This is a genomic window from Sinomonas flava (assembly GCF_039531875.1).
GTDB lineage: Bacteria > Actinomycetota > Actinomycetes > Actinomycetales > Micrococcaceae > Sinomonas > Sinomonas flava.
On the sequence record NZ_BAAAQW010000003.1, the window covers coordinates 287,268 to 344,938 of the forward strand.

Here is a 57,671-nt window from a genome sequence, read left to right on the forward strand (position 1 = left end):
GGTGCTAGGCGAGCTGCGTGAGCCAGCCGTGCAGGTCCTCGACCTTGCCGGTCTGGATGCCCAGGAGCTGCTCGCGGATCGACATCGCGACCGAGTCCTCCGGCAGCTCCGGCGTCACGAGCGATCCCTCGGCCGTCTTGAGCTCGCCGATCGGGTTGATGACCGCCGCCGTGCCGCACGCGAACACCTCCGCGAGCGTGCCGTCCGCCACTGCTTGGCGCCACTCGGCGATCGTGATCCTGCGCTCCTGGACCGTCAGCCCGCGGTCCGTGGCGAGCTGGAGGATCGAGTCGCGCGTGACGCCGTGGAGGATGTTCCCGTTGAGTGCCGGCGTGACGAGCGTGCCGTCGGTGAACAGGAAGAAGATGTTCATGCCCCCGAGCTCCTCGACCGCGTAGTCGTCGGTCGGGTCGAGGAAGAGGACCTGCTTGCAGCCGTGCTCCTCGGCCTCGAGCTGGGCCGCGAGCGACGCCGCGTAGTTGCCGCCGCACTTCGCCTCGCCGGTGCCGCCGTGGCCGGCACGGGCGTACTTCTCGGACAGCCAGATCGAGACCGGCTTGATGTCGCCGAAGTAGTTGCCCGCAGGCGAGGCGATGACGCGGTAGGAGACCTCGTGGGCGGGCCGGACGCCCAGGAAGGCCTCCGTGGCGATCATGAAGGGACGGAGGTAGAGCGACTCGCCCTCGTTGGTCGGGACCCAGGCCTTGTCCACCGCGACGAGGCGGCGGAGGGACTCGATGAACACCTCGGGCGGGAGCTCGGGCAGGGCGAGGCGGCGGGCCGAGCGGTTGAAGCGCGCCGCGTTGGCCTCGGGGCGGAACGTCCAGACGGTGCCGTCGGCGTGCCGGTACGCCTTGAGCCCCTCGAAGATCTCCTGGCCGTAGTGGAGGACCGCGGCGGCCGGGTCCATGGCGATCGGCCCGTAGGGCTCGATGCGTGCATCGTGCCAGCCGCCCTTGCCCTCGGAGTCGACGGTGTAGTCGACGACAGCGGTGTGGTCCGTGAAGTGGTTGCCGAAGCCCGGGTTGGCCAGGACCGCCGTGCGCTCCTGCTCGCTCTTCGGGTTCTCGGAGAGCCGCAGCTCGAATTCAACGCCCAGGGCGTTCTGCGTCATGGTTCCTCCACATCGTGCCGAGGCCGCGGCAGCTCCGCCGCGGTCCCGGGGCCTGTCAGTGCCTCCAAGCTTACGCCTGCGTCACTTGCGCGGAAGCCAGCGGAAAGCTGGCCCGCGCCGGGTAGAAGGGGCGCATGACGGCGGATGCGTGCGCGCCGTCGTGCGCCCCGGGTGGGACCCGGGTGGGACCCGCTAGAGGCGGGCCGCGATCGCGTCGCCGACCTGCGCCGTCGTGCGCGCTTGGCCCGCAACGCGGGACTCGACGTCGCCCTGCACGGCCGCGTGGATGCGCTCGGCGGCCTCCGGCTGGCCGATGTGGTCCAGGAGGAGGGCTGCCGAGAGGATCGCTGCGGTCGGGTCGGCCTTCTGCTGCCCCGCGATGTCCGGAGCGGAGCCGTGGACGGGCTCGAACATGCTCGGCGCGGTGCCGTCGAGGTTGATGTTGCCGGACGCGGCGAGGCCGATCCCGCCCGTGACGGCGCCCGCGAGGTCGGTGAGGATGTCGCCGAACAGGTTGTCGGTGACGATGACGTCGAAGCGCGACGGATCCGTGACGAGGAAGATCGTGGCGGCGTCGACGTGGAGGTAGTCGTGCTCGACGCCCGGGAACTCGGCGGCGACGGCCTCGACCGTGCGCTTCCACAGGTGGCCCGCGTGCACCAGGACGTTGTGCTTGTGCACGAGGGTGACCTTCTTGCGGCGGCCCTCAGCGCGGCGGAAGGCGTCGCGGACCACGCGCTCGACGCCGTAGGCGGTGTTGACGGAGACCTCCGTGGCGATCTCGTGCGGGGTGCCGACCCGGAGCGCGCCGCCGTTGCCCGTGTAGGGGCCCTCGGTGCCCTCGCGGACCACGACGAAGTCCACGTCGCCGGGGTTCGCCAGCGGAGTGGGGACGCCCGCGTAGAGCCTGGAGGGGCGGAGGTTGACGCAGTGGTCGAGGCTGAAGCGAAGCTTGAGGAGGATCTCCCGCTCGAGGATGCCCGAGGGGATGCGCGTGTCCCCCGGCGCCGCGCCGACAGCGCCGAACAGGATCGCGTCGCGGCCGCGGATGTCGCTGAGCGTCTCGTCCGTGAGCGCCTCGCCGGTCTCGAGCCAGTGCTGGGCGCCCAGGCTGTAGCTGGTCTCCTTGACCTCGAGACCCGTGCCCTCGAGCGCCTTGTGGAGGACCTTGAGCGCTTCGGCGGTCACTTCGGGGCCGATGCCGTCGCCGGGGATCACTGCGAGGTCGAGCTGCGTCTGCGTCATGACGCAAGCGTAACGCCGCCATCCACATGCTGGTCACATCCGTCTCGCTAGACGGACGCTTTCCCGCCGAAGTCACCCCGCGTGCGCCCGAGGTCACCCCCTGTGCCGCCGAAGTCACCCCGCGTGCGCCCGAGGTCACCCCTTCCATTGGTCCTCCACAAGTCCGGAGATCGCCCCGACTTGTCCACATACCGCTCCGGCAGCAGCCGTCCCGAAGCCCGATCGCGCCACACTCCGACCATGGACCTCACCCTGAATACGAGCGCTCGCCGACGTCTCGAAGCGCTCGCGAGCACTGCGACGTCGCCGGCACCCATGATCGCCCGCTCCCGGCTCATCGCTGCGGGCTTGGACGAGCGCGACATCCGAAGCCTCACCGAATCCGGGCAGCTTTCCAGGCTCGAACGCGGAATCTACGCCCCGGAGCTGTCAGGCACACCCGACCCGATGATCGTTCGGATCTGTGCGCACAACGCCGCTTCGACAGGCCAGGCGCATGTCTACACCCACACCTCTGCGGCGCTGCTGTGGGGCCTTTCAGTGTGGCGTGCGCGGCCGCTTGTCCACGTCGCCCATGCAGGGCGGCGTGGGAACCGTGGTCCAGCAGACGATGTGGTGCGCCACAACCAGATCATCCCCGAGTCCGACGTGAGGATCCGGAACGGCATGAGGCTCACATCGCTCGAGCGCACGATCATCGACTGCGCTCGGCTCCTTCCGTTCGAGCTCGGAGTCATCGTCGCCGACTCCGGCCTCGCCCACGGCGCAGATGAGGATGCGCTGCGGCGCCTTGTCTCGGAGGGCCGCGGAACACGGGGTATCCGACGAGTACGAGAGGTGCTCGCGGCAGCGGATGGACGGGCGGAGTCACCGGCCGAAACGCGTTTCCGGCTGCTGCTGGACGAGTGGAACCTCCCCGAGGCTGAGCTTCAGCTCTGGATCTCCACCACGGGCGGGCCCGAGCGTGTTGACTTCGGCTGGTCGTCGCGGCGGCTCGTGATCGAGGTCCACGGTTACGCAAAGTACTTCGACTACGGTCCGCCCGACGAGAAGATCGTGGCGCAGCAGGCGCGCGAGGCGAGGCTGGTGGCCGCGGGGTGGCGGGTACTGAACATCTATTGGCCAGAACTCGACGATCACGAGACGCTCCGCGCCAAGGTCCGTGCCTTCCTGACGACTCCCCACGCACTCGTCGGTGTCGCGTGAGGTCGCAGCTCCGAAGGATGACGCGCACGACGGCGCGTGGTCGCCGTCGTGCGCGGAAGGCGTGACCTCGGCGCCACACGGGGTGACCTCGGCGCCACACGGGGTGACCTCGGCGCCACACGGGGTGACCTCAGGGCGGCAGGGCGGCCGCGAGGTAGTCGGCGAAGCCGCCACGAGCCCTGCCATGCAGCCGTCCAGAGGTGAGGACTCTGCACGCATCCGTGGCCCGCCACCGCACGCCGTGGGCCTTCGCCGCCTGCACCAGCGCCACGTCCTCACCCGAGTCCTGGCCCGGGAAGCCTCCGAGCGCATCGTAGACGTCGGCGCGGACGCCGAGGTTCGCGCCGAAGACATGGCGATGCCCGTCCCCGAGACGGTGGGTGTCGAACCATGCCCGGAGTCGGGCGGCCCCGAGGTCGGCGCCGTCCGGCTCCACCGTGCCGATGACAAGGCTCACTCCCTGCTCTGCGAGAGCGAGGTGCTGCAGGAGCCAGTCGGGGGGAACACGGCTGTCGGCATCGGTCGTGGCCACCCACATCTGGTCGGGCGACACGCGGGCCGCAGCGAGCGCCCGGCGCACGCCGATGTCCCTTGCGCCACCCGCGTTCCCGGCATCTGCCTTCACAGCGTGGGTGGAAGGCCATCCTGCGACCACCGCTGCCGAGCCATCCCGGCAGCCGTCCAGCACCACCGTCACCGAGGCCCGCACCTGCGGGCAGGCGACTGCAAGGGCGGCCACCGCGGCGTGGACAGACGAGAGGCACCGGGGCAGCAGCTCTTCCTCGTCCTTGGCCGGGACCACGACCGCGACCTCGGCGATGGGCTGCGCCCTCTTCACGCGATGCCCTCGCGCTGCGCCACCGACGACGCTGGCGGCTTGACGAAGACCTCGAGCAGGAAGTCCCGCTCCCGGTGCTGCACGAGCGTCTCGAGCCCGTCATCGGCGCGGATCCGCTCGTGGACGTCCTCCCCGGCCAGGGGCCAGCCGTCGATCGGTCCGAGCCAGTGGCAGGCGACCAGCGCGCCGTCGTCGGCCAGGCTTGCGAGGCAGCGCCGCACGAACCCGTCGAGCTCGGCGTCTCCGAAGTAGTACCCCACCTCGGAGGCAACGATGAGGTCGAAGCGGCCCTCGGGCCACTCCTCGGGCACCCTGAGCCGCTCCCAGCGGATGTTCTGCACCTCTCGCAGGCGGGACGCGGCGTGGTCGAGGGCGACCTGGCTGATGTCGGTCGCGACCACCTCGTCCGCCCGCTCGGCCAGCTCTGCGGTGAGCACTCCGATCGAGCAGCCGACTTCAAGCGCCCTCCGGTACCGGCGATCCGGCAGCGCGGAGAGCGTGACGGCCCGTTTCCGCTGCTCGTACCAGCTGGTGGTGAAGTGCCATGGGTCGAGGCTGGAGGCATGGACCGCGTCGAAGGTCGCGCCCGCATCCTCCGGCGGGGAGGCGAAGAACAGCTCGAAGTCCCGCTCGAAGTGGGCCTGCATGCCCGGGCTCAGGAGCGCTTCGTCGCCCGGATGCGCCGAGAGCGGGGAGACCTGGCTCACGTGGGCGGCCATGGCCCGGCCCTTCGCGCGGCGGCCTGCGGCGCCGAGCTCGATCCTCCGGGCCCTGCGCCACGGGATCCCGGGGCTCTCGGGCTCTGCCCAGTGCCACATCCACACGGGGTACTCGAGCAGCAGGACCCTGGCCCCGCGCGCGGCACGGGCCGCGGCCTCGCCGGCGGCGTCGTGGTCGGGGTGCGCGTCCATCCGCCAAGGCGCGGCAAGCACGACGGCGCCGTCCCCACCCGCCACACCGGCGTCGCCGAGAGCCGCGGCGAGGGCGGACTCAAGCGCGGCCCGATGGCCAGCCAGCTCGCCGTCGGGAAGCCCGAGGCATTCGAGCCGGGCTGCGGGGGCCAGAGCCGCGAGGGCTGCTTCGACCTCTCGCCGGCGCACGACGGCGAGTTCCGCGCCCGTGACCGTGGGCGATTCCGGATGGGATGCCTCGCCATCTGTGGCCACAATGACATGCACGGCGGCGCCCTGCGCGGATGCCAGCGCGATGAGGCCGCCGGCGCCCAGCGTCTCATCGTCGGGGTGCGCGGCCACGACGATGAGCCGGGAGATCGGGGCCAGCTCGAGCGGTTCGGCGGCGCGGACCCGCCGCTCGTGCAGCCACACCTCCTCAGGGGTGCCGGCGTCCCGATGGGTGAAGGTCACCATGGGGCCTCCCCCGCCGCGAGGAGGGAGCGCCCGAGCGCGGCGGCGTCGCGCTCGGCGTGGTGCTGGCGGAGGTAGAGCCTGAGGTCGGCCACGCGCTGGGCATGGTCGGGGTCGAAGGCCAACGGCGCCGGGCCAAGCGCGTGGTCGACGATCCCCAGCACCGTCTCAGCTGCCGCAGCCACGGTCCCCCGCACGCGCAGCGCCAGCAACGCGCCCGCCGAGTCTTCGGCCGCGCCGTCGTCCACCGCCGCGGCCGCCGAGGCGAGCGCGGCCCGGGCGCTGGCGAGCGCGAGATCCGCGCTCCCGAGGTGGGCCTGCCCGATCTGGTCCGGCTCACGCTCAGACGCGGCGTCCCAGAGCCGGCGGGCCACTCCCACGGCGCCGCCGTACCAGACGGCGGCGACGCCGATGCCGCCCCAGGCGAACCCGGGGCGGTCGAGGTACCACCCGTCCGCACCCACCGGCTCCGCCGGCACGTCGTCGAATCGGACGGGGCCGCTCGGAATCCCCGGAAGCCCCAGCGCGCGCCAAGCGGAGGGCAGGACGTCCACTCCGGGCGAGCCGAGCCGGACGGCGAAGGCCCGCCGGGTGGCCTTTCCCGTGTGGGCCGTGACGACGGCGTGCGTCAGGGCGCCGGCGAGCGAGCACCAGGGCTTGACGCCGTGGAGCCGCCAGCCGTCGGGCGTCTCGCGGGCCTCGAGGCGGGCATCCCGGCCCTCCGCGGCGAACACGCCCCACGTGCTTCCGGATTCAGGATCCCCGAGGCCGGCCTGGCGCAGGATGGCCAGGGCGTCGAGATGAGGCTCCACGACTCGGGCCACCGAGAGCTGCGCGGCACCGAGCACGCTCAGGAGGTCCCACAGTTCGCCGGTCCGGCCCTCGCCAGGCGCGGGGGCCAGCTTGCCGAGGGACCGGGCGAGGGCGAACGCCCTGTCCGGCCAGTCGTCTGTCGCGTCGTGCGCGGCGGCGGCGAGCTGATCCCGGCCAGCGTCGAGTTGCTGAGCGTGTGGTCCCATAGGAGGAACGTACCCCGGCGGGCTCACCGGGAATCAGAGGCCTGTGCCGCCCTAGCCTGTGCCGGCCGCCCCCTCAGGCGCCAGTCGGCTCCTCGTACCGCGGAAAGACGGGCGCCGGGGCCGGCAGCTGCGTGCCGGGCGCGATCGGGGTGCCGAGCGCCGCGAACTGCCGCGCCTCGCCCTCGCCCTGGCCGAGCACGTCGAGGAGCTTCCCGGCGGACTCGGGCATGACCGGCTGGACGAGCAGCGCAACCTGCCGGACGACCTCGAGCGTCACGTAGAGCACCGTCGCCATGCGTGCCGGATCGGTCTTGCGCAGCACCCACGGCGCCTGCTCCGCGAAGTACGCGTTGGTGTCCCCGAGCACGCCCCAGACGGCCTCGAGTGCCCGGGAGAACTCCTGGCGGTCGAAGAAGGCGCGCACCGTGGGCAGCAGGGACCACGCGGCGTCCAGGATCGTGCGGTCCGCCTCGGTGAACTCCCCCGGCTCCGGCACGACGCCGTCGAGGTTCTTCGCCACCATCGAGAGCGAGCGCTGGGCCAGGTTGCCGAGGTTGTTGGCAAGGTCCGCGTTCATGCGGCCCACGATCGCGTCGTGGCTGTAGCTGCCGTCCGCCCCGTAGGGGACCTCGCGCAGGAAGAAGTAGCGGACGGAGTCGAGCCCGTACTGCTCGATCATGTCCGCCGGCGCCACGACGTTGCCGAGGGACTTGGACATCTTCACGCCGTTGTTCTGCAGGAAGCCGTGGATCATGACGCGCCTGGGCACCTCGAGGCCGGCGCTCATGAGGAATGCGGGCCAGTAGATCGCGTGGAACCGCGAGATGTCCTTGCCGATGATGTGCACGTCCGCGGGCCAGTACTTCGCGAACATCTCCGACTGGGTGTCCGGGTACCCGACGCCGGTGAGGTAGTTGGTCAGGGCGTCCACCCACACGTACATGACGTGCGAGTCCGAGCCCGGCACGGGGACGCCCCAGTCGAACGACGTGCGCGAGATGGAGAGGTCCTCCAAGCCGCGCCGCACGAACGAGATCACCTCGTTGAAGCGGTAGTTCGGGGCCCCGAACTCGGGGTGCGACTCGTAGTAGGCGAGGAGCCGGTCCTGGTACGCGGACAGGCGGAAGAAGTAGCTCTCCTCGGCCGTCCACGTGAGCTCGGTGTCCGTCTCCTTCGAGTACCGGACGCCGTCCCGCTCGACCGTGTCCTCCTCGGTGTAGAACGCCTCGTCCCGCACCGAGTACCAGCCCTCGTACTTGTCGAGGTAGATGTCGCCGTTGGCCTCCATCCGCCTCCAGATGTCCTGGGCGGCGGCGTAGTGGTCGGAGTCGGTGGTCCGGATGAGCCGGTCATAGCTCGTGCCGAGGATCTCGTGGACCTCGCGGTACACGTCCGCCTGCCGGTCCACGAACTCCTTCGGGGTGATGCCCTCCTTCTCGGCGGTCTGGGCGATCTTTAGCCCGTGCTCGTCCGTCCCGGTGAGGAAGAAGACGTCGTAGCCGTCGAGCCGCTTGAAGCGCGCCATGGCGTCCGCGGAGATGTACTCGTAGGCATGGCCGATGTGCGGCGCACCGTTCGGGTAGGTGATGGCGGTGGTGATGTAGAAGGGGGTCTTCTCAGCTGCGGACGTCACCCTAAGAAATTACCGGATGCGCCGGTCAACGGCGAAAGGGCCCCGGAAGTGAGGCGGATCAGGACGCCCCACGCACGACGGTCGCGCCGATCTCACTCTTGACGGTCTCCAGGACGGTCGAGGGGATCGCCGAGTCGACGGTCAGCAGCGCCATCGCCTGGCCGGAGGCGGCGGCACGGGCCACCTGCATGCCCGCGATGTTGATGTCGTTCATCCCGAGGATGTGGCCGATCGTGCCGATGACGCCGGGGCGGTCCGAGTAGAACATCACGACGAGGTGCTCGGAAATCGGGATCTCGACGTCGTAGCCGTTGATGCCCACGAGCTTCTGGATCTGCTTCGGCCCAGTGAGCGTGCCCGCCACGGACACCTGCGAGCCGTCCTGGAGTAGCCCGCGGATCGTGAGGACGTTGCGGTAGTCCTCGGCCTCGGTCGTGGTGAGGAGGCGCACCGCCACCCCGCGCTGCTCGGCGAGCACCGGAGCGTTGACGTAGGAGACCTTCTCCGAGACGACGTCCGTGAAGACGCCCTTGAGCGCGGCGAGCTCGAGCGACTTGACGTCGAGGGCAGCGATCTCACCGGCGACCTCGACCTCGATCTGGGTGACGGAGTCGTGCGCGAGCGCTGTGAAGATGCGGCCGAGCTTCTCAATGAGCGGGATGCCGGGGCGCACGTCCGGGGCGATGACGCCGCCGGCGACGTTGACGGCGTCGGGCACGAGCTCGCCCGCAAGCGCGAGGCGGACGCTCTTCGCGACCGAGACGCCGGCCTTCTCCTGGGCCTCGTCGGTGGAGGCGCCGAGGTGCGGAGTGACCACGACGCTCTCGTGGCCGAAGAACGCCAGGTCGGTGCTCGGCTCCTTGGCGAAGACGTCGATGCCTGCGCCGGCAATCTGGCCGTCCTCGAGCGCCTGGGCGAGCGCCTCCTCGTCGACGAGGCCGCCGCGGGCGACGTTGACGACGAATGCCGTCTTCTTCATCTTGGCGAACGCGTCCTTGCCGAGCATGCCCACCGTCTCCGGCGTCTTGGGCATGTGGATCGTGATGAAGTCGCTCTGGGCAAGGAGCTCGTCGAGCGTGACGAGCTTGACGCCGAGCTGGGCGGCGCGGGCGGCCGTCACGTACGGGTCGTAGGCGAGGACCTCCATGTCGAACGCCTGCATGCGCGCGGTGACGAGCGCGCCGATGCGGCCGAGCCCGATCACGCCGAGCTTCTTGTCGAGCAGCTCGGTGCCGGCGTACTTCGAGCGCTTCCACTCGCCGCCCTTGAGCGAGCCGTTGGCTGCCGGGATCTTGCGCGCGAGCGAGAGGATGTGGCCGCAGGTCAGCTCCGCGGCGGAGACGATGTTCGAGGTCGGGGCATTGACGACCATGACGCCGGCCTGAGTGGCCGCCTTGATGTCGACGTTGTCCAGGCCCACGCCGGCGCGGGCGATGACCTTCAGGCGCTTGGCCGCGGCGATCGCCTCGGCGTCGACCTGCGTCGCGGAACGGACGAGGATCGCGTCGACGTCGGCGATGGCGGGGAGCAGCTGGGCGCGGTCTGCGCCGTCTGTGTGCCGGATCTCGAAGTCCGGGCCGAGGGCGGCGATCGTGGCGGGAGAGAGTTCCTCGGCGAGGAGGACGACGGGCTTCTCGATGGACACTGGGCGGGGCCTCTCCAAGTCGGGCTGGGGGTGGGATGAGGGGAAGGGTGCGGGTCCAGGCGCGTCGGCCTGAGACAGGCGCAGCGGCGGGCGATCTCGCGCCCGCCGCTGCGGTGTGGGGATCAGCGCGCGGCCGAGCCCTCGGTGTAGTCAGCGTCCTGCTGCTTCCAGGCGAAGTGGGAGCGCAGCGCGCGGCCGGTGGCCTCGATCGGGTGGCCGGCCTCCTTCTCGCGGAGCTCGAGGAACTCCTTGGCGCCGTTGTCCTGGTCGTCGATGAAGCGCTTCGCGAAGGCGCCCGACTGGATGTCGGCGAGGATCTCCTTCATGGACTCCTTGACGGCCGGGGAGATCACGCGCGGGCCCGAGACGTAGTCGCCGTACTCGGCGGTGTCCGAGATGCTCCAGCGCTGCTTGGCGATGCCGCCCTCCCACATGAGGTCGACGATCAGCTTGAGCTCGTGGAGGACCTCGAAGTAGGCGATCTCAGGCTGGTAGCCGGCCTCGGTGAGGGTCTCGAAGCCCGCCTGGACGAGGTGGGAGACACCGCCGCAGAGGACGGCCTGCTCGCCGAAGAGGTCCGTCTCGGTCTCCTCGGTGAAGGTGGTCTTGATGACGCCGGCGCGGGTGCCGCCGATGCCCTTCGCGTAGGACTTGGCGAGGTCCCAGGCCTTGCCCGAGGCGTCCTGCTCGACCGCGATGATGTCCGGGATGCCGCGGCCCGCGACGAACTCGCGGCGCACGGTGTGGCCCGGGGCCTTCGGGGCGACGAGGATGACGTCGACGCCGGCCGGCGGCTGGATGTAGCCGAAGCGGATGTTGAAGCCGTGGCCGAAGACGAGGGCGTCGCCCTCCTTGAGGGCCGAGGCGATCTCGTCCGCGTAGAGGTGGCGCTGCACCTGGTCGGGGGCGAGGATGACGACGACGTCGGCTTCCTCGGCGGCCTCGCGCGGGGTGAGGACGCGCAGGCCCTCGTCCTCGGCCTTGGCGCGGCTCTTGCTGCCCTCCTGGAGGCCAACGCGGACGTCGACCCCGGAGTCGCGCAGGTTGAGGGCATGGGCGTGGCCCTGGCTGCCGTAGCCGATCACGGCGACCTTGCGGCCCTGGATGATCGAGAGGTCGGCGTCGTCGTCGTAGTACAGCTCTGTCACTTCGTGTCTCCTTGACTTGCTGGTGAGGAAAGGGGTGCCGCTGGGGCGGGTCTAGCTGGCGCGGAGCGCGCGGTCGCTCATGGAGCGCGAGCCGCGTCCGACCGCAAGGGTTCCGGACTGGACGATCTCCCGGATGCCGAAAGGCTCGAGGACGCTCAGCAGCGCGTTGAGCTTCTCCGTCGTGCCCGTCGCCTCGACGACGAGCGAGTCGGTGGAGACGTCCACGACCGAGGCTCGGAAGAGGTCCACGGCCTGCGTGACCTGCAGCCGGGCCGCCGAGTCGGCGCGAACCTTGATGAGGAGGTGGTCGCGCTGCACCGAGTTCTCGGGCAGGAGCTCCACGATCTTGATCACGTTCACGAGCTTGTTCAGCTGCTTGGTGACCTGCTCGAGCAGGTCGCCTTCGGCGTCGACAACGACCGTGATGCGCGAGACGCCGCCCACCTCGGTGGGGCCGACGGCGAGCGAGTGGATGTTGAAGGCCCGGCGGGCGAACAGTCCGGCGACGCGCGTCAGGACGCCGGGCTTGTCCTCGACCAGCACGGACAGGGTGTGGCGGGACATGCCTCAGTCCTCCTCTTCCCAGTCGGGGGTGGAATTGCGGGCGACCTGGATCAGGTCATTGCTGACACCGGCGGGGACCATCGGCCACACCATCGCGTTCGGGCTCACCACGAAGTCAATCACGACCGGGCGGTCGTTGATCTCGAGTGCCTTCTCGATGACGGCGTCGACCTCCTCGGGCCGCTCGACCCGGAAGGAGGCGCAGCCGTAGGCCTCGCCGAGCTTGACGAAGTCGGGGATGCGGACGGTCTCGTGGCCCGTGTGCAGGTCGGTGTTGGAGTAGCGGCCGTCGTAGAAGAGGGTCTGCCACTGCCGCACCATGCCGAGCGACGAGTTGTTGATGACCGCGACCTTGATGGGGATGTTGTTCAGGGCGCAGGTGGCGAGCTCCTGGTTGGTCATCTGGAAGCAGCCGTCGCCGTCGATCGCCCAGACCACCCGGTCCGGGTTGCCGACCTTGGCGCCCATGGCGGCGGGGACCGAGTAGCCCATCGTGCCGAGTCCGGCCGAGTTGAGCCACGCGCCCGGACGCTCGTACTTGACGAACTGCGCGGCCCACATCTGGTGCTGGCCGACCCCGGCGACGTACACGCCCTCGGGACCGGTGAGCTCGCCGATGCGCTTGATGACGTGCTGCGGCGCGAGGAGGCCGTCCTCGGGCTCGGTCCACCCGAGGGGGTAGTCCTGGCGGAGCTTCCGCAGGAACGACCACCACGCCTCGAGGTCCGGCTTCGTCTCCGAGGCGCGGACGGCCTCGGTCAGCTCGGGGATGATCTCCTTGACCGACCCGACGATCGGCACGTCGGCCGAGCGGTTCTTGGAGATCTCGGCCGGGTCGATGTCCGCATGGATGACCTTCGCGTTGGGCGCGAAGGAGCTCAGGACGCCCGTGACGCGGTCGTCGAAGCGGGCGCCGAGCGTGATGAGGAGGTCCGCCTGCTGGAGCGCGGTCACGGCCGCGACGCCGCCGTGCATGCCGGGCATGCCGATGTGCTGCGGGTGCGAGTCCGGGAACGCTCCGCGCGCGGTGAGGGTGGTGACGACCGGGGCGCCGGTCGCCTCGGCCAGGGCCAGCAGCTCCTTCGAGGCGTGGGCCTTGATGACGCCGCCGCCCACATAGAGGACGGGCTTGGACGACGTCGCGATGAGCTTCGCGGCCTCGCGCACCTGCTTGCTGTGGCCGCGGGTGACGGGCCGGTAGCCGGGGAGGTCGACCTTGGGCGGCCAGCTGAACATGGTCTTGGCCTGCTGGGCGTCCTTCGTGATGTCCACGAGGACCGGGCCGGGGCGGCCGGTCGAGGCGAGGTGGAACGCCTCGGCGAGCGTGCGCGGGATGTCCTCGGCCTTGGTGACCAGGAAGGAGTGCTTCGTGATGGGCATGGTGATGCCCACGATGTCCGCTTCCTGGAACGCGTCCGAGCCGATGACCGAGCTCGAGACCTGGCCGGTGATTGCGACGAGGGGGACGGAGTCCATGTGCGCGTCCGCGATCGCGGTCACCAGATTGGTGGCTCCCGGACCCGACGTCGCGATGCAGACTCCCACACGGCCGGTGACCATGGCATACCCCTGGGCAGCGTGGCCTGCGCCCTGCTCGTGGCGCACCAGCACGTGGTTGATCTTCGAAGCCATCAGAGGGTCGTAGGTCGGCAGGATCGCGCCGCCCGGGAGACCAAAGACATCGTCCACGCCCAGTTCCTCGAGCGAGCGGACAATTGCTTCAGATCCAGTCATCTCTGTGGGCTCAACGACGCGGTTGGGCCCCAGGACGGCAGAGGCACTGTCAACGGTGTCGACAGCATCCGCGGCCTTGGCCGGGGACGGCTTCGAAGCCATCAGCGATGGGCTGATCGGCGTTCCTTTGCTCATCAGTCTCTTCCTTAGGATCTTCGTGGCGAAGGTGCTGTGTTCGAGCCGGTGCCGTGCTCAAACAAAAACAACCCCTCGGCCAGTCGGCCTTTCGAGGGGTTGCGCGTGACAGATCGTGCCAGGACGGGCTCAGTGAGCCACGCGCTTGGCAACGACGACGACATCGAGCACCGTGTCGGCGGGGACGATCTGCATGCCCACAGTCTCCCGGCTGGCCTTTGCGGGTGTCAATTTGGGCATCTGCCGTCTCACCATGTGGAACCGGTTCCACTCACTGAGACGGCCGGCGCCGACTGGTCTCACCCCACGACGGCGCCCTCGCTCGCCGAGTGCACGAGCTTGGCGTACTTGGCGAGGACACCCTTGGTGAAGCGCGCGGGGAGGGGCTCCCATCCCTCACGGCGGCGGGCGAGCTCCGCGTCGTCGACGAGCAGGTCGAGCGTCCTCGCGGGGATGTCGACCCGGATGCGGTCGCCGTCGCGCACAAAGGCGACCGGGCCGCCGTCGACCGCCTCTGGGGCGACGTGCCCGATGCACAGGCCGGTGGTGCCGCCCGAGAACCGCCCGTCGGTCAGGAGCAGGACGTCCTTCCCAAGGCCCGCGCCCTTGATCGCCCCCGTGATGGCGAGCATCTCGCGCATTCCCGGGCCGCCCTTGGGGCCCTCGTAGCGGATGACGACGACGTCCCCCGCCGCGATCAGGCTGGCGTCGAGCGCGTCCAGGGCGCCCTGCTCGCGCTCGAAGACCCGCGCCGTGCCCTCGAAGACCTCGGCGTCGAATCCCGCGGTCTTCACGACGGCGCCGTCGGGCGCGAGCGAGCCGTGGAGGATCGAGATGCCGCCGGTGGCGTGGATGGGGTTGTCGAGGGCGCGCACGATCTTCCCGTCGAGGTCCGGCGGGGCGATCTCGGCGAGGTTCTCCGCCACGGTCCTCCCCGTGACGGTGAGCGCGTCCCCGTGCAGGAGCCCGGCGTCCAGCAGGGCCCGCATGACGACGGGCACTCCCCCGACCCGGTCGACGTCGTTCATGACGTAGCGCCCGAACGGCTTGAGGTCGCCGAGGTGCGGCACGCGGTCTCCGACCCGGTTGAAGTCCTCGAGGCGCAGTTCCACCTCGGCCTCGCGGGCGATCGCGAGCAGGTGGAGGACTGCGTTCGTCGACCCGCCGAAGGCCATGACGACCGAGATCGCGTTCTCGAAGGCCTCTCGCGTGAGGATGTCCCGCGCGGTGATGCCCTGCCGCAGGAGGTGCACGACCGCCTCGCCTGAGCGGTGCGCGAACATGTCGCGGCGGCGGTCGGCCGACGGCGGGGCCGCGGAGCCGGGGAGGGACATCCCGAGCGCCTCGGCCGCACTGGCCATCGTGTTCGCGGTGTACATCCCGCCGCAGGCGCCCTCGCCGGGACAGATGGCCCGCTCGATGCGGTCGAGGTCCCCTGCGGACATCTTGCCCGCCGCGCACGCGCCGACGGCCTCGAAGGCGTCGATGAGGGTGACGTCCTTCTCGGTACCGTCCTCGAGCTTGACCCACCCGGGCATGATCGACCCGGCGTAGAGGAAGACGCTCGAGACGTCGAGGCGGGCCGCGGCCATGAGCATGCCGGGGAGCGACTTGTCGCAGCCGGCAAGGAGCACCTGCCCGTCGATCCGCTCGGCCTGCATGACCGTCTCGACGGAGTCGGCGATGATCTCGCGGGACACGAGCGAGAAGTGCATGCCCTCGTGGCCCATGGAGATGCCGTCGGAGACGGAGATCGTGCCGAACTGCATGGGGAAGCCGCCCGCGGCGTGGACGCCCTCCTTGGCGGCCTTCGCGAGGCGGTCGAGCGAGAGGTTGCACGGGGTGATCTCGTTCCACGAGCTCGCGATGCCGACCTGCGGCTTCTCGAAGTCCTCGTCCCCGAACCCCACCGCGCGCAGCATGCCCCGGGAGGGCGCGGCATGGATGCCGTCCGTGACGGCACGGCTGCGCGGCTTGACATCGACGTCGCGCGGGGATGCTGCCTGGACTCCGCTCAGATCAGTCATGGCGCACAGTCTAGGACCGCCTCCGGCGCTCCGTGGAGGTGTCCGCGCGCCTTTCTCAGGCGCCGCCCGCCTCAGGCGCCGCCGCGCCGTCGTGATCGGCGATGGTCCGCGCCTCGGCGTGGACCATGTCCATGACGGACCGGACCGTCGGCCGCGCGGCGACTTCGGCCCGCGCGATCAGGACGATGCTCCGCCGGGCGTGGACCCCGGCCAGGGGGCGCAGGACGAGACCTCGGCGGAGCGAGGCGCGGGCCGTGAACCGCGGCAGGAGGCTCAGTCCGTGTCCGCCGCCCACGAGGGCCTCCATGACACGGAGGTCGGGCATGAGCTGCACGCGCTCCACCGTGCGCCCGGCCTGGAGCTCGATCTGCCGCAGCACCGTGTCGAACGGGAAGCCGGCCGGTACCCCGATCCAAGGCTCCCCCGCGACGTCGGAGGGACCGAGCGAGGGCTTCGCCGCGAGCGGGTGGTGGGCGGGGAGCGCGACGTCGAGGGGCTCCTCGAGAAGGGGCTCGACGACGAGTCCCGGTCGGGCGAAGTCGGCCGGGCCGTTGACCGAGTGGCCGAGGACGAAGTCGGAGTCGGCTGCGAGGTCGACGAAGCCCTGCGCCTTCGGGTCCTCGAGCCGCGCCCGGACGCGCAGGCCCTCGACCGCGCCGGCCCGGTCCAGGAGCCCCGGCAGGATCATCTCGGCAGCGCTCGGGAAGAAGACGGCGCTCACGGTGCTCTGCCGCCCGCCGCGGTAGCCCTCGGCCGTCGCCTCGGCCCGCGCCATCGCCACCGCGACGTCCGCGGCAGCGGCAGAGAGGGCGGCCCCTGCCTCGGTGAGACGCACCCCCCGGCCCTCCTTCTCCACCAGGATGACGCCGAGCTCCTCCTGGAACGTCTTGAGCTGCTGGGAGACAGCCGACGGCGTGATCCCCAGTGCCTCGGCTGTCGCACCGACGGTCCGGCGGTCGGCGAGTTCGCGCAGGAGCAGGAGTCGGCGAAGGTCCATCCGCACAGGGTAGACGCATGGAGCGCCCAGGGAACGGCACCCGGGTCGCACCTGCGGCGGCGGGCCCGACGTCCGTAGACTGGGGGCGTGAGAGGAGCCGCGTGGTGAGCACTGCCCCGAACGAGCCGTCCGGCCTGCCGGACGACGACTCCGATGACGCGCTGAAGGCCGCCCTGCACCGCGTCTTCGACGGGGCGATCCCGAACTACGGCGACTACAACCTCGTCTGCGCCACGGAGTGCGGCGGGACCGTCACAGATTCCCTCCCGCACGGGCCCCTCGCCCGCGGGCTCGTGATCGGCTACCGGCGCCGCCCCGCGGAGATCGTGGTGGCACCGTTCGACCGGGCGAGTCTCGCGCCGGCGGGACGCCCGCTCACCGCCGACCTCACGAACCTCGCGTATGTGGCCGAGGGCGCCCACGGCACCTTCGACATCTCCACCAGCACGGGGAGGATCGTGACCTTCACCCTGCGCGACACGTGCAGCCTCGAGTCCGGCGACGCACACTCGGCCAGTCTCTACCAGGAGGACGACGCGGCGGACTTCGCGGCGTTCCTGAGGGACCTCGCAGCCCTCTAGGGTACCCCGGGCCCCCGAGGCGAGACATGGGCCCTCGGATACTGGACGCGGCGGCCGACCAGTCGTTCAATGAGCTATCCGCCCTGAGGAGGCGGGATCGTGTGGGAGGCTGCCATGGACTGGGTTCTCATCGGGACCTCAGGCATCATCGCTCTGATTCTTGCCATCTGGACGGTCGTCCGAGAAGACGTCTCCGTCACCGGTCGCGGCCGGCACCGTCGGCGCCGCCCCGCCCAGGCCTGAACCGCGCCCGCACGGCGGCCCGGACTACCTCTGGGACGAGGCCGGCCGGTTCGTCCCGAGGAGCGGGTGGTGGCATGGCTGGGTGCGGGCGAGGGAGCGTGTCTCGGACGTGCGGATCCTCGACTGCGACCACTTCATACCGTTCACCCTGCCCGGGCTCGTGGCGGACGTCATCTCGGAACGGGTCGGTGGTGGGCTGCAGGGAACAGAAAAGCCCCTTCCCGATCCGCACGCGGCGGTAGGGGAAGGGGCTACTGTGCGCCCCCCGGGACTCGAACCCGGAACCCATTGATTAAGAGTCAATTGCTCTGCCAGTTGAGCTAGAGGCGCTGGCCTGCTGCGGTCACCACGACCGGCTTCCCGGTCGCTTCGGCCCGTCTCCGTGCCCCGCAACGACATGAAACTCTACACGAGCCCCCGGGAAAAGCGAAATCGAAAACCAAGGGAAAAGGGGTGAGCCGCGTCACCCCCGCGGGGCGTGCTCCGACAGGCGCCGAGTAGGCTGTCCCGGTGACCAGCTCTTCACCGGAAACCCGCCTCGCGGCCGGCGACACCGCCCCCGCCTTCTCTCTTCCCGACTCGGCGGGAGGCACGACGTCGCTCGCGGACTTCGCGGGCCGACGCACGGTGCTCTACTTCTTCCCCCAGGTCGACACGCCCGCGTGCACGCAGCAGGCGTGCGACTTCCGCGACAGCCTCGCAGGCCTCGCCGCGGCGGGCCTCGCCGTCGTCGGCGTCTCCCCCGATCCCGCCGACGCCGTCCGCCGCTTCGCGGCGAAGCACGAGCTCGGATTCCCCCTCCTCGCGGACACCGACCACCGGGTCGCCGAGGCCTACGGCACATGGGGCGAGAAGCGCAACTACGGGCGCGTCTACGAGGGCCTCATCCGCAGCACGTTCGTGATCGGTGCTGACGGGCATATCGAGGCTGCCCAGTACAACGTGCGTGCCAAGGGCCACGTCGCCAAGCTCCACCGGGATCTGAAGATCAGCCCGGTAGACTGACGCAGTGCCCCGCCGCGGCGGGGCCCCGCGCGAGTGGTGGAATTGGCAGACACGCAGGATTTAGGTTCCTGTGTCTTCGGACGTGAGGGTTCAAGTCCCTCCTCGCGCACTCACACGTGGCATCCCGAAGGCCGGGCCTGGGCCGAGAACGGGGGCGGGTGCAGGAAAGGCGGACAGTGGCAGGGAGCATCTCACGAAGGAGCGTCCTCGCGGGCGCGGCAGCTGCCGTGGTCCTCGCAGGCTGCACCCCCAGCCCCTCGCCCGACCCCTCCCCGAGCGCAACGCCGACTGCAGTCCAGCCCGAAGCGACGTTCACGTTCGCAGTGCCGTCGCCGCCGTCGTCGCTCGATCCCGCGGTGACCTCCGATCTCGAGTCGTGGCGGATAGCACGCCAGGTCCTCGAGGGGCTCGTCGCCGCGGATCCGACGACGTCGGAGCCCTCCCCGGCGCTCGCGACGTCGTGGCAGGAGAGCAGCGACCGCATGTCGTACACGTTCACCCTGCGGGAAGGTGTGACATTCCACGACGGGACAGCCTTCGATGCAGCCGCCGTCAAGGCCAACTTCGACCGCTGGTTCGCCTTCACCCCGGAGTTCAGGGCGGCGAACCCGACGATGGCGTTCACCCACGTGTTCAAGGCCCACGCGGACCAGGCGTCCCTCTCCGTCTTCAAGGCCTGCACCGTCCTGTCCCCGTCGCAGGTCCGGATCGACCTCACCCGTCCGTTCACAGCACTCCTCCGTGCCCTGACCACCCCGGCCTTCGCGATCTCCTCACCCGCGGCCCTCGCCGCCGGGACAGCCGATGCCCTCGACCAGACCGCCTCGTTCGGCCGGCTCTCGCGCTACGGCCAGCACCCCGTGGGCACCGGGCCGTTCTCGTTCACCGCACAGGCGCCGGACCGGGTCGAACTCGCGAGCTATCCGAAGTACTGGGGCGAGCGGGGACAGATCGCCAAGCTGACCCTCGCGGTCTACGACACTCCGCAGAGCCGCGTCCAGGCCCTCCTGGCCGGCCGGATCGACGGCTTCGACCCCCTCACGGTGGACGCCGTCGAGCCGCTCGTGCGCGCGGGATTCCCCATCGCACGGCGTGACCCATTCTCCGTCTTCTACCTCGGGATGAACCAGGCCGTCGGGCCGCTGCAGCAGGAGAAGGTCCGCCAGGCCATCGCCATGGCGATCAACAAGGACGCGGTGATCCGGCGGTTCTTCCTCGAGGACACCTCCTCGGCCGGGCAGTTCATCCCCCCACGCCTCGCCGGCTTCAACAACTCCGCGAACTTCCCCGGCTACGACCCCGAGCGCGCCAAGCGGCTCCTCGCGGAGGCCGGCTACAAGGGCGAGGAGCTCGCCTTCGCCTACCCCCTCGAGACGAGCCGGTCGTACATGCCCTCCCCGGCCAAGATCTACGCCGAGATCAGCGCCCAGCTCACGACGGTCGGGCTCGCCATCAAGCCTGTCCCGATCCAGTGGTCCGAGGGCTACCTCCAACGGGTCACGACCGCAGGCGACCACGCCCTCCACCTGCTTGGGATCAATGGCGGCTACGCGGACCCGGACGGCTTCCTCTCGGCACTGTTCGGGGCGAAGACCGGCGAGTTCGGCTACTTCGACGCCCAGCTCTTCAGCAAGATCGACCGCGCCCGGGAACTCCCCGAGGGCAAGGACCGAACGGACGCGTACCAGAGCATCAACGCCCAGCTCGCGGGAACGGCGCCCGCGGTCCCGATCGCGTACCCGATCTCCGGGGTGGCGACGTCACCGCGCGTCGAGAGCTACCCGACGTCTCCCGTCCTCGCGGAGACGTTCAACCGCGTGCGGCTGAAAAAGTAGGCCGACGGGTCTTGACGAAGGCACACCGGAGGATTTAGCGAACAGCGCGGACGAGGGATATTCTGCCTCTGGTCCATTTGCGCAGGGAGACATCCGTGACCTTCATTTCCACCACCCGATCTGCCGACGTCGTTCTGATCGGCGGAGGCATCATGAGCGCCACCCTCGGCGCTTTCCTCAAGAAGCTGGAACCGAGCTGGAGCATCGTGCTCTTCGAGCGCCTCGACGAGGTGGGGCTCGAGAGCTCCGGTCCCTGGAACAACGCCGGCACCGGCCACGCGGCCTACTGCGAGCTCAACTACACGCCGCAGGCCAAGGACGGCTCCGTCAACCCGGCGAAGGCGCTCAGCATCAACGAGGGCTACCAGCTGTCGCGGCAGTTCTGGTCCCACCTGGTGAACGACGGCAGCATCGGCGACCCGTCCTCGTTCATCCACACCGTGCCCCACATGAGCTTCGTCATCGGAGATGCGCACTCGGACTTCCTGCGCACCCGCTACGAAGCCCTGAGCAAGCACACCCTCTTCTCGTCCATGCAGTACAGCGAGGACCCGGCGACCATCGCCGAGTGGGCCCCGCTGGTCATGAACGGCCGAGGCGAGGGCCGCGTCGCTGCGACCCGCGTCCCGGAGGGCACCGACGTCGACTTCGGGCGGCTCAGCCGCGAACTCGTGACGTTCCTCGAGAACAGCGGCGTCGAGGTCAACTACGGCACCGACGTCATCAACCTCGAGCGCTCCCGCGGCGGGTGGAGCGTGGCGACCAAGCACCTCGCTTCGGGCGAGCGCGGCGGGATCCACGCGAAGTTCGTGTTCGTGGGCGCCGGCGGAGGGGCCCTCCACCTCCTGCAGGCCTCCGGCATCCCGGAGAGCAAGGGCTACGGCGGCTTCCCCGTCTCGGGCCAGTTCCTGCGCAGCACCGACGAGGGCGTCGCGCTTCAGCACAACGCCAAGGTCTACGGGCAGGCCTCCGTGGGCGCCCCGCCCATGTCGGTCCCGCACCTCGACACGCGCTACGTCAACGGCCAGCGCTCGCTGCTGTTCGGCCCGTACGCCGGGTTCTCGACGAACTTCCTGAAGAACGGCTCGCTCTGGGACCTTCCGCTGTCCATCCGGCCCAGCAACATCATCCCGATGCTCGCGGTGGCCAAGGACAACATGGACCTCACGGCCTACCTGGTCAAGGAAGTCGCCAAGAGCCGCGAGTCCAAGATCGGCGCGCTGCGGGAGTACTTCCCGGAGGCGACGTCCGAGGGCTGGGAGCTGATCACGGCAGGCCAGCGCGTACAGATCATCAAGAAGGACTCCGCCAAGGGCGGCGTGCTCCAGTTCGGCACCGAGGTGATCACCGCGCGCGACGGCTCCATCGGCGCCCTGCTCGGGGCCTCCCCCGGCGCCTCGACCGCCGTGCCGATCATGCTCGAGCTCATGCAGCGCTGCTTCCCGAAGAGCTTCAAGGGCTGGGAGCCCAAGATGCGCGAGATGATGCCAGGCTACGGCGTCAAGCTCGACGAGCACCCCGAGCTCGCCGCGGAGGTGGCGGCCAGCACCGCTGCCGCGCTGCAGCTCGCGGCGCCCGCCAAGTAGCATCGCCCGACGGCCCGCGTCCCCCTTCGGGGCGCGGGCCGTTGAGCACCCATTCCTTCCGCCGCCCACCCGACACGAAGAGGCCCCCATGTTCCGCCTCGCTACGCTCTCCATGGCGAACAGGGCCCTCATCGCCCTGATCACGGTCTTCGCCTCCGTCTTCGGAGTCATCACAGCCGGCAGCCTCAAGCAGGAACTCATCCCGTCGATCGAGTTCCCCCAGCTCACGGTCGTGTCCTCGATGCCGGGCGCCTCCCCGGAAGTGGTCGACAGGCAGGTGGGCCAGCCGCTCGAACGGGCCCTCCAGGCGGTCGAGGGACTCGAGAGCTCCGCGTCGACCTCCCGCACCGGGGTGTCGACCATCCGGCTGTCCTTCGCCTACGGCACGAACCTCGACCGGGCGCGCAACCAGGTGGACCGCGCGATCTCGACCGTGAAGCGGCAGCTGCCCTCCGACGTCGACCCCCAGCCGGTGGCCGGAAGCATCTCCGACTTCCCGATCGTGTTCCTGGCGGCCTCCTCCGACAAGTCCCTGAGCGAGCTCAACAGCCAGCTCGCCGAAGTGGCGGTGCCGAAGATCCAGAAGATCGCGGGCGTCCGCGGGGCCGACGTCACGGGAGGCGCGACCCGCCACCTCCAGATCACGCCCAACCCCGCCGCCCTGGCCGCCCGGGGCGTCGACGCGGGCGCCATCCGGACGGCGCTGCAGAACAACGGCGCGCTCACACCGATCGGAACGGTCCAGGGCGACGGCAAGACCCTCTCCCTCCAGGCGGGCAGCCCGCTCGACTCCCCCGACGCCGTCGCCGGCCTGCCGCTCACGGGGGCCAAGACCCCGACGGTGATCCGCGACGTCGCCACCGTGGCCCTCGAGGACGACCCCGCGACCTCGATCACGAGGACCAACGGCAGGCCCACCCTCGCGATCTCGGTGACCAAGAAGCCCGAGGGCGACGCCGTGGCCATCTCCCACGCGGTGCGCGACCTGGTCCCCCAGCTCGAGGCGGAGCTCGGCTCGGAGGCGCACCTCACGACCGTCTTCGACCAGGCGCCGTTCATCGAGAAGTCCATCAAGGACCTCACCACGGAGGGCCTGCTCGGGCTCGGCTTCGCGGTGCTCGTGATCCTGGTCTTCCTGCTCTCGGTCCGTTCGACGCTCGTCACGGCGGTCTCGATCCCGCTGTCGCTGCTCATCACGTTCATCGGGCTCTACGCGACCAAGTACTCGCTGAACCTGCTCACCCTCGGCGCGCTCACGATCGCGATCGGGCGCGTTGTGGACGACTCCATCGTGGTCATCGAGAACATCAAGCGGCACCTCGGGTACGGCGAGGAGAAGACGACGGCGATCCTCGCCGGCGTGCGCGAGGTCGCCGGGGCCGTCACGGCCTCGACGCTGACGACCGTGGCCGTGTTCCTCCCGATCGCCTTCGTGGGCAGCCTCGCCGGCGAGCTCTTCCGGCCGTTCGCGCTCACCATCACGATCGCGCTGCTCGCCTCCCTCGCGGTCTCGCTCACGATCGTCCCCGTGCTCGCCTACTGGTTCCTCGGCTACCGTCCCGCGGCAGGGACGACTGCCGCCGTGGCGCGGGCCGAGGCTCAGGAGAAGGAGAAGTCCTCGGTCCTGCAGCGCGGCTACCTCCCGATCCTGCGCACGACCCAGCGGCACCCCGTGATCACCCTCGTCGCGGGCGTGCTCGTGCTCGTGGGCACATTCGCCATGACGCCGCTCCTGCAGACCAACCTCCTCTCCGGCACCGGGGAGAACTCCTTCACCGTGCGCCAGACCATGCCGCCCGGGACGAGCCTCGAGGCCACGGGCGCGGCGGCAGAGCGTGTCGAGGGCCTCCTGCGCGGCACGGACGGCATCCAGACCGTCCAGTCCACGGTCGGCAACTCGACCACCGGCTTCGGCGCCTTCCTCTCGGCGGGCGCCTCGAGCGCCACCTTCACGGTCATCACCGACGAGTCCCGCGACCAGGAAGCCCTCCAGAACGAGGTGCGCGACGCTGTCGGCCGCCTCGACGGCGTCGGCAAGGTGACGGTGGGGAGCCAGCAGGGCGGGTTCGGGACGTCGTCGACCGTGGACGTGACCGTCAAGGCCCCCGACGCCGGCTCCCTCGCCGCCGCGAACGATGCAGTGCTCAAGGCCCTCGCGGACGTGCCAGGCGCCACTGGCGTGACGAGCAATCTCGCCGCCGGGCAGCCTGTCGTCCAGGTGAGGGTGGATAGGGCCAAGGCGGCCGCGGCGAACCTCAACGAGCAGCAGGTCGCCGGCGCCCTCGCAGCCACCGCAAGCCCCGTGCCCGCCGGGACCATCCGCTTCGGCACGACTGACTACCCGGTGCGCATCGGCCGGGGGACGCCGTTCGCGAGCGTCGACGCGGTGAAGAACCTGCCGATCCCCGGGGCGCCGGGCGGCCTGACGCTCGGGGCCATCGCCACGGTCGAGCAGACCGATGTGCCGGTGACCGTCACCAGCACGTCCGGCCAGCGCACCGCGACCGTCTCGGTCTCGCCGAAGGACACGAATCTGGGCACCGTCAGCGCCGAGGTGCAGCGCCGGATCTCGGGCCTGAGCCTCGAGCGCGGCGCGACCGCGAGCGTCGGCGGGGCGAGCGCCCAGCAGGCCGAGTCGTTCCGGCAGCTCGGGCTCGCGCTGCTCGCCGCGATCGCGATCGTGTACGTGATCATGGTGGCCGCGTTCAAGAGCCTCGTCCAGCCGCTCATCCTCCTCGTCTCGATCCCGTTCGCCGCCACCGGGGCAATAGCGGCGCTGCTCCTGGCCCGTATCCCCCTGGGCCTTCCGGGCCTCATCGGCATGCTCATGCTGGTCGGCATCGTCGTGACGAACGCCATCGTGCTCATCGACCTGATCAACCAGTACCGCAGGTCCGGGCCGGGCAGGCCCGCACTGGACCTCGCCGAGGCGATCGAGCGGGGCGCGCGCCAGCGGCTGCGGCCCATCCTCATGACGGCCCTCGCGACGGTCTTCGCCCTGACCCCGATGGCGCTCGGGCTCACCGGGGGCGGAGGGTTCATCGCCCAGCCGCTCGCCGTCGTCGTGATCGGCGGGCTCGTGTCCTCGACCGCGCTGACGCTGGTCCTCGTCCCCGTGCTGTACCGGCTGGTCGAGGGACGGCTCGAGCGCCGTCGCCTGCTCCGCGATCTCAGGCGGGCCCCTGCCGCGCCCGACGCCGCGGTGCCCTCCCCCGCTGCCACGGGCGGCGACTGGACCACGGGCCAGGTCCCCAAGGTGTCCGGGAGGCGGGCTGCCGAGGGCTGACGCTGACCGCGGGGCCGGCGGCGCGCCGTCGTCGGCCCCGGGAATGAACGGGGCCCGGGACCGGTTCGGATAGATGCAAACGCATATATCTTGCTAGACTGGCTGGCACCCGAGGAAAGGTCTCCCCCATGCAGTTCGGAATCTTCAGCGTCGGCGACGTCACGCTCGACCCCACGACAGGTCACATGCCCACCGAGGGCGAGCGCATCCAGGCCATCGTGAAGATCGCCAAGCACGCCGAGGAGGTGGGTCTGGACGTCTTCGCCACGGGCGAGCACCACAACCCGCCGTTCTACCCGAGCTCGCCGACCACCATCCTGGGCTACATCGGCGCCCAGACCGAGAACCTCATCCTCTCGACCGCGACGACCCTCATCACCACCAACGATCCGGTGAAGATCGGTGAGGACTTCGACATGCTCCAGCACCTCACCGGCGGGCGCACGGATCTGGTCCTAGGCCGCGGCAACACCGCGCCCGTGTACCCATGGTTCGGGAAGAACCCCCAGGACTCCCTCGAGCTCACCATCGAGAACTACGCGCTCCTGCGCCGCCTGTGGGACGAGGAGACGGTCACATGGAGCGGCAAGTTCCGCACCCCGCTGCACAACTTCACGCTCACCCCGCGGCCGCTCGACGGCGTCGCCCCGTTCGTCTGGCACGGCTCCATCCGGACGCCGCAGATCGCCGAACTCGCTGCTTACTACGGTGACGGCTTCTTCGCCAACAACATCTTCTGGCCCAAGGAGCACTACATCCGCCTGATCAACCTCTACCGCGAGCGGTTCGAGCACTACGGCCACGGCAAGGCGCACCAGGCGATCGTGGGCCTCGGCGGCCAGTTCTTCATGCGGAAGAACTCGCAGGACGCCAAGCGCGAGTTCCGGCCCTACTTCGACAACGCCCCCGTGTACGGGCATGGCCCCTCCATGGAGGATTTCACGGCCCAGACCCCGCTGACCGTCGGGAGCCCGGCGGAGTTCCTCGAGAAGACGCTCGCCTTCCGCGACTACTTCGGGGACTACCAGCGCCAGCTCTTCCTCATCGACCACGCCGGCCTCCCGCTCAAGACCGTCCTGGAGCAGCTCGACCTCCTCGGGGAGGTGCTGCCGGAGCTGAAGGCCGGCTTCGCCCAGGGCCGTCCCGCCGACGTCCCCGAGGCACCCACGCACGCCGCGCGCGTCGCCGCCAAGCTGGCGCGGGACGCCGCATCCGACGACGGCGCCGCGCCGGAGGGGGCGACCGCAGCAGCGCCGGGCTCGCCTTCGTGACCGCCCTGCCGGACCCGGGCGAGCGGACCCCGACCGTGCGCGAGGCGGCCGAGGCCTGGGAGGCGCTGTTCCGTGCCCAGGTCGCCATCATGCGGCGCCTCGCCCGCGATCCCGCGTTCGGGAGCCTGGACATCAAGGAGTACGACGTCCTCTTCACCCTCAGCAAGTGCCCTGTGGGCGGACTGCGGCTCAACGAGCTCAACGACCATGTGCTGCTGGCGCAGTCGAGCCTCTCGCGGCTCGTGGAACGGCTCGTGAAGCAGGGACTCGTGGCCCGGGAGGCCGCGCCGGGCGACGGACGCGGCGTCGTCGTGCGGCTCACCGCGGAGGGCGAGAGGGTCCAGCGCGAGATCGGCCGGGCGCACGTGCGGGAGATCGCGCGGATCTTCGGCGACGCGCTCACTCCCGCCGAGCTCGCGGAGCTCCAGGACCTGTCCACGCGGCTCCGCTCCCGCGTCGTGGAGACCCACCCGCTCTGACGCCGCCTCCCCCGCCCTTTCCCGTTTCGGGTACGCCAGATCCCGCCCTCTCCCGTTTCGGGTACGCCAGATCCCGCCCTGTCCCGTTTCGGGTACGCCAGATCCCGCCTGACAACGCTCGGGCGCAGGACGCCTCACGGGTCGTGGCTGCGCCAGGCCGTCCGAGTCGGCTTGTTGCGGGTGAGAGCGCCAGAAGGCGTCTCACCTGCAACAGGGCGCCTCGCCGCGGTCCGGAGGGCGTCTCATGTGCACTGAGGCGCCTCCCTTCCGCGTCCCGCGCACGACGCCGCGCGCCGCCAGCGCCGGGTTCGCACCCGCCGTCGTGCGTACCCGAAACGGCAGGGGGGCGAAACAGCCGTACCCGAAACGGCAGGGGGGCGGAACAGCCGTGCCCGAAACGGCCGGGGGGGCGAAACAGCCGTACCCGAAACGGCAAGGGGGGTGCGTCAGGCGAGACGCAGCAGGCGGTGGGGGTCCTCGGCGGGGAGATCGTCGGCCTCGGCGGTGACAGTGAGGCGCTTGAGGGTCAGGCGGCCCCCGACGGTCGAGAGGAACGCCGTGTCCGAGGAATCCCGGCCGGCCGTGATCCGCAGCATCGACCCGCGCGGAGCGAGCCCGGTGGGGTCGATGACGTGCCACGCGCCGTCGACGTAGGCCTCCGCCACGGCATGGAAGTCCATCGGCTTCAGCCCCGGGGCGTAGACGGCGGCAATCCGGGCGGGAACGTCCTTCGCACGCAGCAGCGCGACAGCGAGGTGCGCGAAGTCGCGGCACACCCCGCGCCGGTGCAGGAGCGTCTCGACAGCCCCGTCCGTGCCCCGCGAGGACCCGCTCACGTAGGCCAGCTGGCCGTGGACCCACTCGCGCACCGCTTGGACGAGCTCGGCCCCGCCGAGGGAGCCGAACTGCGCGTACGAGGTCGGCAAGAGCCGGTCGCTCTCGGCGTAGCGGCTGGGCCGGACGTACCGGATCAGCTCGATCTCGTCGGCGGGCTCGGGCTCCCCGCTGCCGGCCACGACCGCACGGTACTCGACCTCGACCTCCGCGGGCTCTTCGAGCTCCAGGACGTGGAAGCGGCCGCCGTGCCCGTCCAGCAGTTCGCGCGGTGCGAGCCGCTGGCCGCCGGACGTCACGACAAGGTCCTCGTCGAGGGAGTCGTAGCCGGGGTTGCGGGCGACCGCGATGGCCATGGCGAGCTTGGTCCGCGCCGCTGTGGTGAACGAGAGACGGGCGCCGACGGTACGCTGCATGGGGCTCCAGGAAGACTAGTTCTTCGGGGTGAACTTCAGCGACATGATCATGCGCTGGGCGTCGGCGAACTTCGCGGACGTGTGCACGTAGTCCGACGCCTGAGCAAGGCTATCGAAAGATGCCAGCGGCGCAACTCTGGCGCTGGGCGCGGGCGCGGTCACCTCGGTGACGTCGGCGAAGGAATACCCGCCGACACCTGGCGGTCCCGGCACGATGTTCATGAGCTGGCACGCCTTCCCGTCCTGCGCCGCGGTGGCCACGCCGGTCAGGCCGAACGACCCGAAGAACTTGTACCCCTGGATCACGCGGAACACGAAGCGCGGCGTGATCACGCCGGGCCCGTCGGTGAAGGGAAGGTCCACCGGGACGCTGTTGAGGACGGTGTACGACCGGGCATTCGCGGAGTCGCAGGGAGCGGGCGAGGCCACCGGGAGGCCCGTCTTGAGCGCGGCGACGAACGAGCCGTCGGCCGTCTTGACCTCGATGTTGAGCGAGCCTGCGGAGGCGCCCTCGGCGGGCGCGGCAGTCTGCACGATCCACTGGGCCGGCAGGTCGAAGCTGATTGTCTTGCCGGGGTCGGTGTACGTCTTCCACTCCGCGCTCGTGGCAGCGGGCGACGGCGTGGCCTCACCGGAGGCGGACGCCGAGCCGCTGGGGGTGCTCGCCGCGCCGGTGGAGGCCGACGCCGTCGTGCCCGGCGAGGACGACCCGCCCGAGGCCGAGGGGCCACCCTGGGTGGCGCCGGTCCACACGGGCCCGGTCGAGCCGCCGCCGCACGCGGTGACGCCGCACGTCGTGACGAGGAGCACTGATGCCATCAGGAGTGCCGGGGCGAGGCGTGCCATGGAACCACCCTAGCGAAGGCGGTCCGGGGTACTGTGGCGCCATGCGCGAACACGCGGACGACAGCTCGGCCGGCGAGGAGTGGGACGAGTCCGAGGCCGCCCTCGACCTCCCGGCGCACGCCGTGGCCGACTGGCGCCTGAGCATGTTCTCCCTCTACGAGCACGTGCGCGCCGCGCCGACGCCCCGCGACGGCCACGAGCTGTGGCGCAGCGGCAGGGACCGGCTGATGGGCACCCACCCCGCGTCCCCGCTCCTGCCGCACGAGAGGGCCTCGTTCGCCGGACTCCGCGTGGCTCCCTACGACCCCGCGTTCCGGTTCGAGGTCCCGCTCCTGCCCCACGGGCGCGGCCAGGAGCGGCCGGTCCGGACCGGCACGGACGGCGTCGTGCCCTTCGTGCGGATCGGCACGTTCGACCTGCCTGGCCTCGGCAGCCTCGCCGCCTGGCGGCACGCGGGCTACGGCGGTGGCGTCTTCGTGCCGTTCCGGGACGCGACCGCGGGCCGCGTCGGCGGCTCGTACGGCGCGGGCCGCTACCTCCTCGACACCATCAAGGGCGCGTTCCTCGGTGCCCGGGACACCGAGGACCCCGCGCACGACGGCGGCAGCCACCCGACGCCGGAGCCCCGCCCGCCGCTGTACGTGCTGGACTTCAACTTCGCGTACAACCCAAGCTGCGCCTACAACGAAGCCTGGGCATGCCCCCTGCCCGGCCCCGAGAACCGCGTCCCCGCAGAGGTCCCGGTGGGCGAGCTGTACCCGCACCTGACCCGGGAATAGACCGCGCCGCGGCGCCTCCCTCCCGCGTCCGCCTCGCTTGACAGCCCTCTGTGACGTCTGCCATAGTCTTGGACGTGAACCTGTCCGACAGCCCGACACCTCGACAGCTGGACCAGCCCGGGGCCGCGCGCCGGCCCCTCGCCCGGCTCAGCGCGGCCGAGGCGGTCCTGGCCGACCTCCGCGGCGAGATCGAGGCCGGCGGGGTCCCGGTCGGGACCAAGCTGCCCTCCGAGGCGGCGCTCGCCGCCCGCTACGGGGTGAGCCGCTCCGTAGTGCGTGAGGCGTTGCGCTCCTGTGCCGCGCTCGGGCTCACGCAGACCCACACCGGCCGGGGGACGTTCGTCGTCTCCTCCCGCGCGTCCGGCGACCTCGTCCTGGGGCGCTACTCGGCGCGTGACCTGACCGAGGCCCGACCGCACATCGAGGTGCCCGCGGCGGCGCTGGCCGCCCGGCGCCACACCCCGGAGGACGTGTCCGCCCTCAAGGGCATCATCGACGAGATGTCCGTCGAGGACGACCCCGCGGCGTGGGTAGCCCTCGACGCCTCGTTCCACGGGCTGATTGCCCGGGCCTCCGGCAACAAGGTCTTCGAGAGCGTCGTCGCGGAACTCCGCGAGGCGCTCGCCCACCAGTCCGAGACCCTCAACCTCGTGGCCCACGACCGGCAGCGGGCCTCCGACATCGAGCACCGCGCGATCGTCGCCGCCATCGAGGCGGGGTCCGCGGAGCTCGCGAGCGCAGCGATGGCCGAGCACCTCGCGGCAGTCGACCGCGCCCTCGGGACGCTCATCGGCCGCTGAGCCGACCAGGCCCTGCACCCGCCCACCACGACACACCGGAAGAGACTCTCCCTCCATGCGCAGCCCTGCCCTGACCATGCCCGCGGCCGAGACCGACGAGGAGAACCCCACCGCCTCCGCCGGGGTCCCGGTCCTGCCAGCGCTCCCCGCGCACGTCCCCCTCGCCGCCCAGGTGCGCGGCGGCGTCGTCGAGGGGGTCCACTACGGGAGTGTCACGGCGACGGAGGCGGACGGGTCGCTCGCCTTCGCGGCCGGGGCGTCCACAGTTCCGTTCTTCCCCCGGTCCGCACTCAAGCCGCTCCAGGCCGTCGCCCTCGTCCGGGCGGGCCTCCGCGTCAGGGACGCTCTCCTGGCTCTCGCCGCCGCGAGCCACAGCGGCTCGGCGGCCCACCGCGGCGGCACCCTCGAGATCCTGCGGCAGCACGGGCTCACCGCCGAGGCGCTCCGCAACACGCGTGACCTCCCCTACGGAGCCGCCGAGCGCGAGGACTGGCTCCGCAGCGGCGGCAGGGCCGACCGGGTCTGCCAGAACTGCTCGGGGAAGCACGCCGCCATGGCGGCCGTGTGCACGCTCAACGGCTGGGACGCCGACACCTACCTTGACCCCCAGCACCCCCTCCAGCTCCTCGTCGCGGCGACCATCGCCGAGCTCACTGGCGAGACGCCATCCGCGTGGACTACCGACGGCTGCGGCACGCCGCTGCCCGCCCTCACCCTCGCGGGGATGGCCCGCGCATACGGCCGCCTCGCCGCAGCGGGTGCCGCGGCCCCCGCGCACGACGGCGACGACGCGCACCCGGGTGCCGAGGCCGCCGTCGCCCGCGCCATGACCCGCCACCCCGAGATGGTGGCCGGCGAGGGCCGCGACGTCACCGCCCTCATGCGCGCCCTGCCCGGTGCGGTCGCGAAGGACGGCTTCGAGGGCGTCCAGCTCGTCGGCCTACCGGACGGGCGGGCGGTCGCGGTCAAGGTCTCCGACGGCGGCGACCGGGCCCGCATGCCCATCACCGTCCGCGCCCTCTCGGCGCTGGGCGTCCCCGAGGCGGCCCCCCGGGGTGCGCTCGCGGCCCTGGCAGTCCAGCCGGTCCTCGGAGGGGGGCGCCGCGTCGGCGAGCTCGTCGCGCTCGAGGCGGTCTTCCCGCCATCGGCACTCTGACCCCTCCCACACCAGAACCCGAAAGGCACCCATGACCTCGACCATCCTTGCCCCCTCCGCGGGAGTGCGGTCCGAGCACGACCTCCTCGGAGACCGCGACGTCCCCGCGGACGCGTACTGGGGCGTGCACACCCTCCGCGCCGTGGAGAACTTCCCCATCACCGGACAGCCCCTCTCCCGCAACGGCCACCTCGTGCGCGGCCTCGCCGCCGTCAAGCTCGCCGCCGCCCGGGCCAACCGCGAGCTCGGCCTCCTCGACCCCGAGCGCGGCGACGCGATCGAAGCGGCCTGCCGGGAGATCCTGGACGGCCGGCTCGGGGAGCAGTTCGTCGTCGACGTCATCCAGGGCGGTGCGGGCACGTCGTCGAACATGAACGCCAACGAGGTGATCGCAAACCGCGCCCTCGAGCTGCTGGGCCGCGAGAAGGGCGACTACGCCGCGCTTCACCCGAACGACCACGTAAACCTGAGCCAGTCCACCAACGACGTCTACCCCACGGCGGTGCGCGTCGCGACGGTGGCCGGGATCGAGGAGCTCCTGACCGCGCTGCACCGGCTCGAGTCGGCCTTCGCCGAGAAGGCGGCGGAGTTCCGGACGGTCGTGAAGATGGGGCGCACCCAGCTGCAGGACGCCGTCCCCATGACTCTGGGCCAGGAGTTCGGCACCTACGCCGTGACGATCGGCGAGGACCGCGAGCGCCTGCGCGACGCCTCGGCCCTCATCCACGAGATCAACCTGGGCGCCACGGCGATCGGCACCGGTCTCAACGCCCCCGCGGGCTACGCCGAGGCGGCGTGCCGCCACCTCGCCGACATCACCGGGCTCCCGCTCGTGACCTCCCCTGACCTGATCGAGGCCACCCAGGACATGGGCGCCTTCGTGCACCTCTCCGGGGTGCTGAAGCGCGTCGCAGTCAAGCTGTCCAAGATCTGCAACGACCTCCGCCTCCTCTCCTCGGGCCCGCGGGCCGGACTCGCCGAGATCACCCTCCCGGCCGTGCAGTCCGGGTCCTCGATCATGCCGGGCAAGATCAACCCGGTCATCCCCGAAGTGGTCAACCAGGTGGCGTTCGAGGTCATCGGCAACGACGTCACGATCACCCTCGCGGCCGAGGGCGGCCAGCTCCAGCTCAACGCGTTCGAACCCGTCATCGTGCACAGCCTCCAGAAGAGCATCACGCATCTCGCGGCGGCGTGCGGTACCCTGACCGATCGCTGCGTGCGCGGCATCACGGCCAACGCGGAACGCCTGCGCGAGGGCGTCGAGCAGTCCATCGGCCTCGTCACCGCCCTGAACCCCCACGTGGGCTACGCGGCGGCGACCCAGATCGCGCAGGAGGCCCTCGCGAGCGGACGCGGCGTCGCCGAACTCGTCCTCGAGCGCGGCCTCCTCACCGCCGAGCGGCTGGAAGAGCTCCTGCAGCCCGAGCGGCTCGCGAACCTCACGGCCTAGGCCGTGACCGGCGGCCCCCGCGGCTTCGCGGGCCCGCCTGCACCACCCCCCTCAGCAGAACTCCCTCCCCCTCTCTGCACCCCCTGTCCACACAACCGAAAGGACGCGGATGTCATCCGTCGACCCCACCCGGGCCAAAGGCGGCCTGGAGATCCCGGACCACCTCGAGGACCACGGCCACGCGCACGCTGCTGACCATGTCCTCCACGCCGAGGACGCCGGCTACCACAAGGGCCTCAAGGCGCGCCAGATCCAGATGATCGCCATCGGCGGCGCCATCGGCACCGGTCTGTTCCTCGGCGCCGGCGGCCGCCTCGCCGCTGCCGGCCCGTCGCTCGTGCTCGCCTACGCGATCTGCGGCGCGTTCGTCTTCCTCATCCTGCGCGCGCTCGGCGAGCTGGTGCTCCACCGCCCCTCCTCGGGCTCCTTCGTCTCCTACGCCCGCGAGTTCTTCGGCGAGAAGGCCGCCTACGTCTCCGGCTGGTTCTACTGGATCAACTGGGCCATGACCACGATCGTGGACACCACGGCAGCCGCGCTCTACATGCACTTCTTCGGCCGCTACGTCCCGTGGATCGCCGCGGTCCCGCAGTGGCTCTGGGCGCTCATCGCCCTCGTGCTCGTCCTGACACTGAACCTCGTCTCGGTCAAGGTCTTCGGCGAGATGGAATTCTGGTTCGCCCTGATCAAGGTCGCCGCGCTCGTGTCCTTCCTCGCCCTGGGCATCTACTTCGTCCTGTTCGGCACCCCCACCGGCGCCCCCACCGGCTTGTCGCTCATCTCCGACCACGGCGGCATCTTCCCCATGGGCATCGCCCCGATGATCCTGCTCATGCAGGGCGTCGTGTTCGCCTACGCCTCGGTGGAGCTGGTCGGCACCGCCGCCGGCGAGACGGAGAACCCCGAGAAGATCATGCCCAAGGCCATCAACTCGGTCGTCTTCCGCATCGCCGTGTTCTACGTCGGCTCGGTCGTCCTGCTCTCTCTGCTGCTCCCCTACACCTCCTTCGAGAAGGGCGTGAGCCCGTTCGTGACCTTCTTCGGCTCGATCGGCGTGCAGGGCGTGGACGTCATCATGAACCTCGTGGTCCTCACCGCCGCCCTGTCCTCCCTCAACGCGGGCCTGTACTCCACCGGCCGCATCCTGCGCTCCATGGCCGCGGCCGGCTCCGCGCCGAAGTTCGCGCTGCGGATGAACAAGGCCGGCGTGCCGTACGGCGGCATTGCGATCACTGCCGCGGTGTCGCTCCTGGGCGTGCCGCTGAACTACCTCGTCCCGGCAGACGCCTTCGAGATCGTCCTGAACGTCGCCTCCGTGGGCATCCTCTCCACCTGGGCCACGATCGTGCTGTGCCAGATCCAGCTGGCCCGGTGGGCCGAGAAGGGCTGGACCCAGCGCCCTGCCTTCCGGATGCCCGGCGCCCCGTGGACGGGCTACGTCACCCTCGTGTTCCTCGCCGCGGTCCTGGTCATGGTCCTCATCGACTCCCCGTGGACGCTCCTGGCCACCGCCGTCGCCTGCGTGCTGATGGTGATCGGCTGGTACGCGCTTCGGCAGCGGATCCACGAGATCGCCGAGGCCCGCGAGGGGTACACCGGCGCCGCCCCCGTCGTGGCCAACCGGCCAGCACCCCGCCCGTAGGGCCGGGCCCCGCTGTGCCGGGGCACACTCCCGGCACAGCGGCGGCACAGCGAAGCATGAGAGTCTGGCTCCATGGACCCCCAGCCGACTGAGACGACGGGCCCGGCAGGATCGGCGATCGCGCCGTCCCGCCGGGGCCGTCGCCCGTCGGAGCCTCTGGCGGGCAGCCCTGCAGCGGCCAGGCCCGCGGCGGCCAGCCCGGCGCTGCGGCTCTGGCGCGTCCCGCTGGCCCGGCAGCTGGCCCGCTTCACGGGCGTCGGCATCGTGTGCACGCTCAGCTCGCTGGCCCTGTTCACGCTGTGCCGGCCGTGGTTGGGCGCGCAGGCCGCGAACGCGGTGGCGCTCATCCTGACCTCGGTCATGAACACCGGGCTGAACCGCCGGTTCACCTTCAGGGTCCGCGGCGCCGAGCGCCTCGCCAAGGACCACCTCAACGGGCTCGTGGCGATGGCGGTCGCGCTCGCCCTCACCTCCGGAAGCCTCGCGGTCCTGCACTGGGTGGACCCGTCCGCAGGCGTCGTGGCGGAGCTGTGGACGACGACGGTCGCGGGCTGGGCCGCGACCGCCGTGCGGTTCGCGCTCCTGCGGCTGTGGATCTTCCGCCGGGCGCGGGACGCCTGAGGCGCGCGCCGGACGCCTCAGCGACGCGCGGAGCGCTAGCGGCGCGCGATCCCGACGACCGCAGCGCAGGCGTCGGCGAGGGCAGCCGCAGCGCGGTCGAGGTCCTCGCCGGTGGCCGATCCGGGCAGCGTGAAGCGCACAGCCGTCTGCGCCACGTCGGAGGCGATGCCCATCGCGGTCAGGACGTGGGACGGCTCGCTGGAGCCCGCGGCGCACGCCGAGCCCGACGAGCACACGACTCCCCGCCGCTCGAGCTCGAGCAGCACCGACTCCCCGCTCACCCGCGGGAAGCAGAACGACGCACTCCCGGGGAGGCGCTCGGTCGGGTGTCCGGTCAGGGTGGCATCGGGCACGAGCTCGAGCACCCGGGAGATGAACCCGTCGCGCAGCCGCGCCAGGCGTGCCGCCGCCGTCGTGCGCTCTGCCTCGGCGAGGCGCAGGGCGGTGGCGAGCGCGACGGCGCCCGCGACGTTCTCGGTGCCGGAGCGCAGCCCGCGCTCCTGGCCGCCGCCGTGGACGAGGGGCTCGACCGCGATGCGCCCTGCAACGAACAGCGCCCCCACGCCCTTGGGAGCGCCGAGCTTGTGGCCGGAGACCGAGAGCGCGTCGACGCCGAGGGAGCGGACGCCGAGCGGGAGCCAGCCGGCGGCCTGGACGGCGTCGGTGTGGAGCGGGACCCGCTCGGTCCGCGCGACGGCGGCCAGCTCGCCGATCCGCTGGACGGTGCCCACCTCGTTGTTGGCGTACATCACCGACGCGACGGCGGTCTCGGGACCCACGACGACGGCGAGCGCCTCGGGCGTGACACGTCCCTGCGCGTCGACGGGCACGAGGTCGACAGCGAAGCCGTGCAGGCGGGCCAGGCTCCGCGCCGACTCGAGGACCGCGGGATGCTCCACGGCGCTGACCGCGACACGCGTGCGCCGCGGGTCGGCGGCCCGCCGGGCGAGGGCGATGCCCTTCACGGCGAGGTTGTCCGCTTCGGTGCCCCCGGAGGTGAACGTGACCTCGGACGGCCGGCAGCCGAGGACGGCCGCCACGTCCGCGCGCGCTCCCTCGAGGCCGTCCCGGGCCCGGTCCCCGACCTCGTGGTGGCTCGAGGGGTTGCCGAAGTCGCCGGTCAGGTACGGCCACATCGCCTCGAGCACCTCGCGGCGCACGGGGACCGTCGCGGCGGCGTCGAGGTAGATCACGGGGCCTCCTGCCCCGTGGGGCCGCCGATGACGAGGTCGAGGCCAAGGTCGAGGTTGACCACGGAGTGGGTGAGCGCCCCGACCGAGATGACGTCGACTCCGGTGGCCGCGATGTCGGCGACGGTCTCCAGGGTCACGCCGCCGCTCGCCTCGACGGTGGCGCGCCCAGCCACCGTCTCCACTCCGGTCCGGAGGTCGGCCAGGGAGAAGTTGTCCAGCATGATCGTGTCGACCCCGGCGGCGAGGACCGGCTCGATCTGCTCGAGTCGGTCCACCTCGACCTCGAAGTGCGTGGTGTGGCCGAGGCGGTCTCGGGCGCCCCGGAGCACGCCGGTCAGCCGGGACGGGTCTCCCCCGGTGAGGACGGCGAGGTGGTTGTCCTTCGCCATGACAGCGTCGGAGAGGCTGAAGCGGTGGTTCCGTCCGCCCCCGCAGCGCACGGCGTACCGCTCGAGCTCGCGCAGCCCGGGGGTGGTCTTGCGCGTGTCCACGATCTTGGCCTTGGTGCCGCGGGTGAGCGCCACGTACTGCGCCGTCTGGGTCGCGATCGCGCTCATGCGCTGGACCAGGTTGAGCACGACCCGCTCCGCGGTGAGGATCGACTGGGCGCGGCCGGTCACCCGGGCCAGGACGGCGCCGGCGTCGAACGCCTGCCCCTCGGCGACGAGCACCTGCACCTCCGCTGCGGGATCGTGCAGGGCGAAGCCGGCCTCGACGACCGGTCCGCCCGAGAAGACGCCCGGGACGCGGGCGCGGAGCTCGGCCGTGGCCCGCGCGGCGGACGGGATGAGCAGGAGCGAGGTCAGGTCGCCGCTGGGCGCGTCCTCGGCGTAGGCGGCCTCGAGGACGCGGCGCAGCGCGGCGGGCGCGAGCGGGATCGGCGCCGGCGTGCTCCCGGCCTCCCGTGCGGCGGGCGAGGTGGAGGTGGCGGTGGCTGTCATTCTCACGAGGTCCTTCCTGCAATTGCGGGCGCGCGCACGACGTCGATGCTCGCCGCCGCGCTGAGGCGCTCGGCGCTCCGCTGGGGGGCGTCGAGGCGGAAGTGGGAGCCGAGGGACTCCCCGCGCGCGGCGGCGGCCGCGGCCAGGAGGCGTCCGAGGGTCAGGAGGTTGGCGGTCTCCGGCTCGTCGGAGGCCCACGAGCCGAGGGTCGCCCGGAGCCGGTTCAGGCCTTCCCGGTCCCTCAGCACGCCGGCGTCGGCCTCCATGGCGGCGGCGAGGCGCGCTCGTCCGGCAGCACCGTCCAGGAGGTCTCCGGGCGTGCCGGGGTCCTCGGCCTCCGGGGAGAGCACCGCGTGCTCCCCGGCCGGGGATGGACCCTGCCACGCTCCCCCGACGCGTGCGAGGGCGTGCTCCACTGCACGGGCCGCGAAGACCGCGCCTTCGAGCAGCGAGTTGGAGGCCAGCCTGTTGGCACCGTGGACCCCGGTGCACGCCGCCTCCCCCGCCGCGTACAGGCCGGGGACGCTCGTGGCTCCGTCGAGGTCCGTCGCGACGCCGCCCATCCAGTAGTGGGCCGCAGGGCCGATGGGGAGCGGCTCACGCCGCCAGTCGAATCCGGCCGCGCCGGTTATGGCGTCCAGGCTGGGGAAGCGCCGCGCGAGGAACCCCTGCCCGTGCAATTCCTCGAGCCCCGTGGCGTCGAGGAACGCCTGGCCTCCGCCGGCGCGGGCGTGCAGGGCGAGCGCCCGGGACACGGCGTCCCGCGGGGCGAGCTCGCCGAGAGGGTGGTAGTCGCCCACGAAGCGGCGGCCGGCAGCGTCCCGGATCACCGCGCCCTCGCCCCTGACCGCCTCGGAGACGAGCTGCGAGCGCAGGCGGCCGTCGGCGTCCCTCGTCTGGAGCGCGGTGGGGTGGAACTGGTAGAACTCGAGGTCGCGCAGGACGGCGCCGGCGCGGTAGGCGAGGGCCACGCCGTCGCCCGTCGCGACGGCGGGATTCGTGGTCTGTGCGTAGAGCTGGCCCGCTCCCCCGGTGGCGAGCAGGACGGCGTCGGCGGAGATGCGGCCCGACGAGTGCGGTGCGGCCGCCCCGCCGGCCAGCGTGTACGCGACGCCGACGGCCTCCCCGGCCTCGAGGAGGATCTCGGTGACGACCGCCCCTTCGAAGACCTGCACGCGGCCCTCGGCCTCGAGCCGGCGGAGCGCGGTGATGAGCGCGAGGCTGATCCCGGCGCCACTCGCGTCCCCGCCTGCGTGCAGGATCCGCGGGAAGGAGTGGGCGGCCTCGAGCCCGAGCGCGAGCCGCCCGTCGGCGTCGCGGTCGAAGCCGACGCCACGGGAGACGAGCGCCTCCACGGCGCCGGCGGCCGCGGCGCACATCGCCTCTATGGCGCGACGGTTCCCGTGGCCTGCTCCCGCCGCGACGGTGTCCGCGGCATGGTTCGCCGTCGAGTCGCCCGGCGCGCACTGGCCCTCGGGCAGGACGGCGGCGAAGCCGCCCTGGGCGAGCATGCTGTTCGAGTCGGCGAGCCGCGCCTTGGTCAGGAGCACGACGTCGGCACCCTCGCCCCGGGCGGGATCGGCGGCCCGGATCGCGCCCATGAGCCCCGCGACCCCGCTGCCGACGACGACGAGCCGCCGGCGCCGGGCGGACGCTGGACGGGTGGTCACGGGCGGGCCGCCAGCATGCGCTCGAGGGCGACCCGCGCGGTGGCCGCGACGTCGGCGGGGACCTCGATGCGGTTGCGGACCTCGCCCTCGACCAGGCCCTCGAGCACCCAGGCGAGGTAGCCGGGGTGGATCCGGTACATGGTCGAGCACGGGCAGATCACGGGGTCAAGGCAGAAGACGGTGTGCTGCGGGTACTCGGCCGCCAGGCGGTTGACGAGGTTGACCTCGGTTCCGATCGCGAACACCGTCGGCTCGGTCGCGCCGGCGATGGCCTTGCGGATGTAGTCGGTGGAGCCGTACTCGTCGGCGGCGTCGACGACCTCCATGGGGCACTCGGGGTGGACGATCACGCGGACGCCGGGGTGCTCCGCGCGGGCCTGCTCGATCTGGGCCACCGTGAAGCGCCTGTGCACCGAGCAGAAGCCGTGCCACAGGATCACGCGCGAGTCCAGAAGAGTCGCGGCGTCGTTGCCGCCGAGGGGCTTGCGCGGGCTCCACATCGGCATCTGTTCCAGCGGCACGCCCATGGCCTTGGCCGTGTTGCGGCCGAGGTGCTGGTCCGGGAAGAAGAGGACGCGCTGGGCGCGCTCGAACGCCCACTCCAGGACGGTGGCCGCGTTCGAGGAGGTGCACACGATCCCGCCGTGCTCCCCGCAGAAGCCCTTGAGCGCGGCCGAGGAGTTCATGTAGGTCACGGGGATGACCGGGACGCGGCCTTCGGCGTCCGGCTCGGTGCCGAGCACCTCTTCGAGCTGGGCCCACGCCTGCTCGACAGAGTCGATGTCCGCCATGTCCGCCATCGAGCAGCCTGCGGCGAGGTTGGGCAGGATGACGGCCTGGTCTTCCCGCGAGAGGATGTCGGCCGTCTCCGCCATGAAGTGCACGCCGCAGAAGACGATCGCCTCGGCGTCCGGCCTGGTGAGCGCGGCGTTGGCGAGCTGGAAGGAGTCGCCCACGAAGTCGGCGTGCTCCACCACTTCATCGCGCTGGTAGAAGTGGCCGAGCACGACGACGCGCTCGCCCAGGGCCTCCTTCGCGGCGGTGATCCGGGCCCGCAGCTCGTCCTCGGAGGCCTCCCGGTACTCCTGCGGCAGCTGGCCCTGGCGGGGCGTCGACCGCGGAGCGGCATCAGCGACGGAGGCGCCGGGGCCGTAGGCGGGCAGGCCGCGGAGGGCCTCGGCGGCGTCGAACTCCCACGGGCCCTTCGCGAGGTCCGCACCGCACGTGCTCGCGCCCGCGCCGCCGAGCGCACGGGCCTCGGACGACGCTTCGGCTTCGGCGCGCGTGATGAGGCTGATGGCGGTGGCGACAGATGTCATGGCGTGCTCCTGGGACGGGCTGGGGTTGGGGGCGGAGGGGTCGGATGGTGGCTAGGACTGGGTGCTGCCGGGGCCGGGGCCGCCGGGGGTCGCGTCGAGCGGCCCGGTGTACCGGTAGAGCCGGGGCGGCCGGTGACGGCCGCCTTCGAGGAACTCGTCGGTGGCCTCGATCTGCGGCGCCGACTTGAGCTGGCGGCGGAAGTTGGCCGGGTCGAGAGACCGGCCGAGAACCGCCTCGTAGACCTCGCGGAGCTGGGCCAGGGTGAAGGTCGGGCCTAGGAAGTGGTAGGCGATCTGGGCGTATTCGATCTTGGTGCGCACACGCCAGAGCGCGTAGTCCACGATCTCGCGGTGGTCGAAGGCAAGGCCTCCCTCCCCGGCACCGGCCGTGTCCGCGCGGTGCCACGCGACGTTCTCGTCGCCGCCCTCACCCCCGACCGAGAGCTGCGCCTCCGTGGCGCGCACGAGGGCCCAGTACACGATCGACACGACGCGCTGGCTCCCGCGCTCGGGCCTGCTCGAGCGGTTGAGGCCCCCGAAGGCGTAGAGCTGTTCGAGGTAGGCGGGCGCGAGCCCGGTGGTCTCGAGCAGGTTGCGCCGCGCGGCGTCCTCGAGGGACTCCTCGGCCGTGAGGGGGCCGCCGGGCAGCGCCCACTGGCCGCGGAAGGGCTCCTTGATGCGCCTCACCAGCGGCAGCCAGAGCGTCGGGGCGCCGTTGGCCAGCGGATCGGGCTTGAGGGCGAAGATCACGGTCGAGATGGCGAGCGACGGCGGCAGCTGGGCGCGCTCCGAGACGTTCGCCCCGGCCGGGGCGCTGGGCCGCGGAGGCGCTCCGAAGAAGATCTGGCTCATCCTCGCGCCTCCTTCGCACCGGCAGCTCGTTCACCGGCAGCTCGTTCACCGGCAGTTAAAGTCACTTTGACTCTAAGTCATGATACGCGCATCCGGGACCGTGGGCAAAAGGTGACGTTGCGCCAGGGCGGCGCCGGGCGCCAGCGCCGCGGGGCGTCAGGAACGCGCAGCGGCCTCGAGGAGGGGAAGCGTGCGGTCCTCGAAATGGGTGTTGAGCACGATGACCGAGGAAGACCGCAGCACGGCCTTGGTCGCAGTGACGGCGTCCAGTACGCGCTGAAGGTCCGAGTTCGACTTCGCCGCCACCCGGGCCATGAGGTCGCTGTCGCCCGAGACGGTGTGCACCTCGAGGACCTCCGGGATCCGGGACAGCGCCTCCGCCACCGCCTCGTGCCCCAGGTCCTGGCTGATGGTGAGGGAGCAGAACGCGACGACCGGAAAGCCGAAGGCCCGGGGATCGGGCTGGGGCACCCAGCGGGAGATGACGCCGCTCGAGACCATCCGGTCGAGCCGTGCCTGGACCGTTGCGCGCGCCACGCGGAGGATGCGGGAGGCCTCCAGGACGCTCATCCTCTGCTCGTCGCTGAACAGCCGTACGATCTTCGCGTCGAGCTCGTCCACCTTCATCTCTGCCTCCCTGGTCGGCACCCCACCGTGCCGCTGCCACGATGCTACAGATTGATGCACCCCCCTGCATGCACTGCGCATTGTGTCCAACGATCCCGCGAGGCGGGCGCCGATACTGCACACCGTGCACAGGGGCGTGAGGTGCACCACACACGCGACGGCGAAAGGCGCTATGGTCAGTGCGTCCTCTGGCCGGCCAGCCTACCCGGCGGCGCCGGCCATCGCAGATCCGAAAGACGGAAATGACAGCTACGCACACTGCAGACAGCCGCGGCACCGCGTCGACGACGACGCCCGCGCCGAGGCTCGGACACTCGATGTCACCGCGCCAGCTCACGATGATGGGGCTCGGCAGCGCAATCGGGGCAGGCCTCTTCATCGGCTCGGGAGCCGGCATCAAGGCGGCCGGCCCCGCCATCCTCATCTCGTACCTCGTCGCGGGAACCCTCATCATCATCGTGATGTGGGCCCTCGGCGAGATGGCCGCCGCCAATCCAAACAGCGGCGCTTTCTCCGTGTACACCGGCAAGGCGCTCGGCGGCGTGGCCGGCGCGACCGTGGGCTGGCTCTGGTGGTGCCAGCTCGTCGTGGTGATCGCCGCCGAGGCCCTCGGCGCCGCGGGCCTCCTCGCGACCGTCTTCCCGGTGCTGCCGGTCTGGCTCATGGCCTTGGCCTTCATGGCCGTCTTCACCGCCGTCAACCTCACGGGCGTGCGCAACTTCGGCGAGTTCGAGTTCTGGTTCGCCCTGCTGAAGGTCGCCGCCATCGTGGCCTTCCTCCTCGTCGGGGCCGCACTCCTGTTCGGCTGGATCCCCTCGGTCGCCTCGCCGGGCCTGAGCAACTTCACCGACCACGGTGGCTTCGCCCCGCAGGGCATGGCCGGCATCGCCACTGGCCTGTTCGTCGTCGTGTTCGCCTTCGGCGGCACGGAGATCGTCTCGGTCGCCGCCGCGGAGACGCGGGACCCCGCCCGCAGCGTGGGGCGCGCGGTGCGGACCGTCGTGTGGCGGATCCTGGTCTTCTACATCGGCTCCATCTTCGTCATCGCGGCCGTCCTGCCGTGGACGTCCGACGGCCTCAAGAGCCCCTTTGCCGCGGTCTTGGACGCCGCGGGCCTTCCGGGCGCCGCAACCGTCATCACCCTCGTGGCCGTCGTCGCCCTCCTTTCGGCGCTCAACGCCAACCTCTACGGCGCCTCGCGCATGGTCTTCTCCCTCGCCGAGCGCCAGGACGCCCCCCGGGTCCTGGCGAAGCTCACACGCACCCGCGTCCCGGCGGTCGCCGTCGTCGCCTCGGTGGTGTTCGGCTTCGCCGCAACCGTGCTCGAGCTCGCGTTCCCGGACGCGGTCCTGCCCGTCCTGCTCAACTTCGTGGGCTCGACGTGCCTCATCGTCTGGGGCTCGGCCCTCGTGTCCCAGCTCGTCCTGCGCCGGCGCGCCGACACCGCCGGCGAGGCGCTCCCGCTGCGCATGCGGGGCTTCCCGTGGCTCACGGGGCTGGGCCTGGCGCTGCTCGCCGCGATCTTCGCGGTCGGACTGGTCGGCGAGGACAGCCGCATCCAGCTCCTGAGCACGTTTGCCCTCGTGGCCGCGGTCGCGGGCGCCCTCGCCCTCGCGCAGCGCCGCAGGAGCGCCGTCACGGCGGACTGATCCGTCCCGCCTCCGCGTGCCCGCCAGGCAGTCTGTGAGCCCAGGCAGTCCGTGCAGCGGCCCCCGGGATCCACCCGGTCGCCCTGCGCAGGCTGCCTGGGCTTTCGTCGGCCTTCGCGGCGTCTCGGGCCGCCGTGGTGCCCTTCGTCCAGAACAGCGGCTCGGGCCATCTCCGTCCCGACCGGGCGGCGGGTATCGTCGGGACTGTGCGGTCCCGCGGGGCGCCGAAGCGGCAGGTACAGCTGAGCGCGGACCGTGATGACGACCGAGCCGGCGACCGCCGGCGCCCCGACGCCGGGGCCTGACGAGGGGATGGTGCCCATGATGGCAGGACAGCATGCGGGAGCGGCCCCGCAGCACACGGTCGAGGGGACGGACCCCGGCCTCAACGTCCTCGTGGCGGAGCCCGAGATACCGGCCGGCGTCCCGCCCGTCCTGCTCATCCACGGTTTCGCCTCCTCGGTGGCGCTCAACTGGGAGCAGAGCGGCTGGGTCTCGACACTGCTCGAATCGGGCCGACGCGTGATCGCCGTCGACCTGCCCGGCCACGGCCGCAGCGCCGCACCGGAGGACGTCGACTCGTACACGCCGAGCCGCATCCGCGCGGACCTCCTGCAGATCGTGAGCGATGCGGGCGCCCGGCCGATCGCCGACGGCCACCCCGAGAGCGGGCTCGACGTCGTGGGCTACTCGCTGGGATCACGGCTGGCGTGGGAGTTCGGCGCGACCCAGCCGTCGCTCGTCCGGCGCCTCGTCCTCGGCGGCCCGAGCAGCCGCGACCCGCTCGCGGAGTTCGACCTGCCTGCCGCCCAGCGCTTCCTCGCGGACGGCACACCGATCGACGACGAGTCGACCGCCGCCCTCGTGACGATGGCCCAGGCGTCGCCCGGCGCCGACATGTACGCGCTGCTCTCCCTCGTGGAGGGGATCAAGGAGGAGCCCTTCGACGCGGCCGAGGCGGTGCCGCGGCAGCCGCTGCTCCTGGTCGCCGGCGAGAAGGACGAGCGCGTCGGCGCCCTCGAGGTGCTCGGCGGCCTCGCCCCCGGCGCAGAGGTCGTGATCGTGCCGGGGCGGAACCACGTCAACGTCGTGACCGCGCGCGCGTTCAAGGATGCTGCACTCGAGTTCCTGAACCGCTGACGGCGTGCTCGGCTCTATGCGGCCGTCTGGGAGTCGCATTCTGGGAGTCACATTCTAGGAGTCACATTCTGGGAGTCACGTTCTGGGACTTCGTTCTGCGACGCACCGGAAGGGGTTGACGGCCACCGTGTCCCACGGCACACTGGATCGTATACGATGATCGTATACGATCCAGCTCGGCCCTCGGGGAGGGCTGGCCCGACGACTCGAAGAAGAGGACCACGTGCACCACCAAGAGCAGCTTGGCCAGGACATCATCGACGCCGCAGGCAAGGTCATCGCCGTCCACCTCAACTACCCGAGCCGCGCGGCCCAGCGGGGGCGCACTCCCGCCAATCCCTCCTACTTCCTCAAGCCGGCCACGTCGCTCGGGCTCGACGGCGCGGAGCTCGCGCGCCCCCAGGGCGTCGAGGCGCTCACGGTCGAGGGCGAGGTGGCCCTCGTGATCGGCTCGCGGGCACGCAACGTCGCCCTCGAGGACGCATGGGCGCACGTCGGCTCGGTGACCGCCGCGAACGACGCCGGGTTCGCCGACCTCCGCTGGGCGGACAAGGGCTCCAACCTCCGCTCCAAGGGCGCGGACGGGATCGCGCCGATCGGCCCTGCGCTCCTCCCGGCCCAGGAGGTCGATCCGGCCAACCTCCGCGTGCGGATGTGGATCAACGGCGAGCTCACGCAGGACGACACGACGTCCACGCTCATCTTCCCGTTCGCCCAGCTCGTCGCCGACCTCTCCCGCCTCATGACCCTCGAGCCCGGGGACGTCATCCTCACGGGGACCCCGGCCGGCGCGACGGTCGCCCAGCCGGGCGACCTCGTCGAGGTCGAGGTCGACGGCGCGACGCACGACGGCGGCCACCTCACCACCGGCCGGCTCGCCAACAAGGTCGTCCAGTCCAGCCTCGTGCTCTCCCCCGTCGGCGCGCTCCCGAAGCTGACCGACGCGGACCGGATCGACGCATGGGGCTCGGCCGAAGCCGCGGGGATCACGCCCGCCGACTCCCGCCCCGCGAGCATCCTCACGCCGGAGCTCACCGAGAAGCTGAAGAGCGTGGGCACGGCGACGCTGAGCGTCCAGCTGCGCCGGCGCGGCATGCAGAACTGCCACATCGAGGGGCTCATCCCCACCAAGCCCGGCGCGAAGGTGGTCGGCACGGCCCGCACTCTGCGCTACATCCCCGCCCGCGAGGACCTCTTCAAAGAGTTCGGCGGCGGGTACAACGCGCAGAAGCGTGCGGTCGACTCCCTGCGCCCCGGCGACATCCTCGTCATGGACGCGCGCGGCGAGAAGGGCTCCGGGACGCTCGGGGACGTCCTCGCCCTGCGCGCCCAGGTGCTCGGCGCGGCGGCCGTCATCACCGACGGCGGCATCCGCGACTTCGGCCCCGTCTCGGCGATGGACATCCCGGCCTGGGGCGCGAACGCCCACCCCGCCGTGCTCGGCCGCAGGCACGTTCCGTGGTCGGTCGACGAGACGGTCGCGTGCGGCGGCGCCGCCGTCGTGCCCGGCGATGTGATCGTGGGCGACGAGGACGGCCTCGTGGTCATCCCTGCCAACCTCGCCGAGGAGGTCGCGGACGACGCCGTCGCCCAGGAGCGCGAGGAGGCGTGGGTCGCGGAGCGGGTCGCCGAGGGCAACGCCGTCGACGGGCTGTTCCCGATGAACGCCGCCTGGCGCGCGAAGTACGAGGAGTCCCTCGCCGCCGGGCCCGAGGACCAGCCGTGAGCGTCGCCCCCGCCCCCGCGAGCAAGTCCGAGCTCGCCTACGACTGGCTCCACGAGCAGATCGTCGCCGGGGACCTCGCCCCCGGCGCCAGGCTCGTGCTGTCGCAGGTCGCCGAGAAGCTCGACGTGTCCGTGGTTCCTGTCCGGGAAGCCGTGCGCCGGCTCGAGGCCGAGGGGCTCGTGACGTTCGAGAAGAACGTCGGGGCCACGGTGGCCGGGATCGACCCGACGGAGTACCTGTACACCATGCAGACGCTGAGCCTCGTCGAGGGAGCGGCCACCGCGCTCTCGGCGCCGTCGGTCACGGCCGAGGACCTCGCGGCGGCGCGTGAGGTCAACAGCCGGATGCGCGAGTTCCTCGCCCAGGACCCGCTGCACTTCGACGCCGTGGCCTTCACGGCCCTGAACCGGGACTTCCACTCGGTCCTGTTCGAGCACTGCCCGAACCCGCACATCCTCGACCTCGTCCACCGCGGGTGGAACCGCCTCAAGACGCTCCGCGGGTCCACGTTCAGCTACGTTCCCGAGCGCGCCGCCGAATCGGTCGAGGAGCACGAGGAACTCCTGAAGCTCATCGAGAACCACGCGCCGACCGCCGAGATCGAGCTCGCGGCGCGCCGGCACCGCTCCGCGACCCTGACCGCGTACCTCGCCCGCACCGGTGAGAACCCCGGCTTCCCGACCCTCTAGACCACCAGACTCTCCAGACCCAGCGACCACTGACACAGCGAAGGATCTGCACCATGAACGATCGCCACGTGCCCGAGAACCTCCCCGAGCGTATCCAGCACTACATCGACGGCCAGTTCGTCGACTCCGTGGACGGCGACACCTTCGACGTCCTCGAGCCCGTCTCAAACGAGGTCTACGTCAAGGCCGCCGCGGGCAAGAAGGCGGACATCGAGCTCGCCGTTGCCGCCGCAAAGCGCGCCTTCGACGAGGGCCCCTGGCCGAAGATGCTCCCCCGTGAGCGCTCCCGCGTGCTGCACCGGATCGCGGACATCGTCGAGTCCCGCGACGCACGCCTCGCCGAGCTCGAGTCCTTCGACTCGGGACTGCCGATCACGCAGGCGCTGGGCCAGGCCCGCCGGGCCGCCGAGAACTTCCGCTTCTTCGCAGACCTGATCGTGGCCCAGGCCGACGACACCTTCAAGGTGCCCGGCCGCCAGATCAACTACGTCAACCGCAAGCCGATCGGCGTCGCAGGTCTCATCACGCCATGGAACACCCCGTTCATGCTCGAGTCGTGGAAGCTCGGCCCGGCGCTGGCCACGGGCAACACGGTGGTGCTCAAGCCCGCCGAGTTCACCCCCCTCTCGGCGTCCCTGTGGGCCGGGATCTTCGAGGAGGCGGGCCTGCCGAAGGGCGTGTTCAACCTCGTCAACGGCCTCGGCGAGGACGCGGGCGACGCGCTTGTGAAGCACCCCGACGTGCCCCTCATCTCGTTCACCGGCGAGAGCCGGACGGGCCAGATCATCTTCGGCAACGCCGCACCGTTCCTCAAGGGCCTGTCCATGGAGCTCGGCGGCAAGAGCCCGGCGATCGTGTTCGCGGACGCCGATCTGGACGCCGCGGTCGACGCGACGATCTTCGGCGTGTTCTCCCTCAACGGCGAGCGCTGCACGGCAGGCTCCCGCATCCTCGTCCAGCGCGACGTCTACGACGAGTTCGTCGAGCGGTACGCGGCCCAGGCCAAGCGCGTCAAGGTCGGCTACCCGCACGATGCGGCCACCGAGGTCGGGGCGCTCGTCCACCCGGAGCACTTCGAGAAGGTCATGTCCTACGTCGAGATCGGCAAGGAGGAGGGGCGCCTCGTCGCCGGCGGCGGCCGGCCGGAGGGCTTCGAGTTCGGCAACTTCGTCGCCCCGACCGTGTTCGCCGACGTCAAGCCGGATGCCCGCATCTTCCAGGAGGAGATCTTCGGCCCCGTCGTGGCGATCACGCCGTTCGACTCGGACGAGGAGGCGCTCTCGCTGGCCAACAACACCAAGTACGGCCTGGCCGCGTACGTGTGGACAAACGACCTCAAGCGGGCCCACAACTTCGCGCAGAACATCGAGGCCGGCATGGTCTGGCTCAACTCGAATAACGTCCGCGACCTGCGCACCCCGTTCGGCGGCGTGAAGGCCTCGGGCCTCGGCCACGAGGGCGGCTACCGCTCGATCGACTTCTACACCGACCAGCAGGCGGTGCACATCACCCTCGGGAAGGTGCACAACCCGACCTTCGGCAAGCAGGACCGTGCCGCGGATGCGAACGTGAAGACGGAAGTCGCCACCGAGACCGACCTCGACGACCCGGATCCCCGCTGACCACCCACCAGCCACCGACTCACCCTGAAGGAAAGCAAGGACGCTGCCATGACCAACCGTGACGACATGACCCTCACCTCCTCGGGCTTCTACGTTTCCCAGGAAGCCCCCATCCGCGCCGACAACCCCGTCCCGACCCCCTCCGTCCCGGCGCCGGACATCCTGCGCTGCGCGTACATGGAGCTCGTCGTGACCGACCTGAAGCGCTCCCGCGACTTCTACGTCGACGTGCTCGGCCTGACCGTCACCGAGGAGGACGGGGACGCCGTCTACCTGCGCTCGCTCGAGGAGTTCATCCACCACAACCTCGTGCTCCGCCAGGGTCCGGTCGCCGCCGTCGCCGCCTTCTCCTACCGCGTGCGCACCCCGGAGGACCTGGACCGCGCGGTGGCGTTCTACAGCGAGCTCGGCTGCCGCGTGGAGCGCCGGGCGGAGGGCTTCACCAAGGGCATCGGCGACTCGGTGCGCGTGACCGACCCGCTGGGCTTCCCGTACGAGTTCTTCCACGATGTCGAGCACGTCGAGCGGCTCGCGTGGCGCTACGACCTGTACACCCCCGGCGCCCTCGTCCGCCTCGACCACTTCAACCAGGTCACCCCGGACGTCCCGCGCGCCACGAAGTTCATGCAGGACCTCGGCTTCCGCGTCACGGAGGACATCCAGGACCAGGACGGCACCGTCTACGCCGCGTGGATGCGCCGCAAGCCCACGGTCCACGACACCGCCATGACGGGCGGCAACGGCCCGCGCATGCACCACGTCGCATTCTCGACCCACGAGAAGCACAACATCCTCGCGATCTGCGACAAGCTCGGCGCGCTGCGCATGTCCGATGCGATCGAGCGCGGCCCCGGCCGCCACGGCGTCTCCAACGCGTTCTACCTCTACCTGCGCGACCCGGACGGCCACCGCGTGGAGATCTACACCCAGGACTACTACACGGGCGACCCGGACAACCCCGTGGTCACCTGGGACGTCCACGACAACCAGCGCCGCGACTGGTGGGGCAACCCGGTCGTTCCGTCCTGGTACACCGAGGCGTCGCTCGTGCTCGACCTCGACGGGAACCCCCAGCCCGTCGTTGAGCGCACCGACTCCTCGGAGATGGAGGTGACGATCGGCGCGGACGGCTTCTCCTACACCCGCGCCGACGACGAGGCCGGCTCGTACCGCGGACAGGCCTCGAAGGGCTTCAAGATCGGCAACCAGCTCTAAGCCATGCTGAACCAGGAGACCATCGCGGCAATCGCCGACGAGCTGGTGGAGGCGGGACGGACGCGCACGCCCGTCCCCCTCCTCCACACCCGCTACGAGGGCATGGACGTCGAGGACTCGTACGCCGTCCAGAAGCTCTGGGCCAGCCGCCTCGAGTCCCAGGGCCGGCGGGTCGTGGGGCGCAAGATCGGCCTCACGTCCAAGGCCATGCAGGCGGCCACGGGCATCACCGAACCGGACTACGGCGTGATCTTCGACGACATGGTGCTCGAGAACGGCGCCGTCGTCGACTGGAAGCGCTACACGCACCCGCGCATCGAGGTCGAGCTCGCCTTCAAGCTCGGCTCGGACCTCAAGGGGCAGGCTCTCCCCGGACGGGGCGTTACGCTCTTCGACGTCCTCGACGCCACGGAGTACGTGGTGCCGGCGCTTGAGATCCTCGACTCGAGGATCGAGATGGAGGGCCGCACCATCGTGGACACGATCTCGGACAACGCCGCCATGGGCGCCATGGTCGTGGGCGGCCGTCCGGTTCGGCCGCACGACACCGACCTGCGCTGGATCGCCTCGCTCCTGTACCGCAACCAGGAGATCGTCGAGACCGGCGTCGCCGCCGGCGTCCTGAACCACCCGGCGTCCGGCGTCGCGTGGCTCGCCGACAAGCTCGCCCAGCACGGGCAGGAGCTCCGGGCGGGGGACCTCATCCTCGCCGGCTCGTTCACGCGCCCGATGTGGGTCTACGAGGGCGACACGGTCTATGCCGACTACGGGCCGCTGGGGACGGTGACATGCCGTTTCGTCTAGAGCCTGAGCGGACGTTCCGCCATGCCCTCGCCGCGGGGGCCGAGGGCGGGGCCAATTCCGACGGGGGCGCCAAGATCGGACTGTGGGTGTGCTCCGGCAGCCCGCTCGTGGCCGAGATCATGGCCGGCTCGGGGGCTGACTGGCTCCTGATCGACACCGAGCACAGCCCGAACTCGCTCGAGTCGGTCCTCGCCCAGCTCCACGCCGTGCACGGCTACCCCGTCCTCCCCATGGTGCGCCTGCCGTGGAACGACGTGGTGCTCATCAAGCAGTACCTCGACCTCGGGGCCCAGAACCTGCTGATCCCCATGGTGAACGACGCCGAGCAGGCCCAGGCCGCCGTGGCGGCCGTGCGGTACCCGCCGCGCGGCGTGCGGGGCGTGGGTTCGGCGCTCGCCCGCGCCGCACGGTGGAACCGGATCCCGGACTACCTTGCCCGAGCGGACGAGACCATCTCCCTCGCCGTCCAGATCGAGACGGCCGAGGCCGTGGCGAACGTGGAGGAGATCCTCGCGGTCGACGGGGTCGACGCGATCTTCATCGGGCCCTCCGACCTCGCCGCCTCGATGGGGCACCTCGGCCAGCAGGAGCACCCCGAGGTGCGCGCCGCCGTCGAACGCTGCCTCGCGGCGGCGGTCGCCGCGGACAAGCCGGCGGGCGTGAACGCGTTCGTCGAGGCGACCGCCCGGCACTACATCGAACACGGTGCGCGGTTCGTGCTCGTGGGTGCGGATGTGGCGATCCTCGCCCGCTCGAGCGAGGAGCTCTCCGCCCGCTTCGCGGCACCGTCCGCGGCGCAGGCGGACGACGGCGGGCGGCCGGCCAGCTACTGACGCGGGCGGTCGCCCCGCCCACCCCGGCGCCTCCACCACGGCCGCCGCTCCACCGGGGCGGCGGCCTCGGCGTCCCTGGCCGCCCTCGCCGCCGCCTCGGCCCGCCGCGCGCGCCACCGGCGGACCTCGCCCTCGGTGTCGCGGGTCTTCGTGATGACCGGCGGCCCTCCCAGGAGCTGGCGGCGGGCTTCGATGATGCGGCGGTTGAAGGAGTCGACGGCGTCGCGGACCTGCTGCTCGCTGTGCAGGGCGTCGAGGGTGTCGTCGAGGCGTTCGTCCTCGACCCGCAGGACGAGCGCCTCGGGCCCGATACCCGTGAGCTGCTCGCGTTCGATGAGGCCCTTGAGCCACCAGTCGGGGTCGTTCACGTTGTCCAGGTTCGGGATGGGCTTGCCGGCGTACTCCAGGTGGTCGAACTCCCCGCGCGCGATGGCGTCGCGGACCAGGTAGTCGGCGCGGCGCGCCGAATCGACCTCCCGCCGCTTGCGGTTGAGCTCCTCCTCCCGCGCGAGCTCCTCGGCCTCTTCGGGGGACTGCGCGACTCCCCCAGCGCGGATCTCGGCCGCGCGCTCGAGCCGGCGCCGCAGCTCCTCGTCGCGTCTGCTCGCCACGGCCTGCCCTCCGATCACACGCGTGTGCCGTCACATCCACCGTAGGACGTGACGGCACCCGCGCGCAGCCCCGCCGTCGTGCCCGTCGCTCAGCCGAGGCGGTCCTCGAGGAACGTAGACCACCGCGATGGCGTCCACGGCCGTGGAGGTGGTCCTCGCATCTTCCGGGCTAGCATCGTCACATGGCTGCGGAGAGCGCGGGGGGCACGACGGCGGAGTGGTCGCCGGACGTGCTGGGATCGGGCTTCGAGCAGCGCGTGCTCGCCCCGGACGGCGCCCCGCCGTCGACCCTCGTGCGCTACCGCGGCTCGTCCAGGCGCTGGTGGCGCAGGCCCGCCGTGGGGACCGACGTGCTCTACGTGCACGGGTGGAGCGACTACTTCTTCCAGCGCCCGCTCGCCGAGTTCTGGCACCGTGCGGGAGCCCGGTTCCACGCCCTGGACCTCCATGGGTTCGGCCGGAGCCTCGCCCCGGGCCAGGTGCCGGGCGAGGTGGTGAGCCTCGATGAGTACGACCCGGACATCGAGGCGGCCCTGGCCCTGATGGGGCACGGCCGCGACGCCGCAGACGAGCGCCGCCGCCGCCTCCTGGTGCTGGGCCACTCGACGGGCGGGCTCATCCTGAGCCTCTGGGCAGCAAGGAACGCGTCCCGGGTCGACGCCGTGGTGCTCAACAGCCCGTGGCTGGAGTTCCAGGCCTCGGAGATGGCGCGCCGGGCCATGGCACCGCTCCTCGGGGCCAGGGCGCGCTTCTTCCCCCACGTGCCGCTGCCCGGGATCGACCCGGGACACTACGCCCGGACCGTCTCCGCCGAGCACGACGGCGAGTGGGTGTACAACGCGGCCTGGCGCCCGGAGAAGGCCTTCGCCCTGCCGCCGGCGTTCCTGGGCGCGGTGTTCGCCGGCCAGGAGCGCATTGCCCGGGGGCTGGGGCTCGGGCTCCCCGTGCTCGTGCTGCTCTCCGACCGCAGCTACCTGCTCCCGCAGTGGTCACCGGACGCGGCGGCCGCGGACGTCGCGATCAACGTCGACGCCGTGGCGCACCGCGCGCTCTCCCTCGGCGAGAACGTCACGGTGGTGAGGATCCGCGGCGCGCTGCACGATGTCTTCCTCTCCCCCGCCGAGGTCCGGCGCCGCGCCTACGCCCGCATGGCCGCGTGGACGGCGGGAGCGCTGCGGCTCGGCGGCCCGGAGGCATGGGCCGAGCGCGTGGACGGGCTCTAGGCCGGCACCGCCCGCAGGAACGGCACGAGCTCCTCCAGGACGGGGCCCGCGGGAGCGAGCGTCCCGGCGTGCGTCCTCCCCTCCAGCTCCACGAACCGGGCGTTCGGCATGAGCTCGGCGGCGCGCCGCGAGTCGGCGAGCCGCTGCGGGTCCCGGGTCCCGGCCATCAGCAGTGCCGGGACGGCCAGCTGGGCGACCACGGCCTCCGGGAGCCCCGGATCGTCCTCGGTGCCGGTGAAGCAGGCGGCGAGCGCGGCGGGATCGTTGGCGAGGAACGCCTGGCGTGGAGGGATCGAGGGCCTTCCCCGCGGACTCGAGGCCGTCGACGAAGGCCTCGATCCGTCCGGTCTGCAGCGCCTCGAGGTAGCCCGGGAAGAAGACCTTGGCCACTTCGCCGCGCTGAGGACGGTAGGTGCCGCCGAGCAGCGTGAGCGAGGCGACCCGCGCGGGCGCGGCCGCTGCGAGCGAGAAGGCCACCCGCGAGCCCAGGGAATAGCCGACCATGTGCGCGCGCTCGATGCGCTCGGCGTCGAGCACCGCGAGGACGTCTCCGACATGGCGGGACATGCGGTAGGCGCCCGCTTCGTCGGGCTTGTCGCTGCGGCCGTGCCCGCGGAGGTCGACGCGGACCACGCGGAAGCCCTCGAGGGCCCTGACATAGCCGAGCCCGCGCCAGATGGCGCGCGAGAGGGCCGAGCCGTGGAGGAGGACGACGGCGCGTCCCTCCCCCGCGGCGTCGTACGAGATCGCGGTGCCGTCGTCGGGATTCAGGGCGGTGGTCACCGGGACACCCTACCGCCGGGCAGCGCGGGGCGGCGGCGGCCTGTGGCGGCCCCGACCCCGCTCTGCGTCCCCTGCGCCCGCAGGCGGGGGCGACCACAGCGGACGGCGGGCCCTCCCCAGCAAGGGGAGGACCCGCCGTCGTGCGTTGCGGGTGCGCTCAGGCGCGCCCTCTGCGGCCGTCTGGCCTGCGCGAGGTCAGCGCGCGGCCTCCGGGTGCTCGCGCACATACTCGGTGTGGGCCTCGGCGACGTGAAGGTCGACGCCCTTGGTCTCCTTGACCAGCGAGACGGCCACGAGCGAGATGACCGCGGTGACGGCGATGTAGAGGCCGATCGTCCAGGACGCCTTGAACTCGTTCATGAGCATCTCGGCGATCATCGGGGCGAAGGCGCCGCCGAGGATCGCGCCGAGCGCGTAGCCGATCGAGACACCCGAATAGCGGACCTTCGCGGGGAACATCTCCGCGTAGAGGGCCGACTGCGGGCCGTAGGAGAGGCCGAGGCCGAGCGTCATGACGAACAGGGCCACGAAGTACCAGACGATGTTCTTGGTGTCGATGAGGAACCACATCGGGATCGCCCACAGGGCCAGGAACGCGTAGCCGATCTGGAACGTGCGGACGCGGCCGAGACGGTCGGAGAGCATGCCGCCCCACAGCGTGAAGACCAGCCAGCCGAAGGATGCGAGCGTCGTGGCCAGCAGGACCGTGGGCCGGTCCATCTTGAGGGCGCCCACGGCGTAGGTCGCGAAGTACGCGATGAGCAGGTAGCCGGCGGCATTGTTCGCGATGAAGATGAACGCGGTGAGGGCGACTTCCTTGAAGTTGTAGCGGAAGAGCTGTCCGAGCGGCGCGGAGGACTCCTTCTGGCGCTCCTGGAGCTGCTTGAAGACCGGGCTCTCCTCGACGGCGCGGCGGATCATGTAGCCGACCACGATAAGGACAATCGAGAGCAGGAACGGGATACGCCAGCCCCACTCGTTGAACGCGGACCCCATTACCGAGGTGAGGATCCACAGGGTGAACGTCGCGAGGATCATGCCGATCGGAACGCCGATCTGCGGGTAGGCGCCGAAGTAGCCGCGCTTGTTCACGGGTGCGTGCTCGACCGACATGAGCGCGGCGCCGCCCCACTCGCCACCTGCGGAGAAGCCCTGGAGGACGCGCAGCAGGATGAGGAGGACCGGGGCGAGGATGCCCACCTGCGCGTACGTCGGCAGGACGCCGATGAGCGAGGTGGAGATGCCCATGAGGATGAGGGTGAAGACGAGCATCCTCTTGCGGCCCAGCCGGTCGCCGAGGTGGCCGGCCACGACCGCGCCGAGCGGGCGGAACAGGAAGGAGATGCCGATGGTCGCGAAGGCGATCACCTGGGAGAGACCCGGGTTCTCCTTCGCCACGGGCGCGAGGAACAGCGGGCCGAGCACGACGCCGGCCGCCTGGGCGTAGATGAAGAAGTCGTACCACTCGATGGTGGTGCCGACCAAGGTACCGGCCAGGACCCTGCGCTCTTCGCGGGTCATCCGCGAGCCGGGCTGGGCGGCGTTGACTGCCTGGGACATTCGAACTCCGTCGTTCTGGGTGCGGGGCCCTCGCGGGCCGGGGGTACCGACCGACCCGGCATCGGAGACTGGAGCCTCCGCCCCGATTTACTTACCGATTGGTCGGTCAATAAAGATGAGCATACATGATCTGTGAGGTGCAGCACACCCCCTTTTGGCCCGAGCAGGTGTGCAGCGACGAACGGTGGCCTTCGTGCGCCGGACGGCGCCGGCGCGCTCGGTCGTCCTGGCCAATCGCCCCTCAGTCGTCCCGGTGCAGGAGCTCCCGGACCCGCTCGCGCAGGGGCGCGCGGTCGTAGCTGTTCACGAGGGCGCCAGCCATCCGCACGGGGTCGCCGAAGAAGAAGTACTCGTACAGCGCCTGCCGGCCGGCGAAGCCGGTGATCGAGGCGTCGTAGGCGAGCTTGAAGAGGCTCATGCGCTCCGGCCCCGTCAGGGACTTGCCCTGGAGGTACATCTCGATGTCCTCGCGCGCCACCTCCAGGTCAGCCTCGCCGGGCAGTGCCATGAGGCCCGAGGCGCAGAACGTGCGGATGATCTCGGGGTAGCGCTGGGAGGCCTTGGGGTACCAGTTGCGGGCGGCGTTGAGCGTGGGCCAGTGGGGCAGCATCACGCCGTCCACGGAGGGCTCGGCCTGGGCCTCGGACGCGACGATGAGGGCCTTGCCGATCTCGACGTTGCGGATGAGCTCGGCGAGGTCCTCCTGGATGTGCTGGAAGCCCTCAATGCCGATCGTCGCCGCGATCTCGGAGGCGAGCCCAAGGAAGAACTCGCTCTTGGCGAGCGTGCGGGTCACCACCTGGTGGGTCATGAGGGCAGCCGCGCCCGTGTCGGAGTACCACTGGTTGCACAGCTCGGGCCGGCCCAGCATGAAGACCCGCTCGTCGGGCACGAACACGTCGTCGAACACCACCACCGCATCCATCTCCTCGAACCGGCTCGCGAGCGGCTCGTCGTGGTGGCTGCCGCCGTTGTGGAGCGAGGTGCGGCACAGGTAGCGCAGGCCGGGCGCGTCATTCGGGACGGCGAACGCGAAGGAGTACGGGGCGTCCTCGGGGGTGCCGCGCAGGACGGTGGAGGGGAAGACGAGCAGCTCGTCCGCGAGCGGGGCGATGGTCGCGAGCATGCGGGCCCCCCGGATGACCACGCCGTCGTCGCGCTCCTCGACCACCCTCGCGGCGAGCTGGCCGCCGAGTTGCTCAGAGCCCGAGACGGAGCGGTTGGCCTGGGGCGGGATGAGCGTGTGGGTGGCGAGCAGGTCTCGCTCCCGGCACGTCTCGTAGTAGGCCTGGATGCGCTCCCCGAACACGGGGTCGGCCTGGGAGAAGAAGGCCTTGGCCGCCGCGAGGGCCGTGAGCGAGGAGTTCATGTAGTCGCCCGTGCGGCCCAAGAAGCCGTTGGAGTACTCGGCCCAGACCTGCATGGCGGCGCGCCGCCTCGCAAGGTCCTCCTTCGTGCGGGGCACGAGGAACGAGGCGTTCACCCGGTCGCCCGTGCTGGGCGACGTGTAGGTGAGCTGCTCCTCGTAGCGCGGGTCGTGCTGCATGTCGAAGAGCTTCGCGTAGGTCCGGGCAACCCCGCGGAAGGCCGGATGCTCCGTGAGGTTCTCCGAGACCACCTCCCCGTCGATCGTCAGGTGCGGCCGCATCCCGTTCAGCTTGTCCAGGAACTGCGCTCCCGTGCGGATTCCCATGGCCGGTGCTCCCGTCTGT

At 71.3% G+C, this 57,671-nt stretch carries 47 protein-coding genes, 2 tRNA genes and 1 pseudogene; 24 read left to right on the forward strand and 26 right to left on the reverse strand.

Going from position 1 to position 57,671, the window contains the following annotated elements:
• Window positions 1–4: 4 nt before the first annotated feature.
• Entirely contained in the window at window positions 5–1,114 is a 1,110-nt protein-coding gene (locus tag ABD298_RS04055; protein ID WP_344298382.1) for a branched-chain amino acid aminotransferase, read from the reverse strand.
• Window positions 1,115–1,306: 192 nt separating this feature from the next.
• Entirely contained in the window at window positions 1,307–2,359 is a 1,053-nt protein-coding gene (locus ABD298_RS04060) for a 3-isopropylmalate dehydrogenase (RefSeq protein WP_344298383.1), read from the reverse strand.
• Window positions 2,360–2,599: 240 nt separating this feature from the next.
• Here ABD298_RS04060 and ABD298_RS04065 point away from each other — a divergent pair, with 240 nt between their 5' ends.
• Complete coding sequence (locus ABD298_RS04065; RefSeq protein WP_344298384.1) at window positions 2,600–3,565, forward strand: type IV toxin-antitoxin system AbiEi family antitoxin domain-containing protein; 966 nt, start codon at window positions 2,600–2,602, stop codon at window positions 3,563–3,565.
• Window positions 3,566–3,695: 130 nt separating this feature from the next.
• Here ABD298_RS04065 and ABD298_RS04070 read toward each other — a convergent pair whose 3' ends face one another.
• From ABD298_RS04070 to ABD298_RS04115, 10 genes are all read right to left on the reverse strand, one after another.
• A complete protein-coding gene (locus ABD298_RS04070) occupies window positions 3,696–4,403 on the reverse strand; it encodes a glycosyltransferase family 2 protein (protein ID WP_344298385.1) in 708 nt (235 codons plus the stop codon).
• Window positions 4,400–5,770, reverse strand: coding sequence for a PIG-L family deacetylase (locus ABD298_RS04075; RefSeq protein WP_344298386.1), 1,371 nt, complete (start codon window positions 5,768–5,770; stop codon window positions 4,400–4,402). The genes ABD298_RS04070 and ABD298_RS04075 overlap by 4 nt, the downstream gene beginning before the upstream one ends.
• Complete coding sequence (locus tag ABD298_RS04080) at window positions 5,764–6,786, reverse strand: acyl-CoA dehydrogenase family protein (RefSeq protein WP_344298387.1); 1,023 nt, start codon at window positions 6,784–6,786, stop codon at window positions 5,764–5,766. The genes ABD298_RS04075 and ABD298_RS04080 overlap by 7 nt, the downstream gene beginning before the upstream one ends.
• 73 nt (window positions 6,787–6,859) lie before the next feature.
• Window positions 6,860–8,419 (reverse strand): methionine--tRNA ligase, encoded by a 1,560-nt coding sequence (gene metG / locus ABD298_RS04085; protein ID WP_344298388.1) that lies wholly within the window; start codon window positions 8,417–8,419, stop codon window positions 6,860–6,862.
• Between the two features lie 58 nt (window positions 8,420–8,477).
• Window positions 8,478–10,058, reverse strand: a complete 1,581-nt coding sequence (gene serA, locus ABD298_RS04090) for a phosphoglycerate dehydrogenase (RefSeq protein WP_344299038.1) — start codon at window positions 10,056–10,058, stop codon at window positions 8,478–8,480.
• A gap of 128 nt (window positions 10,059–10,186) precedes the next feature.
• Window positions 10,187–11,212 carry a ketol-acid reductoisomerase gene (gene ilvC / locus ABD298_RS04095; RefSeq protein ID WP_208709048.1) on the reverse strand — a complete coding sequence of 342 codons (1,026 nt, stop codon included), beginning with the start codon at window positions 11,210–11,212 and terminating at the stop codon, window positions 10,187–10,189.
• Window positions 11,213–11,263: 51 nt separating this feature from the next.
• Window positions 11,264–11,776 (reverse strand): acetolactate synthase small subunit, encoded by a 513-nt coding sequence (ilvN, locus tag ABD298_RS04100; protein ID WP_344298389.1) that lies wholly within the window; start codon window positions 11,774–11,776, stop codon window positions 11,264–11,266.
• 3 nt (window positions 11,777–11,779) lie between these two features.
• Window positions 11,780–13,645 carry an acetolactate synthase large subunit gene (locus ABD298_RS04105; protein WP_344298390.1) on the reverse strand — a complete coding sequence of 622 codons (1,866 nt, stop codon included), beginning with the start codon at window positions 13,643–13,645 and terminating at the stop codon, window positions 11,780–11,782.
• Between the two features lie 299 nt (window positions 13,646–13,944).
• Entirely contained in the window at window positions 13,945–15,672 is a 1,728-nt protein-coding gene (gene ilvD / locus ABD298_RS04110; protein ID WP_344298391.1) for a dihydroxy-acid dehydratase, read from the reverse strand.
• Window positions 15,673–15,727: 55 nt separating this feature from the next.
• Window positions 15,728–16,669: a LysR family transcriptional regulator gene (locus tag ABD298_RS04115; RefSeq protein ID WP_344298392.1), complete on the reverse strand. Its 942-nt coding sequence runs from the start codon at window positions 16,667–16,669 to the stop codon at window positions 15,728–15,730.
• A 104-nt stretch (window positions 16,670–16,773) separates the two neighbouring features.
• On the opposite strand from ABD298_RS04115, the gene ABD298_RS04120 reads away from it, so the two are divergent.
• A complete protein-coding gene (locus ABD298_RS04120) occupies window positions 16,774–17,250 on the forward strand; it encodes a hypothetical protein (protein WP_344298393.1) in 477 nt (158 codons plus the stop codon).
• 500 nt (window positions 17,251–17,750) lie between these two features.
• On the opposite strand, the gene ABD298_RS04125 is transcribed toward ABD298_RS04120, so the two are convergent.
• Window positions 17,751–17,823: transfer RNA gene (locus tag ABD298_RS04125), tRNA-Lys, on the reverse strand.
• A gap of 180 nt (window positions 17,824–18,003) precedes the next feature.
• Here ABD298_RS04125 and bcp point away from each other — a divergent pair.
• The 7 genes from bcp to ABD298_RS04160 all read left to right on the forward strand — a co-directional run bounded on the left by bcp (window position 18,004) and on the right by ABD298_RS04160 (window position 26,955).
• Complete coding sequence (bcp, locus tag ABD298_RS04130; RefSeq protein WP_344298394.1) at window positions 18,004–18,498, forward strand: thioredoxin-dependent thiol peroxidase; 495 nt, start codon at window positions 18,004–18,006, stop codon at window positions 18,496–18,498.
• Window positions 18,499–18,525: 27 nt separating this feature from the next.
• Window positions 18,526–18,607 (forward strand) — tRNA-Leu (locus ABD298_RS04135).
• A 67-nt stretch (window positions 18,608–18,674) separates the two neighbouring features.
• Window positions 18,675–20,333: an ABC transporter substrate-binding protein gene (locus tag ABD298_RS04140; protein WP_344298395.1), complete on the forward strand. Its 1,659-nt coding sequence runs from the start codon at window positions 18,675–18,677 to the stop codon at window positions 20,331–20,333.
• Between the two features lie 95 nt (window positions 20,334–20,428).
• Window positions 20,429–21,919, forward strand: coding sequence for a malate:quinone oxidoreductase (locus tag ABD298_RS04145; RefSeq protein WP_344298396.1), 1,491 nt, complete (start codon window positions 20,429–20,431; stop codon window positions 21,917–21,919).
• A gap of 88 nt (window positions 21,920–22,007) precedes the next feature.
• On the forward strand, window positions 22,008–25,205 hold the full coding sequence (locus ABD298_RS04150; protein WP_344298397.1) for an efflux RND transporter permease subunit: 3,198 nt from the start codon (window positions 22,008–22,010) through the stop codon (window positions 25,203–25,205).
• Between the two features lie 128 nt (window positions 25,206–25,333).
• Complete coding sequence (locus tag ABD298_RS04155; RefSeq protein ID WP_344298398.1) at window positions 25,334–26,476, forward strand: LLM class flavin-dependent oxidoreductase; 1,143 nt, start codon at window positions 25,334–25,336, stop codon at window positions 26,474–26,476.
• A gap of 5 nt (window positions 26,477–26,481) precedes the next feature.
• On the forward strand, window positions 26,482–26,955 hold the full coding sequence (locus ABD298_RS04160; RefSeq protein ID WP_425564345.1) for a MarR family winged helix-turn-helix transcriptional regulator: 474 nt from the start codon (window positions 26,482–26,484) through the stop codon (window positions 26,953–26,955).
• Window positions 26,956–27,401: 446 nt separating this feature from the next.
• On the opposite strand, the gene ABD298_RS04165 is transcribed toward ABD298_RS04160, so the two are convergent.
• Both ABD298_RS04165 and ABD298_RS04170 read right to left on the reverse strand, forming a co-directional pair.
• A complete protein-coding gene (locus ABD298_RS04165; protein ID WP_344298400.1) occupies window positions 27,402–28,205 on the reverse strand; it encodes a transglutaminase-like domain-containing protein in 804 nt (267 codons plus the stop codon).
• A gap of 15 nt (window positions 28,206–28,220) precedes the next feature.
• Entirely contained in the window at window positions 28,221–29,051 is an 831-nt protein-coding gene (locus ABD298_RS04170; protein WP_344298401.1) for a hypothetical protein, read from the reverse strand.
• Window positions 29,052–29,092: 41 nt separating this feature from the next.
• On the opposite strand from ABD298_RS04170, the gene ABD298_RS04175 reads away from it, so the two are divergent.
• The 6 genes from ABD298_RS04175 to ABD298_RS04200 all read left to right on the forward strand — a co-directional run bounded on the left by ABD298_RS04175 (window position 29,093) and on the right by ABD298_RS04200 (window position 35,502).
• Window positions 29,093–29,830, forward strand: a complete 738-nt coding sequence (locus ABD298_RS04175; RefSeq protein WP_425564300.1) for a DUF1684 domain-containing protein — start codon at window positions 29,093–29,095, stop codon at window positions 29,828–29,830.
• A gap of 74 nt (window positions 29,831–29,904) precedes the next feature.
• The gene (locus ABD298_RS04180) at window positions 29,905–30,630 is read left to right on the forward strand and encodes a FadR/GntR family transcriptional regulator (protein ID WP_425564301.1); all 726 of its coding nucleotides are present in this window, start codon (window positions 29,905–29,907) and stop codon (window positions 30,628–30,630) included.
• Window positions 30,631–30,685: 55 nt separating this feature from the next.
• Window positions 30,686–31,786, forward strand: coding sequence for an asparaginase (locus ABD298_RS04185; RefSeq protein WP_344298402.1), 1,101 nt, complete (start codon window positions 30,686–30,688; stop codon window positions 31,784–31,786).
• Window positions 31,787–31,817: 31 nt separating this feature from the next.
• Window positions 31,818–33,239: an aspartate ammonia-lyase gene (gene aspA / locus ABD298_RS04190; RefSeq protein ID WP_344298403.1), complete on the forward strand. Its 1,422-nt coding sequence runs from the start codon at window positions 31,818–31,820 to the stop codon at window positions 33,237–33,239.
• Between the two features lie 109 nt (window positions 33,240–33,348).
• Window positions 33,349–34,881, forward strand: a complete 1,533-nt coding sequence (locus tag ABD298_RS04195) for an amino acid permease (RefSeq protein WP_344298404.1) — start codon at window positions 33,349–33,351, stop codon at window positions 34,879–34,881.
• A 72-nt stretch (window positions 34,882–34,953) separates the two neighbouring features.
• Window positions 34,954–35,502 carry a GtrA family protein gene (locus ABD298_RS04200; RefSeq protein WP_344298405.1) on the forward strand — a complete coding sequence of 183 codons (549 nt, stop codon included), beginning with the start codon at window positions 34,954–34,956 and terminating at the stop codon, window positions 35,500–35,502.
• 35 nt (window positions 35,503–35,537) lie between these two features.
• Here ABD298_RS04200 and ABD298_RS04205 read toward each other — a convergent pair whose 3' ends face one another.
• From ABD298_RS04205 to ABD298_RS04230, 6 genes are all read right to left on the reverse strand, one after another.
• Window positions 35,538–36,695 (reverse strand): cysteine desulfurase family protein, encoded by a 1,158-nt coding sequence (locus ABD298_RS04205; protein WP_344298406.1) that lies wholly within the window; start codon window positions 36,693–36,695, stop codon window positions 35,538–35,540.
• Window positions 36,692–37,636: a carboxylating nicotinate-nucleotide diphosphorylase gene (nadC, locus tag ABD298_RS04210; RefSeq protein ID WP_344298407.1), complete on the reverse strand. Its 945-nt coding sequence runs from the start codon at window positions 37,634–37,636 to the stop codon at window positions 36,692–36,694. The genes ABD298_RS04205 and nadC overlap by 4 nt, the downstream gene beginning before the upstream one ends.
• A 2-nt stretch (window positions 37,637–37,638) precedes the next feature.
• Complete coding sequence (locus tag ABD298_RS04215; protein WP_344298408.1) at window positions 37,639–39,306, reverse strand: L-aspartate oxidase; 1,668 nt, start codon at window positions 39,304–39,306, stop codon at window positions 37,639–37,641.
• The gene (gene nadA / locus ABD298_RS04220; RefSeq protein WP_344298409.1) at window positions 39,303–40,625 is read right to left on the reverse strand and encodes a quinolinate synthase NadA; all 1,323 of its coding nucleotides are present in this window, start codon (window positions 40,623–40,625) and stop codon (window positions 39,303–39,305) included. The genes ABD298_RS04215 and nadA overlap by 4 nt, the downstream gene beginning before the upstream one ends.
• Before the next feature lie 51 nt (window positions 40,626–40,676).
• Window positions 40,677–41,477: an NUDIX hydrolase gene (locus ABD298_RS04225; protein ID WP_344298410.1), complete on the reverse strand. Its 801-nt coding sequence runs from the start codon at window positions 41,475–41,477 to the stop codon at window positions 40,677–40,679.
• A 156-nt stretch (window positions 41,478–41,633) separates the two neighbouring features.
• On the reverse strand, window positions 41,634–42,104 hold the full coding sequence (locus ABD298_RS04230; protein ID WP_344298411.1) for an Lrp/AsnC family transcriptional regulator: 471 nt from the start codon (window positions 42,102–42,104) through the stop codon (window positions 41,634–41,636).
• Window positions 42,105–42,346: 242 nt separating this feature from the next.
• Between ABD298_RS04230 and ABD298_RS04235 the strand changes: the two genes are divergently transcribed.
• The 8 genes from ABD298_RS04235 to ABD298_RS04270 all read left to right on the forward strand — a co-directional run bounded on the left by ABD298_RS04235 (window position 42,347) and on the right by ABD298_RS04270 (window position 51,782).
• On the forward strand, window positions 42,347–43,753 hold the full coding sequence (locus ABD298_RS04235) for an amino acid permease (RefSeq protein ID WP_425564302.1): 1,407 nt from the start codon (window positions 42,347–42,349) through the stop codon (window positions 43,751–43,753).
• A gap of 324 nt (window positions 43,754–44,077) precedes the next feature.
• Complete coding sequence (locus ABD298_RS04240) at window positions 44,078–44,893, forward strand: alpha/beta fold hydrolase (RefSeq protein WP_344298412.1); 816 nt, start codon at window positions 44,078–44,080, stop codon at window positions 44,891–44,893.
• Between the two features lie 223 nt (window positions 44,894–45,116).
• Window positions 45,117–46,619 carry a fumarylacetoacetate hydrolase family protein gene (locus ABD298_RS04245; protein WP_344298413.1) on the forward strand — a complete coding sequence of 501 codons (1,503 nt, stop codon included), beginning with the start codon at window positions 45,117–45,119 and terminating at the stop codon, window positions 46,617–46,619.
• Window positions 46,616–47,308: a GntR family transcriptional regulator gene (locus ABD298_RS04250; RefSeq protein ID WP_344298414.1), complete on the forward strand. Its 693-nt coding sequence runs from the start codon at window positions 46,616–46,618 to the stop codon at window positions 47,306–47,308. Before ABD298_RS04245 ends, ABD298_RS04250 begins: the two co-directional genes overlap by 4 nt.
• 53 nt (window positions 47,309–47,361) lie before the next feature.
• A complete protein-coding gene (hpaE, locus tag ABD298_RS04255) occupies window positions 47,362–48,930 on the forward strand; it encodes a 5-carboxymethyl-2-hydroxymuconate semialdehyde dehydrogenase (RefSeq protein ID WP_344298415.1) in 1,569 nt (522 codons plus the stop codon).
• 48 nt (window positions 48,931–48,978) lie between these two features.
• Complete coding sequence (gene hpaD, locus ABD298_RS04260) at window positions 48,979–50,145, forward strand: 3,4-dihydroxyphenylacetate 2,3-dioxygenase (RefSeq protein WP_344298416.1); 1,167 nt, start codon at window positions 48,979–48,981, stop codon at window positions 50,143–50,145.
• Between the two features lie 3 nt (window positions 50,146–50,148).
• Window positions 50,149–50,949 (forward strand): 2-keto-4-pentenoate hydratase, encoded by an 801-nt coding sequence (locus ABD298_RS04265; RefSeq protein WP_344298417.1) that lies wholly within the window; start codon window positions 50,149–50,151, stop codon window positions 50,947–50,949.
• Entirely contained in the window at window positions 50,934–51,782 is an 849-nt protein-coding gene (locus ABD298_RS04270) for an aldolase/citrate lyase family protein (protein ID WP_344298418.1), read from the forward strand. The genes ABD298_RS04265 and ABD298_RS04270 overlap by 16 nt, the downstream gene beginning before the upstream one ends.
• Here the strand turns inward: ABD298_RS04270 and ABD298_RS04275 are convergent.
• Window positions 51,776–52,393 carry a DnaJ family domain-containing protein gene (locus ABD298_RS04275; RefSeq protein WP_344298419.1) on the reverse strand — a complete coding sequence of 206 codons (618 nt, stop codon included), beginning with the start codon at window positions 52,391–52,393 and terminating at the stop codon, window positions 51,776–51,778. The two genes, ABD298_RS04270 and ABD298_RS04275, sit on opposite strands and share 7 nt — an antisense overlap.
• 182 nt (window positions 52,394–52,575) lie before the next feature.
• Between ABD298_RS04275 and ABD298_RS04280 the strand changes: the two genes are divergently transcribed.
• Entirely contained in the window at window positions 52,576–53,616 is a 1,041-nt protein-coding gene (locus ABD298_RS04280) for an alpha/beta hydrolase (RefSeq protein ID WP_344298420.1), read from the forward strand.
• Here ABD298_RS04280 and ABD298_RS04285 read toward each other — a convergent pair.
• From ABD298_RS04285 to hpaB, 4 genes and pseudogenes are all read right to left on the reverse strand, one after another.
• Window positions 53,613–53,816 carry an alpha/beta fold hydrolase gene (locus ABD298_RS04285; protein ID WP_344299074.1) on the reverse strand — a complete coding sequence of 68 codons (204 nt, stop codon included), beginning with the start codon at window positions 53,814–53,816 and terminating at the stop codon, window positions 53,613–53,615. The genes ABD298_RS04280 and ABD298_RS04285 overlap by 4 nt on opposite strands.
• Window positions 53,770–54,399, reverse strand: a pseudogene (locus ABD298_RS18665) (alpha/beta fold hydrolase); the annotation flags it as partial. The gene ABD298_RS04285 and the pseudogene ABD298_RS18665, both read right to left, overlap by 47 nt.
• 195 nt (window positions 54,400–54,594) lie before the next feature.
• Window positions 54,595–55,959, reverse strand: coding sequence for an MFS transporter (locus ABD298_RS04295; protein WP_344298421.1), 1,365 nt, complete (start codon window positions 55,957–55,959; stop codon window positions 54,595–54,597).
• Window positions 55,960–56,200: 241 nt separating this feature from the next.
• The gene (hpaB, locus tag ABD298_RS04300; protein ID WP_344298422.1) at window positions 56,201–57,652 is read right to left on the reverse strand and encodes a 4-hydroxyphenylacetate 3-monooxygenase, oxygenase component; all 1,452 of its coding nucleotides are present in this window, start codon (window positions 57,650–57,652) and stop codon (window positions 56,201–56,203) included.
• Window positions 57,653–57,671 lie beyond the last annotated feature (19 nt).

What these genes read in the sequence shown, in the direction of transcription:
- ABD298_RS04055 (WP_344298382.1), bottom strand. Translation starts at nt 1,114, where the DNA reads ATGACGCAGAACGCCCTGGGCGTTGAATTCGAGCTGCGGCTCTCCGAG.
- ABD298_RS04060 (WP_344298383.1), bottom strand. Translation starts at nt 2,359, where the DNA reads ATGACGCAGACGCAGCTCGACCTCGCAGTGATCCCCGGCGACGGCATC.
- ABD298_RS04065 (WP_344298384.1), top strand. Translation starts at nt 2,600, where the DNA reads ATGGACCTCACCCTGAATACGAGCGCTCGCCGACGTCTCGAAGCGCTC.
- ABD298_RS04075 (WP_344298386.1), bottom strand. Translation starts at nt 5,770, where the DNA reads ATGGTGACCTTCACCCATCGGGACGCCGGCACCCCTGAGGAGGTGTGG.
- ABD298_RS04080 (WP_344298387.1), bottom strand. Translation starts at nt 6,786, where the DNA reads ATGGGACCACACGCTCAGCAACTCGACGCTGGCCGGGATCAGCTCGCC.
- ilvN (WP_344298389.1), bottom strand. Translation starts at nt 11,776, where the DNA reads ATGTCCCGCCACACCCTGTCCGTGCTGGTCGAGGACAAGCCCGGCGTC.
- ABD298_RS04105 (WP_344298390.1), bottom strand. Translation starts at nt 13,645, where the DNA reads ATGAGCAAAGGAACGCCGATCAGCCCATCGCTGATGGCTTCGAAGCCG.
- ilvD (WP_344298391.1), bottom strand. Translation starts at nt 15,672, where the DNA reads ATGACTGATCTGAGCGGAGTCCAGGCAGCATCCCCGCGCGACGTCGAT.
- ABD298_RS04115 (WP_344298392.1), bottom strand. Translation starts at nt 16,669, where the DNA reads ATGGACCTTCGCCGACTCCTGCTCCTGCGCGAACTCGCCGACCGCCGG.
- ABD298_RS04150 (WP_344298397.1), top strand. Translation starts at nt 22,008, where the DNA reads ATGTTCCGCCTCGCTACGCTCTCCATGGCGAACAGGGCCCTCATCGCC.
- ABD298_RS04155 (WP_344298398.1), top strand. Translation starts at nt 25,334, where the DNA reads ATGCAGTTCGGAATCTTCAGCGTCGGCGACGTCACGCTCGACCCCACG.
- ABD298_RS04165 (WP_344298400.1), bottom strand. Translation starts at nt 28,205, where the DNA reads ATGCAGCGTACCGTCGGCGCCCGTCTCTCGTTCACCACAGCGGCGCGG.
- ABD298_RS04170 (WP_344298401.1), bottom strand. Translation starts at nt 29,051, where the DNA reads ATGGCACGCCTCGCCCCGGCACTCCTGATGGCATCAGTGCTCCTCGTC.
- ABD298_RS04175 (WP_425564300.1), top strand. Translation starts at nt 29,093, where the DNA reads ATGCGCGAACACGCGGACGACAGCTCGGCCGGCGAGGAGTGGGACGAG.
- ABD298_RS04185 (WP_344298402.1), top strand. Translation starts at nt 30,686, where the DNA reads ATGCGCAGCCCTGCCCTGACCATGCCCGCGGCCGAGACCGACGAGGAG.
- aspA (WP_344298403.1), top strand. Translation starts at nt 31,818, where the DNA reads ATGACCTCGACCATCCTTGCCCCCTCCGCGGGAGTGCGGTCCGAGCAC.
- ABD298_RS04195 (WP_344298404.1), top strand. Translation starts at nt 33,349, where the DNA reads ATGTCATCCGTCGACCCCACCCGGGCCAAAGGCGGCCTGGAGATCCCG.
- ABD298_RS04200 (WP_344298405.1), top strand. Translation starts at nt 34,954, where the DNA reads ATGGACCCCCAGCCGACTGAGACGACGGGCCCGGCAGGATCGGCGATC.
- nadC (WP_344298407.1), bottom strand. Translation starts at nt 37,636, where the DNA reads ATGACAGCCACCGCCACCTCCACCTCGCCCGCCGCACGGGAGGCCGGG.
- nadA (WP_344298409.1), bottom strand. Translation starts at nt 40,625, where the DNA reads ATGACATCTGTCGCCACCGCCATCAGCCTCATCACGCGCGCCGAAGCC.
- ABD298_RS04225 (WP_344298410.1), bottom strand. Translation starts at nt 41,477, where the DNA reads ATGAGCCAGATCTTCTTCGGAGCGCCTCCGCGGCCCAGCGCCCCGGCC.
- ABD298_RS04230 (WP_344298411.1), bottom strand. Translation starts at nt 42,104, where the DNA reads ATGAAGGTGGACGAGCTCGACGCGAAGATCGTACGGCTGTTCAGCGAC.
- ABD298_RS04235 (WP_425564302.1), top strand. Translation starts at nt 42,347, where the DNA reads ATGACAGCTACGCACACTGCAGACAGCCGCGGCACCGCGTCGACGACG.
- ABD298_RS04240 (WP_344298412.1), top strand. Translation starts at nt 44,078, where the DNA reads ATGGCAGGACAGCATGCGGGAGCGGCCCCGCAGCACACGGTCGAGGGG.
- hpaE (WP_344298415.1), top strand. Translation starts at nt 47,362, where the DNA reads ATGAACGATCGCCACGTGCCCGAGAACCTCCCCGAGCGTATCCAGCAC.
- hpaD (WP_344298416.1), top strand. Translation starts at nt 48,979, where the DNA reads ATGACCAACCGTGACGACATGACCCTCACCTCCTCGGGCTTCTACGTT.
- ABD298_RS04265 (WP_344298417.1), top strand. Translation starts at nt 50,149, where the DNA reads ATGCTGAACCAGGAGACCATCGCGGCAATCGCCGACGAGCTGGTGGAG.
- ABD298_RS04270 (WP_344298418.1), top strand. Translation starts at nt 50,934, where the DNA reads ATGCCGTTTCGTCTAGAGCCTGAGCGGACGTTCCGCCATGCCCTCGCC.
- ABD298_RS04280 (WP_344298420.1), top strand. Translation starts at nt 52,576, where the DNA reads ATGGCTGCGGAGAGCGCGGGGGGCACGACGGCGGAGTGGTCGCCGGAC.
- ABD298_RS04295 (WP_344298421.1), bottom strand. Translation starts at nt 55,959, where the DNA reads ATGTCCCAGGCAGTCAACGCCGCCCAGCCCGGCTCGCGGATGACCCGC.
- hpaB (WP_344298422.1), bottom strand. Translation starts at nt 57,652, where the DNA reads ATGGGAATCCGCACGGGAGCGCAGTTCCTGGACAAGCTGAACGGGATG.